60 protein-coding genes and 1 tRNA gene (1 of these 61 cut by a window edge) are annotated in these 54,583 nt (G+C 63.4%); 27 read left to right on the top strand and 34 right to left on the bottom strand.

What is annotated here, in order from left to right:
• Positions 1-523: 523 nt before the first annotated feature.
• The gene (locus JQ575_RS34640; protein WP_212037710.1) at positions 524-2,851 is read right to left on the bottom strand and encodes an exopolysaccharide transport family protein; all 2,328 of its coding nucleotides are present in this window, start codon (positions 2,849-2,851) and stop codon (positions 524-526) included.
• Positions 2,852-3,065: 214 nt separating this feature from the next.
• Here JQ575_RS34640 and JQ575_RS34645 point away from each other — a divergent pair, with 214 nt between their 5' ends.
• From JQ575_RS34645 to JQ575_RS34660, 4 genes are all read left to right on the top strand, one after another.
• Positions 3,066-3,665, top strand: coding sequence for a polysaccharide biosynthesis/export family protein (locus JQ575_RS34645; protein ID WP_212037711.1), 600 nt, complete (start codon positions 3,066-3,068; stop codon positions 3,663-3,665).
• A gap of 2 nt (positions 3,666-3,667) precedes the next feature.
• Complete coding sequence (locus JQ575_RS34650; protein WP_212037712.1) at positions 3,668-4,801, top strand: glycosyltransferase family 4 protein; 1,134 nt, start codon at positions 3,668-3,670, stop codon at positions 4,799-4,801.
• Positions 4,802-4,951: 150 nt separating this feature from the next.
• Positions 4,952-6,481: an undecaprenyl-phosphate glucose phosphotransferase gene (locus JQ575_RS34655; RefSeq protein WP_212037713.1), complete on the top strand. Its 1,530-nt coding sequence runs from the start codon at positions 4,952-4,954 to the stop codon at positions 6,479-6,481.
• A 151-nt stretch (positions 6,482-6,632) separates the two neighbouring features.
• The gene (locus tag JQ575_RS34660) at positions 6,633-7,907 is read left to right on the top strand and encodes an O-antigen ligase (RefSeq protein WP_212037714.1); all 1,275 of its coding nucleotides are present in this window, start codon (positions 6,633-6,635) and stop codon (positions 7,905-7,907) included.
• On the opposite strand, the gene JQ575_RS34665 is transcribed toward JQ575_RS34660, so the two are convergent.
• A complete protein-coding gene (locus JQ575_RS34665) occupies positions 7,879-8,409 on the bottom strand; it encodes a MarR family winged helix-turn-helix transcriptional regulator (protein ID WP_249167110.1) in 531 nt (176 codons plus the stop codon). The genes JQ575_RS34660 and JQ575_RS34665 overlap by 29 nt on opposite strands.
• An 83-nt stretch (positions 8,410-8,492) precedes the next feature.
• Between JQ575_RS34665 and JQ575_RS34670 the strand changes: the two genes are divergently transcribed.
• Positions 8,493-9,686, top strand: a complete 1,194-nt coding sequence (locus JQ575_RS34670; RefSeq protein WP_212037715.1) for an NAD(P)/FAD-dependent oxidoreductase — start codon at positions 8,493-8,495, stop codon at positions 9,684-9,686.
• A gap of 104 nt (positions 9,687-9,790) precedes the next feature.
• Here JQ575_RS34670 and JQ575_RS34675 read toward each other — a convergent pair whose 3' ends face one another.
• The 3 genes from JQ575_RS34675 to JQ575_RS34685 form a co-directional block, all read right to left on the bottom strand.
• Positions 9,791-10,969 carry a trans-acting enoyl reductase family protein gene (locus JQ575_RS34675; RefSeq protein ID WP_212037716.1) on the bottom strand — a complete coding sequence of 393 codons (1,179 nt, stop codon included), beginning with the start codon at positions 10,967-10,969 and terminating at the stop codon, positions 9,791-9,793.
• Between the two features lie 147 nt (positions 10,970-11,116).
• A complete protein-coding gene (locus JQ575_RS34680) occupies positions 11,117-11,902 on the bottom strand; it encodes a DUF169 domain-containing protein (protein ID WP_212037717.1) in 786 nt (261 codons plus the stop codon).
• An 80-nt stretch (positions 11,903-11,982) separates the two neighbouring features.
• Positions 11,983-12,789 (bottom strand): YdcF family protein, encoded by an 807-nt coding sequence (locus tag JQ575_RS34685; RefSeq protein ID WP_212037718.1) that lies wholly within the window; start codon positions 12,787-12,789, stop codon positions 11,983-11,985.
• Positions 12,790-12,962: 173 nt separating this feature from the next.
• Here JQ575_RS34685 and JQ575_RS34690 point away from each other — a divergent pair, with 173 nt between their 5' ends.
• Positions 12,963-13,904 carry an acetamidase/formamidase family protein gene (locus JQ575_RS34690; RefSeq protein WP_212037719.1) on the top strand — a complete coding sequence of 314 codons (942 nt, stop codon included), beginning with the start codon at positions 12,963-12,965 and terminating at the stop codon, positions 13,902-13,904.
• Between the two features lie 18 nt (positions 13,905-13,922).
• Here JQ575_RS34690 and JQ575_RS34695 read toward each other — a convergent pair whose 3' ends face one another.
• On the bottom strand, positions 13,923-14,270 hold the full coding sequence (locus JQ575_RS34695; protein WP_249167111.1) for a GrlR family regulatory protein: 348 nt from the start codon (positions 14,268-14,270) through the stop codon (positions 13,923-13,925).
• Positions 14,271-14,562: 292 nt separating this feature from the next.
• Here JQ575_RS34695 and JQ575_RS34700 point away from each other — a divergent pair, with 292 nt between their 5' ends.
• Positions 14,563-14,760, top strand: coding sequence for a hypothetical protein (locus JQ575_RS34700; protein WP_212037720.1), 198 nt, complete (start codon positions 14,563-14,565; stop codon positions 14,758-14,760).
• Between the two features lie 75 nt (positions 14,761-14,835).
• Positions 14,836-15,306, top strand: a complete 471-nt coding sequence (locus JQ575_RS34705; RefSeq protein ID WP_212037721.1) for a GcrA family cell cycle regulator — start codon at positions 14,836-14,838, stop codon at positions 15,304-15,306.
• A gap of 21 nt (positions 15,307-15,327) precedes the next feature.
• On the opposite strand, the gene JQ575_RS34710 is transcribed toward JQ575_RS34705, so the two are convergent.
• The 5 genes from JQ575_RS34710 to JQ575_RS45850 all read right to left on the bottom strand — a co-directional run bounded on the left by JQ575_RS34710 (position 15,328) and on the right by JQ575_RS45850 (position 19,142).
• Positions 15,328-15,717, bottom strand: a complete 390-nt coding sequence (locus JQ575_RS34710) for a cupin domain-containing protein (RefSeq protein WP_212037722.1) — start codon at positions 15,715-15,717, stop codon at positions 15,328-15,330.
• Positions 15,718-15,781: 64 nt separating this feature from the next.
• Positions 15,782-16,534, bottom strand: coding sequence for an SDR family oxidoreductase (locus JQ575_RS34715; protein ID WP_212037723.1), 753 nt, complete (start codon positions 16,532-16,534; stop codon positions 15,782-15,784).
• A 215-nt stretch (positions 16,535-16,749) separates the two neighbouring features.
• Entirely contained in the window at positions 16,750-17,718 is a 969-nt protein-coding gene (locus tag JQ575_RS34720) for an SDR family oxidoreductase (protein ID WP_212037724.1), read from the bottom strand.
• Between the two features lie 148 nt (positions 17,719-17,866).
• Positions 17,867-18,772 carry a dihydrodipicolinate synthase family protein gene (locus JQ575_RS34725; RefSeq protein ID WP_212037725.1) on the bottom strand — a complete coding sequence of 302 codons (906 nt, stop codon included), beginning with the start codon at positions 18,770-18,772 and terminating at the stop codon, positions 17,867-17,869.
• 235 nt (positions 18,773-19,007) lie between these two features.
• Complete coding sequence (locus JQ575_RS45850; RefSeq protein WP_283842672.1) at positions 19,008-19,142, bottom strand: hypothetical protein; 135 nt, start codon at positions 19,140-19,142, stop codon at positions 19,008-19,010.
• A gap of 225 nt (positions 19,143-19,367) precedes the next feature.
• On the opposite strand from JQ575_RS45850, the gene JQ575_RS34730 reads away from it, so the two are divergent.
• The 7 genes from JQ575_RS34730 to JQ575_RS34760 all read left to right on the top strand — a co-directional run bounded on the left by JQ575_RS34730 (position 19,368) and on the right by JQ575_RS34760 (position 26,892).
• The gene (locus JQ575_RS34730) at positions 19,368-19,619 is read left to right on the top strand and encodes a hypothetical protein (RefSeq protein ID WP_212037726.1); all 252 of its coding nucleotides are present in this window, start codon (positions 19,368-19,370) and stop codon (positions 19,617-19,619) included.
• 250 nt (positions 19,620-19,869) lie between these two features.
• Positions 19,870-20,808: an ABC transporter permease gene (locus tag JQ575_RS34735; protein ID WP_249167112.1), complete on the top strand. Its 939-nt coding sequence runs from the start codon at positions 19,870-19,872 to the stop codon at positions 20,806-20,808.
• Positions 20,805-21,692, top strand: coding sequence for an ABC transporter permease (locus tag JQ575_RS34740; RefSeq protein WP_211999958.1), 888 nt, complete (start codon positions 20,805-20,807; stop codon positions 21,690-21,692). The genes JQ575_RS34735 and JQ575_RS34740 overlap by 4 nt, the downstream gene beginning before the upstream one ends.
• The gene (locus JQ575_RS34745) at positions 21,689-23,251 is read left to right on the top strand and encodes an ABC transporter substrate-binding protein (protein ID WP_212037728.1); all 1,563 of its coding nucleotides are present in this window, start codon (positions 21,689-21,691) and stop codon (positions 23,249-23,251) included. The genes JQ575_RS34740 and JQ575_RS34745 overlap by 4 nt, the downstream gene beginning before the upstream one ends.
• A 19-nt stretch (positions 23,252-23,270) precedes the next feature.
• The gene (locus JQ575_RS34750; RefSeq protein ID WP_212037729.1) at positions 23,271-24,839 is read left to right on the top strand and encodes an ABC transporter substrate-binding protein; all 1,569 of its coding nucleotides are present in this window, start codon (positions 23,271-23,273) and stop codon (positions 24,837-24,839) included.
• On the top strand, positions 24,839-25,816 hold the full coding sequence (locus tag JQ575_RS34755; RefSeq protein ID WP_212037730.1) for an ABC transporter ATP-binding protein: 978 nt from the start codon (positions 24,839-24,841) through the stop codon (positions 25,814-25,816). Before JQ575_RS34750 ends, JQ575_RS34755 begins: the two co-directional genes overlap by 1 nt.
• Complete coding sequence (locus JQ575_RS34760; protein ID WP_212037731.1) at positions 25,813-26,892, top strand: ABC transporter ATP-binding protein; 1,080 nt, start codon at positions 25,813-25,815, stop codon at positions 26,890-26,892. Before JQ575_RS34755 ends, JQ575_RS34760 begins: the two co-directional genes overlap by 4 nt.
• 29 nt (positions 26,893-26,921) lie before the next feature.
• On the opposite strand, the gene JQ575_RS34765 is transcribed toward JQ575_RS34760, so the two are convergent.
• Positions 26,922-27,086, bottom strand: a complete 165-nt coding sequence (locus JQ575_RS34765; RefSeq protein ID WP_212037732.1) for a hypothetical protein — start codon at positions 27,084-27,086, stop codon at positions 26,922-26,924.
• A gap of 117 nt (positions 27,087-27,203) precedes the next feature.
• Between JQ575_RS34765 and JQ575_RS34770 the strand changes: the two genes are divergently transcribed.
• From JQ575_RS34770 to JQ575_RS34790, 5 genes are all read left to right on the top strand, one after another.
• On the top strand, positions 27,204-27,410 hold the full coding sequence (locus JQ575_RS34770; RefSeq protein WP_212037733.1) for a hypothetical protein: 207 nt from the start codon (positions 27,204-27,206) through the stop codon (positions 27,408-27,410).
• 230 nt (positions 27,411-27,640) lie between these two features.
• Positions 27,641-27,886 (top strand): GlsB/YeaQ/YmgE family stress response membrane protein, encoded by a 246-nt coding sequence (locus JQ575_RS34775; RefSeq protein WP_212037734.1) that lies wholly within the window; start codon positions 27,641-27,643, stop codon positions 27,884-27,886.
• A gap of 316 nt (positions 27,887-28,202) precedes the next feature.
• Positions 28,203-28,472: a hypothetical protein gene (locus JQ575_RS34780; RefSeq protein ID WP_212037735.1), complete on the top strand. Its 270-nt coding sequence runs from the start codon at positions 28,203-28,205 to the stop codon at positions 28,470-28,472.
• Positions 28,473-28,616: 144 nt separating this feature from the next.
• Entirely contained in the window at positions 28,617-28,772 is a 156-nt protein-coding gene (locus JQ575_RS34785) for a hypothetical protein (protein WP_192733559.1), read from the top strand.
• A gap of 170 nt (positions 28,773-28,942) precedes the next feature.
• On the top strand, positions 28,943-29,095 hold the full coding sequence (locus tag JQ575_RS34790) for a hypothetical protein (protein ID WP_212037736.1): 153 nt from the start codon (positions 28,943-28,945) through the stop codon (positions 29,093-29,095).
• A gap of 179 nt (positions 29,096-29,274) precedes the next feature.
• Here JQ575_RS34790 and JQ575_RS34795 read toward each other — a convergent pair.
• From JQ575_RS34795 to JQ575_RS34825, 7 genes are all read right to left on the bottom strand, one after another.
• Positions 29,275-29,352, bottom strand: a tRNA-Pro gene (locus JQ575_RS34795).
• A 112-nt stretch (positions 29,353-29,464) separates the two neighbouring features.
• A complete protein-coding gene (locus JQ575_RS34800; RefSeq protein WP_212037737.1) occupies positions 29,465-30,028 on the bottom strand; it encodes a MerR family transcriptional regulator in 564 nt (187 codons plus the stop codon).
• Between the two features lie 125 nt (positions 30,029-30,153).
• The gene (locus tag JQ575_RS34805) at positions 30,154-30,483 is read right to left on the bottom strand and encodes an integration host factor subunit alpha (protein WP_192734233.1); all 330 of its coding nucleotides are present in this window, start codon (positions 30,481-30,483) and stop codon (positions 30,154-30,156) included.
• Between the two features lie 130 nt (positions 30,484-30,613).
• Positions 30,614-31,591: a beta-ketoacyl-ACP synthase III gene (locus JQ575_RS34810; RefSeq protein ID WP_211999989.1), complete on the bottom strand. Its 978-nt coding sequence runs from the start codon at positions 31,589-31,591 to the stop codon at positions 30,614-30,616.
• Positions 31,588-32,649 (bottom strand): phosphate acyltransferase PlsX, encoded by a 1,062-nt coding sequence (plsX, locus tag JQ575_RS34815; protein WP_211999991.1) that lies wholly within the window; start codon positions 32,647-32,649, stop codon positions 31,588-31,590. The genes JQ575_RS34810 and plsX overlap by 4 nt, the downstream gene beginning before the upstream one ends.
• Before the next feature lie 301 nt (positions 32,650-32,950).
• Positions 32,951-33,538, bottom strand: a complete 588-nt coding sequence (locus JQ575_RS34820) for a DUF177 domain-containing protein (protein WP_212037738.1) — start codon at positions 33,536-33,538, stop codon at positions 32,951-32,953.
• 10 nt (positions 33,539-33,548) lie between these two features.
• Entirely contained in the window at positions 33,549-34,100 is a 552-nt protein-coding gene (locus tag JQ575_RS34825; RefSeq protein ID WP_212037739.1) for a ubiquinol-cytochrome C chaperone family protein, read from the bottom strand.
• A gap of 152 nt (positions 34,101-34,252) precedes the next feature.
• Between JQ575_RS34825 and JQ575_RS34830 the strand changes: the two genes are divergently transcribed.
• Complete coding sequence (locus tag JQ575_RS34830; RefSeq protein WP_212037740.1) at positions 34,253-34,738, top strand: outer membrane protein assembly factor BamE; 486 nt, start codon at positions 34,253-34,255, stop codon at positions 34,736-34,738.
• A gap of 111 nt (positions 34,739-34,849) precedes the next feature.
• Entirely contained in the window at positions 34,850-35,854 is a 1,005-nt protein-coding gene (locus JQ575_RS34835; RefSeq protein WP_212037741.1) for a tripartite tricarboxylate transporter substrate binding protein, read from the top strand.
• 197 nt (positions 35,855-36,051) lie between these two features.
• Here JQ575_RS34835 and JQ575_RS34840 read toward each other — a convergent pair whose 3' ends face one another.
• From JQ575_RS34840 to JQ575_RS34885, 10 genes are all read right to left on the bottom strand, one after another.
• Positions 36,052-38,172: a sodium-translocating pyrophosphatase gene (locus tag JQ575_RS34840; protein ID WP_212037742.1), complete on the bottom strand. Its 2,121-nt coding sequence runs from the start codon at positions 38,170-38,172 to the stop codon at positions 36,052-36,054.
• A 441-nt stretch (positions 38,173-38,613) separates the two neighbouring features.
• A complete protein-coding gene (locus JQ575_RS34845; RefSeq protein ID WP_209844148.1) occupies positions 38,614-38,823 on the bottom strand; it encodes a cold-shock protein in 210 nt (69 codons plus the stop codon).
• A 203-nt stretch (positions 38,824-39,026) separates the two neighbouring features.
• A complete protein-coding gene (thiL, locus tag JQ575_RS34850; RefSeq protein WP_212037743.1) occupies positions 39,027-40,022 on the bottom strand; it encodes a thiamine-phosphate kinase in 996 nt (331 codons plus the stop codon).
• 149 nt (positions 40,023-40,171) lie between these two features.
• Positions 40,172-40,669, bottom strand: coding sequence for a transcription antitermination factor NusB (gene nusB / locus JQ575_RS34855; protein WP_212037744.1), 498 nt, complete (start codon positions 40,667-40,669; stop codon positions 40,172-40,174).
• 2 nt (positions 40,670-40,671) lie between these two features.
• Positions 40,672-41,163: a 6,7-dimethyl-8-ribityllumazine synthase gene (ribH, locus tag JQ575_RS34860; RefSeq protein ID WP_212037745.1), complete on the bottom strand. Its 492-nt coding sequence runs from the start codon at positions 41,161-41,163 to the stop codon at positions 40,672-40,674.
• Between the two features lie 174 nt (positions 41,164-41,337).
• Positions 41,338-41,946 (bottom strand): riboflavin synthase, encoded by a 609-nt coding sequence (locus JQ575_RS34865; RefSeq protein WP_212037766.1) that lies wholly within the window; start codon positions 41,944-41,946, stop codon positions 41,338-41,340.
• 110 nt (positions 41,947-42,056) lie between these two features.
• Complete coding sequence (gene ribD, locus JQ575_RS34870) at positions 42,057-43,211, bottom strand: bifunctional diaminohydroxyphosphoribosylaminopyrimidine deaminase/5-amino-6-(5-phosphoribosylamino)uracil reductase RibD (RefSeq protein WP_212037746.1); 1,155 nt, start codon at positions 43,209-43,211, stop codon at positions 42,057-42,059.
• Positions 43,208-43,690 carry a transcriptional regulator NrdR gene (gene nrdR, locus JQ575_RS34875; RefSeq protein ID WP_192733576.1) on the bottom strand — a complete coding sequence of 161 codons (483 nt, stop codon included), beginning with the start codon at positions 43,688-43,690 and terminating at the stop codon, positions 43,208-43,210. The genes ribD and nrdR overlap by 4 nt, the downstream gene beginning before the upstream one ends.
• Positions 43,691-43,715: 25 nt before the next feature.
• Positions 43,716-45,017, bottom strand: coding sequence for a serine hydroxymethyltransferase (gene glyA, locus JQ575_RS34880; protein ID WP_192733577.1), 1,302 nt, complete (start codon positions 45,015-45,017; stop codon positions 43,716-43,718).
• 299 nt (positions 45,018-45,316) lie between these two features.
• Positions 45,317-45,943: a glutathione S-transferase family protein gene (locus JQ575_RS34885; protein WP_212037747.1), complete on the bottom strand. Its 627-nt coding sequence runs from the start codon at positions 45,941-45,943 to the stop codon at positions 45,317-45,319.
• Positions 45,944-46,146: 203 nt separating this feature from the next.
• Here JQ575_RS34885 and JQ575_RS34890 point away from each other — a divergent pair, with 203 nt between their 5' ends.
• Positions 46,147-47,073 (top strand): ketopantoate reductase family protein, encoded by a 927-nt coding sequence (locus JQ575_RS34890; protein WP_249167114.1) that lies wholly within the window; start codon positions 46,147-46,149, stop codon positions 47,071-47,073.
• Positions 47,074-47,174: 101 nt separating this feature from the next.
• Positions 47,175-47,975, top strand: a complete 801-nt coding sequence (locus tag JQ575_RS34895) for an HpcH/HpaI aldolase/citrate lyase family protein (RefSeq protein WP_212037749.1) — start codon at positions 47,175-47,177, stop codon at positions 47,973-47,975.
• A 7-nt stretch (positions 47,976-47,982) separates the two neighbouring features.
• Here JQ575_RS34895 and JQ575_RS34900 read toward each other — a convergent pair whose 3' ends face one another.
• The 4 genes from JQ575_RS34900 to JQ575_RS34915 form a co-directional block, all read right to left on the bottom strand.
• Positions 47,983-48,204 carry a hypothetical protein gene (locus JQ575_RS34900; RefSeq protein ID WP_212037750.1) on the bottom strand — a complete coding sequence of 74 codons (222 nt, stop codon included), beginning with the start codon at positions 48,202-48,204 and terminating at the stop codon, positions 47,983-47,985.
• An 18-nt stretch (positions 48,205-48,222) separates the two neighbouring features.
• Positions 48,223-48,450: a hypothetical protein gene (locus JQ575_RS34905; protein ID WP_212037751.1), complete on the bottom strand. Its 228-nt coding sequence runs from the start codon at positions 48,448-48,450 to the stop codon at positions 48,223-48,225.
• A 439-nt stretch (positions 48,451-48,889) separates the two neighbouring features.
• Positions 48,890-49,405 (bottom strand): transcriptional regulator LdtR, encoded by a 516-nt coding sequence (gene ldtR, locus JQ575_RS34910; protein WP_192733585.1) that lies wholly within the window; start codon positions 49,403-49,405, stop codon positions 48,890-48,892.
• Between the two features lie 404 nt (positions 49,406-49,809).
• The gene (locus tag JQ575_RS34915; protein WP_192733586.1) at positions 49,810-50,292 is read right to left on the bottom strand and encodes a DUF6163 family protein; all 483 of its coding nucleotides are present in this window, start codon (positions 50,290-50,292) and stop codon (positions 49,810-49,812) included.
• Between the two features lie 197 nt (positions 50,293-50,489).
• Between JQ575_RS34915 and hemB the strand changes: the two genes are divergently transcribed.
• The 3 genes from hemB to JQ575_RS34930 all read left to right on the top strand — a co-directional run bounded on the left by hemB (position 50,490) and on the right by JQ575_RS34930 (position 53,332).
• Positions 50,490-51,551 (top strand): porphobilinogen synthase, encoded by a 1,062-nt coding sequence (gene hemB, locus JQ575_RS34920; protein ID WP_212037752.1) that lies wholly within the window; start codon positions 50,490-50,492, stop codon positions 51,549-51,551.
• A gap of 295 nt (positions 51,552-51,846) precedes the next feature.
• Positions 51,847-52,395, top strand: a complete 549-nt coding sequence (locus JQ575_RS34925) for an RDD family protein (protein ID WP_212037753.1) — start codon at positions 51,847-51,849, stop codon at positions 52,393-52,395.
• A 160-nt stretch (positions 52,396-52,555) separates the two neighbouring features.
• Positions 52,556-53,332 (top strand): arginyltransferase, encoded by a 777-nt coding sequence (locus JQ575_RS34930; protein ID WP_212000030.1) that lies wholly within the window; start codon positions 52,556-52,558, stop codon positions 53,330-53,332.
• A 19-nt stretch (positions 53,333-53,351) separates the two neighbouring features.
• Here JQ575_RS34930 and JQ575_RS34935 read toward each other — a convergent pair whose 3' ends face one another.
• Positions 53,352-54,583: the 3' portion of an Nramp family divalent metal transporter gene (locus JQ575_RS34935; RefSeq protein WP_212037754.1), read on the bottom strand. Its footprint extends 166 nt past the window's final position; the window shows 1,232 of its 1,398 coding nt (coding positions 167-1,398); its start codon lies off the right edge, out of view; the stop codon is at positions 53,352-53,354.

Genomic DNA, 54,583 nt, shown 5'->3' on the forward strand with positions numbered 1-54,583 from the left:
AACCCACGCCGTCGTCAGACGTGAACCAGCGTCCACCGCATCCCGCCGCGCGTTCGTGACGTGCGCAACGCCCCTCTTGTCGGGCGGGACGCGACAATTCAAACCGCTGATTTGCCCGACGAGGAAAGCGGAATTTTGCCCGTCAGGTTAATTTGTCGCAGTGCGAGCAATCCATCCGCCGTCATTCCCCGATGCGCAATTGCACATCTGAGGGCGATGCGTAGCATCGAGCCCGGAATCCATCGTGCAACAGGGCATGCGGCCTGATGGATTCCGGGCTCGCGCCAAGAGGCGCGCCCTCAGATGCGCAATTGCGCATCATGGAATGACGAGAACTCGTAGGATGGGTAGAGCGAAGCGAAGCCCATCGACTGGGACTCGCGGAGAGATGATGGGTTTCGCTTCGCTCTACCCATCCTACATTCTGTCGTCATTGCGAGCGCAGCGAAGCAATCCATCGCGCGGCATAACGGATGGGTGGATTGCTTCGCTGCGCTCGCAATGACGGTGGTTGATCGCGCCTTTAGGCGGCCACCACGCGCGGGGCGCGTTCGACCGCGTCCGACGGCTGGCACGGCTTGCGCAGCATCGTGACGTCGGAGAAGCCGACCGCCCGGAGCTGATCGCACATGATGCTGCGGGCGTCCGAATCCATCGAGGCGTCGGGGACTACGACCGCGCGGGCATGCGCGGTCAGTAGTTCCGCCGGCAGGTCGGAGGCCGAACCGGCATCGAGCAACACATGGTCGTAAACCCGCAGCAGCGCGTCGATCGCCAGCGTCAGCCGCGGCGACTGCAGCTGCGAGCGATCGAAGCCCGGACGTCCGGCGCTGACGAGATGGACGCGCGACAGCCGGTCCCTGGTGATGATCTGCGCAAAGGTTGCTTCGCCCTGCATCAGTTCGGCGAGCCCGGGGGCCGCCGGATCGACCGAGACCGCCGTCATCGTCGGCGAAGACGCGGTCAGGTCGACCACCACGATCTTGGCCTGCCGCGCCATCAAGCGCGCCAGCGTCAGGGCGGTCAGCGTGATGCCTTCGCTCGACGCGGTGCCGAGGATTGTTACCTTGCGCGCCGCCCCGCCTGCCTGGCCGAGCCGGTCGGCCAGTTGCTCGATTTCTTCGATTCCTGCCGCGAGCTCGGCACGAGGCTCGCGGAAGGCAGGCCTTGAGTCGTCCGTCACGGGATGATCCGGTTCCGGTCCGAAATCATCTTGCGGCTCGAAATACGGTGCAGTCGGAGGCGCGGAGACGCGAGCCGGTTCTGCGGCTGAAGTCACGGCAGCTGGCACGGCTGCGGCGGATGCGCGCGGCGCGGTCATGCGCAGGAGCTCGCCGGTCACGATCGCGCCTGAGGTCAGCAGCAACGTCGCCAGCGTCGCGATCAGCACGATCGGAAGCTTCTTCGGGTAGGCCGGCGTATTGGAAACGGTGGCGCGCGAGATGATGCGGCCGTCGGCCGGCGCGGCGTCGATGTTTTCGCGGGCGGCGGCTTCGCGGTATTTCGCCAGATAGGATTCCAGGAGATCGCGCTGCGCCTTGGCTTCGCGCTCCAGCGCGCGCAGCTGCACGTCCTGGCCGTTGGACGCGGAGGCCTGCTTCTTGACCAGATCAAGTTCGTTTCTCAGGCTATCGACCCGGCCGCTGGCGAGGCGCGCGTCATTCTCGAGCGAGCGCGAGATCTTGCTCGCCTCCTCGCGCAACTGGCGATCGAGATCGCCGAGCTGCGCCTTCAATTCCTTGATGCGGGGGTGACCGTCGAGCAGCGTCGACGACTGTTCGGCGAGCTGCGCGCGCAGCGTCACCCGCTGTTCGGACAGCCGGCGGATCAATTCGGAATTGAGCACTTCGGAAGCCTCGATCGGCTTGCCGCTCTGAAGCATGTCCTTGATCATGCGCGCCTTGGACTCGGCGTCCGATTTCAGCGCGCGGGCGTTGTTGAGCTGGGTGTTGATCTCACCCATCTGCTGGTTGGACAGCGAGGTGTTGTTGGTGCCGATGAACAGGCTCGACTTCGAGCGGAAATCTTCCGCGCGCTGCTCGGCTTCCGCGACCTTCTTGCGCAGATCCTCGATACCGCCCGACAGCCAGCCACTGGCGGATTTCGCCTGGTCCTGGCGCGCGCCCTGCTGCAAGGCCAGATACCCTTCCGCGATCGAATTGGCGACGCGCGCGGCCAGCTCCGGATCGCGCGACTGGAATTCGATGACGATGACGCGCGACTTGTCCACCGCGTACGCCGTAAAGCGCTCGAAATAGGCGTCCAGCACCCGCTCTTCCGGCGTCAGCGACAACGGATCGCGTCCTATACCGAACAGCGCCAGCAGCGACTTCAGCGGCGAGAAGCCCTGCAGCACCGGATCGAATTCCGGGCGCTCGGCCAGTTTGTTCTTCTTGATGATTTCGCGCGCCAGATCGCGCGACAACAAGAGCTGCACCTGGCTCGTCACCGCCTCGGCGTCGACCGTGTTGCGCTCTTCATTGCGCTCGCCGTTGGGCCGCAGGAACACGTTCTCGCGGCCATCGACGAGGATGCGGGCTTCGGATTTATAGCGCGGAGTGACCATGTTGACGGCGGCGATCGACAGCACCAGCGCCAGCACCGTCGGGACGATGATCCAGGCGCGCTTTTGGATCAGGGCCTGACCGAGCGCGTGGAGGTCCAGATCGCCGGACTCCGGCGCGGCGACCTGCCTGGTGACAGCAGACTTGGCGACGGCAGACTTGGTGACAGCGGATCTGGCGACGGCGGGCTCTGTGGCGACGGCCTTGGTGACGGCCGGTGCGGGCTTTGGAAGCGCCCGCTCCAACACGGCCTTGATCCGGCCCGTACGCCAAAACTCAAAACGCATCGCACACTCCCGCGGACGCCACTTAAAATCGTGACGCGTTTTCGCTCGAAAACGCCACGACCCATCTCAACCCCGGCGATTACACTCCATTAAGGTTGCCGCTGGGTTAATCCGCGCGATTTGCGGGCTGCAATGACCGCCCCGCAGGGCTGCGGTCATGTTTTGTTAACCATGAACACCCTTAATCGGGCGGATACTTTTTCAGGATTCTCCCATGCGAGGCGCGCTCGCCCCGATCCCATGTCTGGTTGCTGCGCTGGCGCTTGCGGGCTGCATGGGCCGGACCACGCCGGTTGCCGTGGCGCCCGCCCCTGTCGCGGTGGCCTATGCCGAACCGGCGCCGCCGCGCTTTGACGCGGCCTATCATCTGGATACTGGCGACAAGCTCCGCGTCGTCGTCTACGGCCAGGAAGGCCTCACCAACACCTATGCCATCGATGCCAGCGGCTCGATCACGATGCCGCTGATCGGTTCGGTCCCGGCGCGCGGCAGGACGCCCGCGGGGCTGGCCGCCGACATCGGCGCCAGGCTGCGCCGCGGTTTCATCCGCGAGCCCTCGGTCGCCGTCGAAGTCGAAGCCTATCGGCCGTTCTTCATCCTCGGCGAAGTGGCGGCGCCCGGACAATATCCTTATGTACCGAACATGACCGTTGAAAGCGCCGTTGCCATCGCTGGCGGCTTCTCGCCGCGCGCTCTGCGCGACCGGGTGACGGTCACGCACACCGACGGATCCGGAACGGCGCGCTACGTGGTGCCGCCGGGAACGTCCATCAGCCCGGGCGATACGGTGCTCGTTGGCGAACGCTGGTTCTGATTATGCCTGTCGTCGACGGTCAGCCCCTTCGTATCCTGCACGCGACGCGCGCCCCGGTGGGTGGCATTTTTCGCCATATCCTGGATCTCGCCAACGGCCAGGCCGATAAAGGCCATCACGTCGGCATCATCGCCGACAGCCTCACCGGCGGCGAGCGCGCCGAGCAGGCGCTGGCGGACATCGCGCCCCGCCTCAAGCTCGGCGTTCATCGTGTCGCCATCCACCGCGAACCGCGCCCCAGCGACACCCTGGCATGGGTGCGCTTCCTGCGCCTGGTCCGGCAGCTGAAGCCGGACGTGCTGCACGGCCATGGCGCCAAGGCCGGTGTGTTCATACGCGCTGGGATCGCCGCCAAGAATACGATCCGGGTCTATACGCCGCATGGCGGGTCGCTGCATTACCCGCTGTCGACGCTCAAGGGCAACTTCTATGCGCGCCTCGAGCGCGCGCTGATGGACTCGACAGACCTGTTCCTGTTCGAAAGCGCGTTCGCGCGCAACACCTATCAGCGCACCATCGGCACCCCGAAAGGGCTGGTACGCTGCGTGTTCAACGGCGTCACCGCCAATGAGTTCGACCCGGTCGTCAAGGCCGAGGACGCTACCGACGTGCTCTATGTCGGCGAGTTCCGGCACATCAAGGGCGCCGACCTCCTGATCGACGCGGTGGCCCGGCTGCGCACCGACGGCCGGCCGGTGACGCTGACGCTCGCCGGCGACGGAGAGGAAAGCGCTGCCTTGAAGGCACAGGTGCAGCGGCTCGGCCTCGGCGAGGCGATCCGCTTCATCGGCCACGTCAAGGCACGCTACGGCTTTTCCAAGGGCTCGCTGCTGGTGGTTCCCTCCCGCGGCGATTCCATGCCCTATGTCGTGATCGAGGCCGCGGCGGCGGGAATTCCGATGGTGGCCGCCAATGTCGGCGGCATTCCGGAGATTTTCGGCGCCCATGCCGAGGCGCTGTTCGCCCCCAACCTCGCCGCCGCGATGGCGGATGCGATCGAGACTGCGCTGGAGAATCCGGCGGCGACGCTGGAGCGGGCTAAATCCCTGCGCGAGCGGATTTTTCAGCACTTCTCGCAGAAGGCGATGGTCGAGGGCGTATTGACCGGCTACCGCGACGCGTTTGCCAATCGTTAACCGTTCTTTACCAACGTAACTGTTTCTTCCGATTTGTCCCTTAAGCCGGATGGCAGGGAATTCCGCATCGGCGGGCGCATCCCTATGTGCCGGCCTAAGAACGGAATCAGAATCGGACTTGGAACAGTGGAACCGCTTAACGCTCGCTCGATGTTAGACGCTGCGGCAGCAACGGCCGCGGCGACCGCTACCGGTGAACGCCCGCCGATCGAACGGCGCCGCCGGCTCTCGCCGGCAGCCCTTGCCGTCACCAACCAGAAGGTCAGCCGCGCCTATTCGCCGATCGTGATCGCGGGTGCGGTCCGCCTGGTCGATTTCGTCATGCTCAGCCTGATCGGCCTTGCGCTCTATTTCGCCTATGTCGTGCGCCTCAAGGGTTTCCATTGGGAATATGTCGCCGCGATCATCGGCATGACGGCGACCGCCGTGATCTGCTTCCAGGCTGCCGACATCTACGAAGTCCAGGTGTTCCGCGGCCAGCTGCGGCAGAAGACCAGGATGATTTCGTCCTGGGCCTTCGTGTTCCTGCTGTTCATCGGCGCTTCCTTCCTGGTCAAGCTCGGCAGCGAGATTTCGCGGATCTGGCTCGCATCGTTCTTCGTCGTCGGCCTTGCGGCCCTGCTGATCGAACGCGCCTTCCTGCGCACGCTGGTGCGCAGCTGGGCGCGGCAGGGCCGGCTTGACCGCCGCACCATCGTGGTCGGCTCGGACCAGAACGGCGAGCAGCTGGTCGAGGCGCTCAAGACCCAGCACGATTCGGATATTGACGTGCTCGGCGTGTTCGACGACCGCAACGACAGCCGCGCGCTGGAAACCTGCGCCGGCAGCCCGAAGCTCGGCAAGGTCGACGACATCGTCGAATTCGCCCGCCGCACTCGCGTCGACCTCGTGCTGTTCGCGCTGCCGATCTCGGCCGAGACGCGCATCCTGGAAATGCTGAAGAAGCTGTGGGTGCTGCCGGTCGACATCCGTCTGTCCGCGCACACCAACAAGCTGCGCTTCCGTCCCCGCTCCTATTCCTATCTCGGCGAGGTGCCGACGCTCGACGTGTTCGAGGCGCCGATCACCGACTGGGATCTGGTGATGAAGTGGCTGTTCGACCACGTCGTCGGCTTCCTGATCCTGATGCTGGCGCTGCCCGTGATGGGACTGGTCGCGCTCGCCATCAAGCTGGACAGCCCGGGGCCGGTGATCTTCCGCCAGAAACGGTTCGGCTTCAACAATGAGCGCATCGACGTCTTCAAGTTCCGCTCGATGTACCACCATCTCGCCGATCCCACCGCCTCCAAGGTCGTGACCAAGAACGATGCCCGCGTCACCCGCGTCGGGCGCTTCATCCGCAAGACCAGCCTCGATGAACTGCCGCAGCTGTTCAACGTGGTGTTCAAGAGCAATTTGTCGCTGGTCGGCCCGCGCCCGCACGCCGTGCAGGGCAAGTTGCAGAGCCGGCTGTTCGACGAGGCCGTCGACGGCTATTTCGCGCGCCACCGCGTCAAGCCCGGGATCACCGGCTGGGCGCAGATCAACGGCTGGCGCGGCGAAGTCGACACCGACGAGAAGATCCAGAAGCGCGTCGAGTTCGACCTCTATTACATCGAGAACTGGTCGGTGCTGTTCGACCTCTTCATCCTGCTCAGGACGCCGCTGGCGCTGATGACGAAGAACGAGAACGCATACTAGTTAAAGAGACTACCGGCGTCATTGCGAGGAGCGAAGCGACGAAGCAATCCACACTTCCTTCGCCGCACGATGGATTGCTTCGCTTCGCTCGCAATGACGGAAACAGCGGCTCGCTGTGCTTGTGTGCGTTGCGTAACTGTACGAGTGTGTGATGGCGTATGCGGCAACAGCCGAGGGGTCCCTTCCATCGTTGACGGCCGCGCCGGGCGTGCTCGCGGTGCAGCGCGCGATGGTATGGCTGGTCGGCGCGTCCGGGGCCATCGTCTTCATCGAGCCCAGCCCCTATGAGATCGCAACGCTGCTGGCGTCGCTGATCTTCTTTGCCACCGGCGGCTTGCGGATGCGGCTGGTGTTCATTCCACTGCTGCTGGCGCTGTTCCTGCTCAATACCGGCTACACGATCAGCGCCATCGCGGTGATCGACCGGCCCAATGTCAGCATGTGGATCGCGACTTCCTGGTACATGGCCATCACCGTGATGCTGTTCGCGATGGTGGTGGCGGAAGATACCGCAGCCCGGCTCGACATGCTCAGGCGCGGCCTCGTCGTCGGCGCGATGATCGCGGCGAGCCTGGGCATTGCCGGGTATTTCAACCTCGTCCCGGGCGGACGCGACCTCCTGACGCTGTACGATCGCGCCCGCGGCACCTTCAAGGACCCGAACGTGCTCGGCGCGTTCCTGATCCTGCCGGCGCTGTTTTGCCTGCAAAGCGTCGTCTCGGACAAACTCGGAAAGTCGCTGCGCAACACCATTGCTTTCGGCATCATGTCGCTGGCGATCCTGCTGGCGTTTTCGCGCGCGGCCTGGGGCGGGCTGATCCTGACCTCGATGTTCATGCTGGCGCTGATGGTGCTGACCAGCCGGTCGCAGGCGCAGCGTTCACGCATCATCATGATCGCGCTGGTCGCTGCGATCCTCGCGGCGGCGCTGGTGGCGGTGCTGCTGTCGTTCGACTCGATCGCGCAGATGTTCAAGCAGCGCGCCAGTTTCGATCAAAGCTATGACTCGGGCCGCTTCGGCCGGTTCGGGCGCTACATCCTCGGCGCCAACATGGCGCTCGATCTGCCGTTCGGTATCGGCCCGCTGCAGTTCACCCGCTACTTTCCCGAGGACACCCACAATTCCTATTTGAACGCGTTCATGTCGGGCGGCTGGATCTCCGGCGTCTGCTACCCGGCGCTGGTGTTCGTCACGGCGCTGAACGGCTTTCGCTATATCTTCGTCCGCGCGCCCTGGCAGCGCGCCTATCTCGCGATCTTCGCCGCCTATCTCGGCACCGTCGGCGAAAGCTTCATCATCGACACCGATCACTGGCGGCATTTCTGGATGATGCTGGGGCTGATGTGGGGCATGTTCGTCGCCGCCGAGCACTACAAGGCCCGCCTCGGTCAGACCTTCAACGGCGCGGCCGTCCCAGTTTCTTAGGCGCTTTCTGCTTCGGCGCGTCGATCAGCCCCTTCAGCGCCTCTGTCGCTTCCAGCACCGACTTGTAGCTCTCGCTCGCGAAGCGCAGCAGCAATTGCAGTTCCGCTTCCGAATAGGTGCTCCATAGTTTGTGCATCGCCTGCTGCATCGGCACGTAGAAGCGTCCGATCTGCGCGACGCTGTCAGGCACGGTCGCGATAAAGACCTTGCGCCGGTCGGTCTCGTCGCGCTCACGGCGCACGAAGCCGGCTTTCTCCAGCCGGTCGACCACGCCGGTGATGGCGCCCGTGGTCAGCCCCGTGACCTCGGCGAGACGGCCGGCGGTGACGCGGCCCTCGAGATTGAGAAAATCCAGGCATTCGAGGTCGGAACCGGAAATTCCCGCCACGTTGGCAACGGTTTGCCCAAAGATCACACCCTGCGCCGACGACCGTCGCATCGCCTCTTCCAGTTCCTGCAACAGCGCAGCCCGCGCCTTCGGCCTTGACACGGTCGATTTCATATCTTAGTCCATAATTATCTTAGCCACTAAGATAATTAGCAGCTTTAGTTTTCCTACCACCCCACGGATGCATGGAGCAAGGCATGGCCAAACGTCCCAAAGCCCTGATCATCGGCGGCGGCATCGCGGGTCCCGTGACGGGAATCTTCCTCAAGCAGGCCGGCATCGATGCCGAAGTATTCGAGGCCTGGCCCTACGCCACCGGGACCGGCGGCGGCCTGCAGATCGCGCCGAACGGCATGCATGTGCTGGCCGAGATCGGCCTCGCCGACGAGATGATTGCGCGCGGTTCGGTCGCCGAATCCTTCGATTTCTATTCGCAAGGAGGCGACCGCCTTGGCTCGCTCAACCGCAACATGAAAGAACGCTTCGGCCAGCCCGCGGTCAACATGTGCCGTGCCACGCTCATTGAATTGCTGATCGACAAGGCCTGGTGTGCGAACGTCGAGCTCAGGTTCGAAAAGCGGCTGGTGGGAATCGAGGATCGCGCCGACCGGCCGGTCGTCGCGCATTTTTCCGACGGCAGCCTTGCCGAGGGCGATTTTGTGATCGGCGCCGACGGCGTGCACTCGGCCGTGCGCGGCCACGTGATTCCGGACGGACCAAAGCCGTTCGACACCGGCCTGATCGGTTTCGGCGGTTTTGTGCCACGCGCGGTGATCGAGAATTCGCCGATCGGCCAGCGCGTGGTGACGACGTTCGGCCAGAGTGGATTCTTCGGCTATGGCATCTGCAGTTCCGATCCCGACGACGGCCTGATGTGGTGGAGCACGCAGCCCGCGCACGGCGTCAGTGCCGCGACGTTCCGAGCCATGAGCCAGGATCAGCTGCGGCAGCACTTACGGAATTTCCACGCCGGCTGGCACGATCCGATCCTGCAAATCATCGATGCGGCCGAGAACATCGTGGTGACGGACACGCTCGATGTTGCGACCCTGCCGACCTGGTCGCGCCAGCGGACGCTTCTCATTGGCGACGCCGCGCACGCCACCAGCCCGCATGCCGGCCAGGGCGCCTCGCTGGCGCTGGAAGACGCGCTGCGGCTTGGCCGCTTGATGCAGACCCGCCAGGAGCTCGCGTTGACGTTTAGGAATTTCGAGGCCGAGCGCCGTCCGCGCGCGGAGAAGATCGTGGCGCTGGCGCGCCGCAATGGCAACAGCAAGCGCGAGTTCTCACCGACCGGCGCCTGGATCCGTGACCGCATGCTGAAACTGCTGCTGCCGGTCACGTCCAAGGGCATGGACTGGATGTATAGATACGATCCCCGCGCGGCGTAGTGAAGATTTGCAGGGTGGGCAAAGGCGCGTAAGCGCTTGCCCACACTCCTTGCGCACTGTGAATTGGTGGGCACGCTTCGCTTTGTCCACCCTACGAACTGCGGCTACGTCTCCACCGTGAACGTCAGCCCGGCATGATCCTCGAGCCGCTTGATCAGCCTGTGCTGCATCGCCGCCCCCGGCGTCCAGATTCCCGCCGGCACCTCAGGCGTATCGCGCAGCAGGCAGATCGCGCATTCCGAGATCATCTTGGACGTCGAGCCATAGCCGGGATCGCGGTCGCCCTTGACCGAGGCGCGGGCCTGCTTGCCGTCGGGCGCGATGGCGACGAACAGCAGATCGTAATGGCCGGTTTCGCGCTCTTCCTTCGACGGCCCCTCGCCCGGCTTCGGGACGGCGGATAGCGCTATCTTGTTGTTGGCCGCCTGGATGCTTTTGGCCAACGCCTCGCCGTCCGCGCCGGGACCGGTGACCTGCATCTCGTCGTAGACGAAATCCCGACCATAGGGGAAGCCCAGCAGCATGTTCGAACGATGCACATTGCGAGTGTTGATGTTCGCCATGAAGAACGGCGTCACCCAGACCTGCAAATCCTCATCCAGCATTGGCCTGTTGCCGGGCGGCTGTTTCGGTCCCTGAAAGCCCGGCGTCAGCGCGAACGGATCCCGCATCAACGCCAGAATTCCCTGATCTTTTGCGGCAGCTTCAAACAGCGATTTGCCGCTGGCCGCCGTTCCGCCCGAGAAGGTCCCCTTCATCGCGCGGATGCGACCCTTGACCCGGGGGACCGCTGCCCCAAACTGTTTCTTCGCCTCCTCCTGAGCGCAGAACACGCCCAGTTCAAATGGCAGGGAATCATAGCCGCAGGAAAACATGATCCGCGCGCCGCTGCGCTGCGCGGTGGTTTGGTGCGCGTCGATGATCCGCCGCATCCATGGCGTCTCGCCGCACAAATCGAAGTAGTCGGTGCCCGAGGCCGCGCAAGCTGCCACCAATTCGTTGCCGTAAAGCAGGTACGGGCCGACCGTGGTGATCACGGATTTCGTCTGCGCCACCATCGCCTTCAGCGACGCGGCATCTGACGCGTCGGCCACGATCAGCGGCGTATCCGATGGCGCACCGATCGCGTCGCGCACGGCAGCCAGCTTGTCCTTGCTGCGGCCGGCCATCGCCCATTTCAGGCTGCTGTCGCCCTTGTAATGCGCGGCGAGGTATTCGGCGACGAGCTGGCCGGTGAAACCGGTGGCGCCGTAAACAACGATGTCGAATTTCGACGAAGACATGTTTTAGATCCTTGAAGTTTTTCCGTCATGGCCGGGCTTGTCCCGGCCATCCACGTCTTTTTTTGTCTCTACACCACTAAGACGTGGATGCCCGGGACACCTAGCGAAGACGTGCTTCGCGCTTCTGCCCGGGCATGACGATCTACACTATTTCTTGGCGTAGGAAACGCCCATGCCGGCGCGGACGTCGGCCTGGATGCCATAGGGCGCGATCGGATAGCGCAGGCCATTTTTCGCCAGTTGCTTCATGCCGACGATGGCCTTGGCGAGATGCGCCGGCTGCAGCGCCATCAGCATCTCCTCGTCGGGCACGCCGCCATAGCGCCGTTCGGCAAAGCACGGCAGCGACAGACTCGGCTCGCCGGTCTTGAGCGCCCGTCCCCACGAATCCGCACAGGCGGTCTCGCCGACCACGCCCCATTCGAACTTCTTGTAGCCGGTATATTGCAGCCCGTTGATCAGGATGATCATCTGGCCCGGCGTTGCATACACCAGACAGATGTCAGGCGGATTGAGCCGGCCGCTAGTGAGCGGGCTCACCGCCATCGCCTGGTACTGGCCGTACGGCACGACGTCGAGCGCTTCCTGGCGCAACCTCGCGTCCTCCTCGGTGCCGTGCCAGACGCCGACATAGTTTTTTCCTTCAAGGAATTTTTCGTCCTGCGGTGCGAGGCCAATCACAGCGCGGCATTGCGCGCCGACGAGGTCTTCGCCGGTGATGCCGACGGTCCAGCCGAGCCTTGAAGCCATGCTGACGATCTGGTCGGTGGTATGGACCGCGGACGGGCGCCGGATTTTCGGGATCGCCGCCATCTCCTCGACGGTCGTGAACATCTTGATGCCGATCACGGTGGTCCGGAGCCGCAACAGGCTGATCAGGTCGGCGGCCATGCCGTTCAAATCGAACGCTTCCGGCGACGTTTGCTGTTGCATGGCGTAAACTCCCAAATCGGCGCGGTGCGCATGTTGTTGTTGGCATCAATTCTAGCCCGGCCGGTCGGCTGTTGCGACCTCTACTTCGGCGCTGGTCCCGGCAGCAAATCGTCGATCTTGCCGGTGGCCCGGTACGCAACCAGTCCCATCCATTCGCGCGCCGCGATTTCGGTGCGTCCGAGGCCATCAAGAATGGCGATCGAGAACTTCATGAGATCGCCGCGGCCACCGACCCGCCAATCGACCGGATAGGCCTCGACCGCAAATCCGGCCTTTCGGAACAGGCCGACCGATCGCGGCATGTGAAAGGCCGAGGTCACCAGCAACCAGCGCTCGCCGTCCTTTGGCGCCACCAGCGCTTTCGAGAACTGGGCATTCTCCACCGTGTTGCGCGACGCCCGTTCCATGATGAGACGTGATTTGGCGATGCCAAGGCTTTCAAAAACGGCGCCGGCGAAATCGGCTTCGCGCGCGTCGTTCGAAATCAGATTCGCACTGCCGCCGGTGAAGACGATGCGCGCATTCGGATAGCGATGCGCCAACGCCGCCGCCGCGATGATACGATCAGGCGCGCCGCGCACCACCGGCGTGCCACGCGCAGCCGATAGATCAGCGTCGATCGATGCGCCGAGGACGACGATGCCGTCCGGCGGCGCGCCCGCGCCGGCCTCCCATCGCGGAAAGCGCTGCTCCAGCGGATAGAGCAACAGGTTTCCGAGCGGCGACAATCCGCAGATCACCAGCAGCAGCACCGCCGCCATCACAAGCTTGCGGCCGAGCGATGCAAAACGCGTCAGCAGCAGGATCGCGCCAACGAACCCGACGCCGATCAGGAAATTCGTCGGCATCAGCATATAGCCGAGCGTCTTGGAGAGGATGAAGAACAAGGGAGGACCCTTCAGGCGGGAGCGCAGTATCGACTTAGCATTCGGTCGTCATACGCGGGCTTGACCCGCGTATCCATCTATCTTCACAAAAAGGATTATTCGAGAATGATGGATTGCCGGGTCAAGCCCGGCAATGACAAATAGGACAAGACAACACCGACAAGAAGGTCCCCATGACCCATCACCATCTGCATTCCAGCCCCAAAACCTGCCACTGGGGCTTCTTCGAAGCGAAATTGAAGCCGGTCCTGACCGTTGCCAGCGGCGATGAGGTCACGGTGGACACCATCACCGGCGGCCCCGACGTGGTGCCGGACCGCAGCAAATTTCATGTGCCGCCGGAGCTTGCCGACGTGCACGCCCAGAACGAGCGGATGGTGCCGGGCCATATTCTGACCGGCCCGATCGCGGTTGAAGGCGCCGCGCCCGGCGACGTGCTCGAGGTCGACATTCTCGACGTCCAGCTCAGGCAGGACTGGGGCTACAATCTGATAAAGCCGCTGTCCGGCACTCTGCCCGACGATTTCCACGAGACGCGCCTGCTCAACATTCCGCTCGATCGCGAGCGGATGGTCGGCCGGATGCCGTGGGGGCTGTACCTGCCGCTCAAACCGTTCTTCGGCGTGATGGGCGTGGCGCCGCCGCCGGCCTGGGGCCGCATCACCTCGCTGATCCCGCGCGCGATGGGCGGCAATCTCGACAATAAGGAGTTAGGGGCCGGCGCCAAACTCTATCTGCCGGTGTTCGTGCCCGGCGCGCTGTTTTCCTGCGGCGACGGCCACGGCGTGCAGGGCGACGGCGAAGTCTGCGTCACCGCGATCGAAACCGCGCTGCAGGGCCGCTTCCGCCTGACGCTGCGCAAGGATCTGCGGCTGGAATATCCGCGCGCGGAAACACCTGATCATTACATGACGATGGCGATGGACCCCGACCTCGACCAATGCGTGGTGCGCGCGCTGCGCGACATGATCGTGCTGCTCGGCGAGAAGCGCAATCTGTCGCGCGAGGACGCCTACACGCTCTGCAGCCTCGCCGCCGATCTGCGGGTGACGCAGACGGTCAACGGCTCCAAGGGCATCCACTGCATGATCGCAAAGAGTGTGGTGCACGGCTGATTTCAGCGCGGTGCGCCGTCACAGCGGCGAAAGCAGCTCCAACGTTGAACGAATCCTGACGCTGGTCTTTCCAACCAGCGCCGCCCCCTGCACGTCAGCGCGATCGGCGGTATAGGTGCCGCTGAAGCCGGTGGTGACCTCGCGCCCGCCGAACAGCGGCAGCACGCCAGCCGATTTGGTGTGCTGGTTGGTGGTCAGTTCGCCGCGCCATTTGCCGCGATCGGCGGTGTAGGAGCCCGTATAATAGAAATGCGAGTCGCCGCCGGCGATCCTGCCATCCAGCAGCACGATGACGCCGCTGGCATGGCCATGCCCGCCCTCCATCATTTCGGTCAGGATCGAGTAGAGACCGTTGGTCATCGTCATCGCAGGATTGTCCCCCGTCGAAGCAGCATCGACCGTGCAGACCACCTGAGGCAATCGGGAAATGGACTGACAGCTGGATCGTTTCGCCGCGGCTGCCTTGGCGCCGTCAGACCCCGGTCGCTGGTCGCGCAGCGCCGTCTAACGCCAGTGCCTGCTGGCAATGGTCGACTTTTTCGATGCCGTTACAATGAGATAGACTGCGCCCCAAGTGGCGATTGACTTATCCCCATGAAACTTAATAGAGTCTAAATAGATACTTTTCAGTACAGCGTTTAAAAGTTAGCGTTCTTGCATGGCTACAGAAAAAGCCGAAACCGACCGCATTCCCGTGACCTTGGCGCTCTCGACCATCAGCTATCTCGAAAAACTGGTGAGACAGGGTACCCACGGCACTAGCGTTCCCGGCGTTGCGAAGACCCTGATCGAGGAAGGCATCCGGCTCGCCATCAAGGACGGGCTGCTGTCGATCCGCGACAATGGCAGGCCTTGATGGCACGCCAGCGGAAAATTCGCTGACGGGAGACAAGGAACGCGGCGGTGCCTCAAAGAATTTGGGACCGCAAGCATGTTCGCAAACATACCGACCTGGACCACCGAGCGCGTCGAACTCCTCAAGCAACATTTCGAATCCGGCCTCTCCTGCCGCGAGATCGCCGCTCACATCGGCGTCAGCCGCAACGCCGTGATCGGCAAATTGACACGGCTCGGTTTGACCCGCGGGCCGACCAACATCGAACAGCATCTGCAAGGGGCCACGAAGGAACGTAGCCCGAAATCCGTTCCCCGCGCGCAGTACCGGATGCTGCAAGTGGTCTACCAGGACGGGCAACCGGCCCCAAACGCCCCGATCGCCAGCGAGCGGCCCTGCTCGCTGCTCGAACTCAGCCATGAGCGCTGCCGCTGGCCCATCAGCACGCCCGGCGCGGAAGATTTCTGCTTTTGTGGCAACACGCCGCTCAAGGGGATGCCCTACTGCGTCGGGCACACCCGTCTCGCCTACAAGCCCGGCTCGCGCCAAAAAATGGCGCGAGCTTGATTTACCCTTTGGATGTAACAGTCACTGTGCAGGCACGAGCGCCTGCGCTCCCTTGTCCTTGATCAACAGCACCAGGAATTTCGCCGGTTGGGTGCTGCTCGCGTTGCGGTCGACCACGTGAACATCATCGGGGCCTTCATAGAAGCTTTGCCCAGCCGTCAGTGTCACCGGTTGTCCACCCTTCAACTGCATCACGATGGAACCCTCCAGCACATAGCCAAAGGCATGAGCGTTGTGTCGATGGACAGGAGTCGATCCGCCGGGCGGGTGCTCGACCGTGATCATCAAGATTTCCTTGCCGGGACTCTCCGGAAGATCCTTGGACATGAGTGGCACCACCTTGGGCCCCTCAGCAACCGCCGGGCCGGTCATTAGACCCAGAAGAACCAGCGCAACGAGTTTGTTCGTCATAGTCGCCTCTTTCATTGGTGTCGGGTACCTGTTCACAGCAGACCGGGCGGATCGCGATGCGGGATCAGGCGGTCGCCTTTGCGCGGCGAAGCCATTCGTCGAGACCGATGCGGCCGAGGCGCGCCTCGCCCAACGGCACGAGCGAGTGCTCGTCAACCCGACCGCCCCAGTATCGGGCTTCGGGATCGCTCACGACTTCGCGCGGGTCGCCAACCGCCTTCAGATAGCGGGCGATGATGTCATTGAGCGGCGCTCGTTCCGGTCCGGCGATCTCCACGATACCGCTTCGCGGCGCCGCGAGTGCCAGATCGGCAACGATGGCAGCAACGTCGTCCGCCGCGATAGGCTGGAACAGGATAGGCGGAAGCCTCACTGTGTTTCCATCCGCACTTGAATCGGCGATACCGCGAACGAATTCCAGGAACTGGGTCGCGCGAACGATGGTGTATGGAATGCCGGAGGCTTCGATCAGTTTCTCCTGGGCGAGCTTGGCGCGGAAATAGCCATTGTCGGTCCGGTCGATCGCGACGATCGATAGCGCGACATGATGCCGGACGTTCGCTGCGGCCTCGGCGGCGAGCAGGTTGCGGCCGGAGGTCTCGAAGAATTCGAGCACCGCCTTGTCTTCAAATGAGGGCGAGTTGGCCAGGTCAATCACCACCTGTGTGCCCGCCATAACCTCCTTGAGTCCCTCACCGGTGATCGCGTTAACGCCGCTTTTGGGCGAGGCGGCGACGACTTCGTGGCCGCCCTGGCGCAGAATGGCGACGGTCTTCGAGCCGATCAGGCCGGTGCCTCCGATCACCACGATCTTCATGGCTGATGCTCCGTGGTCGTTAGATGGGCTCAGCTTAGTTCTGCTTGGAACCCCCAGAATACTATCCCAAGGTACAGGTCGGACTACCCGATGAACCGGCGAGACCCGGTAGACCATACGATACCGCCACGCGGCGTTTTCCGCCAGCGTGGCACGCTTAGTTGAGCCAACGACCTTATTGAGTTCAGGCTCTGGTCGTTATTCAGATCAGCCCCTCAGGCCAGCTTCCAGCCGACCTCGTCCCGATAGCTCTGGTAGAAGTCGAGCGTGTAGGCCTCCTCCGGCGTCTTGCGCACGCGCTCGTCGAGCTTGTGGGCATCGTCGCCGACCAGGATGCGCCAGCGGTCCGCCTTGACGCCGTCGAGGATGATTTTTGCAGCGGCCGCCGCCGTGGTCGGCGCATCATCATGAAACGATCGTGCGCGGTCGAGTGCGAGCTGCTGAATGTCCTCATCCGACATGTTCGTGGTGTCGGTGCCCATGCCCTTCAGCCGCTCCCGGGTCACGCCGATTTCAACATCGGTCAGGCGCTCGGTCTCGCTGCCGCTCTGGATCTTGCGCGAGTTCGACACGATCGAGGTGCCGATGTGGCCGGGCATCACGACCGAGCATTTGATGTGCGGCGCATTGAGCCGCAGGTCCGTCATCAGCGCCTCGGAAAATCCCTTCACCGCGAACTTGGCGGCGGCATAGGCGGTGTGCGACACGCCGGGGCCGACCGACGCCCAGAAGCCGTTGACGCTGGACGTATTGATGATGTGGCCCTCATCGGCCTTCAAAAGCAGCGGCATGAAAGTGCGGACCCCGAGATAGACGCCGCCCCAGCAGATGTTGAAGGTGCGCTCCCATTGCTCGCGCGTGTTGGTGAACAGGCTGCCGCCACCGCCGATACCGGCATTGTTGAACAGCAGATGGATTTTGTCGGTTGCCTGTTGCTCGATCAGCTCATCGCGAAACCGCTTGAGCTGATCCTCGATCGCGACGTCGGCGATATGCGTGGTGACGCGCAGGCCCTGCGGCAGCTTCTCGGCTTCGCACAGCTGCCTGGTTTCGGCCATCGCCTCGGCGGAGACGTCGCACATCGCGACATTGCAGCCCTCGGCGACGAGCTGGCGCGCCAGCTCGCGGCCCATGCCCGTGCCGCCTCCGGTGATGACGGCGATCTTTCCGGCGAATTCCTTCATGGAGATCCTTTTTCTTTTTCACGACGCTTCGAAACATTACAGTCATGGCCGGGCTTGTCCCGGCCATCCACGTCTTCCCTGCCGAAGCGGACCAAAGACGTGGATGCCCGGCACAAGGCCGGGCATGACGACGCATTGAATACTTATCCTACTCCGCGGCCTCGACGCGTTGGCCCGACGCACCTAACCCCTCCAGCGCCTTCTTGATCGCGGCCTGTTGCGCAGGCGATGCTTCCGGCATCGGCGCGCGCGAAAACGTCTTTGGCAGTCCCTGCAGCGACTGCGAATAGCGCGTGCAGGCCGGCAGATTGTCTGAGACAACCGCGTTCCACAATGTCAGCAGTTTCTTGTGCAGGTCGAGCGCGCGGACGTGATCGCCGGCCTTGACCGCATCCCACAACTCGACCGAAGCATGCGGCGCGGCCGAGAGGATCGCGGCGATCGAGCCGTGCGCGCCGAGCGCGTAGGACGGATACATCAGCGCGTCGACCGCGCTGTAGATCAATTTGCCCGGCGCCATCATCATGAGATCGGCGAACAGTTTTAGATCGCCGGCGCTCTGCTTGACCCCGACCACCAGCGGCACCTCGTTCATGATCCGCGTCAGCAGCGCGGGCGACAGATACGACCACGGCACCACATTGTAGATGATGATCGGCATGCCGGTCTCGTCGGCCATCCGGCGGAAGTGATCGACCATCGCCTGATCGTCCGGCTTGAACAGGTAATGCACCGGCGTCACCTGCAGGGCGGCAACATCCATGTCGCGCACCAATTTGCCGCGCCGGATCGCGTCGCGCGTGGAGTCGACGATGATGCCGGCGATCACTGGCGCGCGGCCCTTGGCGGCCTCCACCGTTGCCGCCACCAGATCGCGATACTCTTCATGATCGAGCGTATGCCCCTCGCCGGTCGAACCGCCCGCCGCCATGCCGTGGCTGCCGGCGCCGATCAGCCAGTCGACTTGCGGAGCCACCTGCTTGAAATCAATCTCGCCGTCTTTGCGAAACGGCGTTGTCATCGGCGGTATCACGCCTGTCGGGCGTATTTTCATGATCGACCCCTTTGCGTTCCGTTTCCCAAATCCGACCCCGCTCTTTGGCGGATATTCTCGATCGGCGGGTGAAGCCTAACCGCTGCCGGAAGGGCAATCCAGTTGAGACATCGGTGGGCTGGGTCGTGGCGGCGTCATAACGGGCGGAGGCGCGGCTCCAAGTTCGAGCGGCGCAAACATCTAAATCCTTGCACGAAAAAACCCCGGCAAGTCATGCCGGGGCTATTTTGCTCGCTTAGCGGGGCGGCTTCGGCGGACCGAAGGGGTTACGGGGCGGAAGGTGCGTGGGGCCGGCGCCCAGCCTGCCGCCGGTCACGATATCCAACTGCTGCGTCGTCAGTTCGACCGGCTTGTCAGTCCTGCGTTCCATGGTGCTTCTCCTGCTGCTGTCCCGGTGCAACATTGCCTCGGTATGACCGGGACAATGACGGATCGGCGACGGCCGCGCTGTTCCCCAGGTAACAGCCGGGCCAGAACGGAAGTGGCCTCGGCCTTTCCTTTGGCCGTTCCAGACCGTCGTCACTTGCAAGGGCTCACGGGCTTTCGCGCTTAACCATACGAAAACTCAGGGCGACGGCGACGGCGCGTCCGTAGTATGTTTGCGCCTATTGGATTTATTAATTTTTGGTGCCTTATGAACGACGCGTATTTGAAGGAGCAGTCCCGGCGCGTCCGCGCGATTGCGGACAAGGCCGATCCCTTCACGAAAAAACGACTGCTGGCGCTCGCCGAAAGCTACGATGCGCAGATTGGACGGCCCTCAAGGGCAACGCGACAGCTGCCCTTCGTCGCGATCAATAATGAAAAACCTACCGATCAGCGCGACGACGGCGAGACCGCGCGCTGATTGTGGCAACTTCCGCATAGCGATCGCCGCTCGCATATTCCGCGACAAGGCATTACGCCCGTACGCGACAAGGGAGCGCAGGCGGAAACGGTTCGGCAGAATGGGCGTGACGCCGCGCGCGGTGCGTGTCAGTATCCCGCTAATCAAAGCGCGCGCACGTCGGACGAAGCGCCGCTGCCAGGGAGGGAACAGCACAACGCGCGCGTAAGCGGCGGCGCCTTCCGTTGGCCTAACGGTCCGTTGGCGTCGCATGGGACAACAGATTGTCCATCGTCTGCTGATTTCGTTCCCCGCTTTGCTCGGGGTTCTCTTCCTCTGTTTTTGTCTGTTGCAGGTGGTGCCGGCTGATCCTGCGATGATCATCGCCGGTCCCGACGCCAAGGCCGAGACCATCGCGGCGATCAGGCTCGAGCTTGGCCTCGACCGCTCGATCCCGGTGCAGTTCTTCGAATACATCATGCGGGTTCTGCGCGGCGATCTCGGCCGCTCGATCATCTCGAACCGGATGGTGAGCGAGGAACTCGCGATGACGATCGGTCCGACGGTCGAGCTGATGCTCGGCGCGATGCTGATCGCGGTGCCGAGCGGGCTTGCGTTCGGAACGCTGGCCGCCGTCAATCGCGGCCGCCTCGCCGACCGCGTCATCATGGCCTGCTCGGTGGCCGGTGTTTCGATGCCGGTGTTCTTCATCGGCCTGATCCTGATCCAGTATGTCGGCTTCAAATGGGCGCTGCTGCCGTTCACCGGCCGCACCGGGCCGATCTGGGACGGCGGATTGCCGAGCCTGATCCTGCCCGCGACCACGCTCGGCCTCGTGCTGATCGGACCGATCGCGCGGCTGACGCGCACCGCCGTACTTGAAGTGCTGGGCGCCGATTTCGTGCGCACGGCGCGCGCCAAGGGGCTGCGCGAGACTGTCGTGATCGTCCATCACGCGCTGCGCAACGCCATGATCCCGGTCGTCACTTTGATCGGGCTGCAGGCAGCGTTCCTGCTTGGCGGCGCGGTGGTCACGGAAACGATGTTTTCCTGGCCCGGCGTCGGCCGGCTTGCGGTCGGCGCCATCGTCTCCAGCGATTTCCCGACCGCGCAGGGCGCGATCATGATCCTCGCCATCGCCTTCCTGTCGATCAACCTGATCGTCGACGTGCTCTATGTCTATCTCGATCCCAGGGTGGCACGACGATGAGCGTCCAGGCTCTCGAACCCGTCTTTGTCGCCGAGCCCGAGACCGGCGCATTCGCCCGGGCCGGCGTGCTGCGGCGCCTCGCGCGCGACCGGGTCGCGGCCGGGGCGGCGTTGACGCTCACCACCATCGTCGCCGCGGCGGTTTTCGCGCCCTGGATCGCGCCCTATGACCCCTACTTCACCGACCTTACCAAGGTGATGCAGCCGCCGGGCGCCGAGCACTGGTTCGGCACCGACAACACCGGCCGCGACGTGCTGAGCCGCGTCATCTTCGGCACCCGCGCCACGCTGATGCTCGGGCTGGTCGGTGTCATTATCGGTGGTCTGTTCGGCGGCGTGCTCGGCATTCTCGCCGCCTACTACAAGCGGCTCGACGGCTGGATCATGCGGCTGGTCGACGTGATGCTGGCGTTCCCCGCCATCCTGATCGGGCTCGCGGTCGCCGCGATCTTCGGTGCCGGCCTCACCGCCGTTGTCATCGCGCTGGTGGTCGCCACCGTGCCCGACGTGGCGCGGGTGGCGCGCGGCGCGGCGGTCGGCGTCATGGGCCAGGAATTCATGGAGGCCGGCCGCGCGGTCGGCGTCACCGACGGCGCACTGATCTGGCGCTATCTCACGCTCAACTGCATCTCGACCATCTTCGTGTTTCTCACCTTGCGCTTCGGCCAGATCATCCTGATCGGCTCGGCGCTCGGCTTCCTCGGCATGGGCGCGCAACCCCCGACCGCCGAACTCGGCATGATGGCGGCCCAGGGCCGCGACTTCCTGTTCATGGCGCCGCACATCGCGACGATCCCGAGCTGCGCGATCTTCGTGATCGTGCTGGCGGCCAACCTTCTGGGCGACGCGTTCCGCGACGTCCTCGATCCAAGGCTGCAGACATGATCAGAACCGTTCTGGGTGTCGCATTGGCAATAGGTGTCGCGGGGGCCGCATCGGCCCAGACGCTCACCTTGATGAAGGGCATCGACGCGCCGCATTACGACGCGCAGCGCACCACCTGGGGGCCGACCTCAGATATCGTCAACATGTTCCAGGACACGCTGGTGGCGCTGGACTGGGACGGCCGCACGCCGATCCCCTATCTGGCCAAGTCCTGGATCATCAGCGAGGACGGCCGGACCTATACATTCAAGCTGCGCGACGACGTCTCGTTCTGCAGCGGCAAGAAATTCACCGCCGAGGACGTGGTCTACAGCTTCAAGCGGCTGAAGGATCCCGCGATCAAGGGGCCATACGCCTGGCGCGCCGGCAACATCAAGGAGTTGCGCGCGCCCGATCCCTACACCGTCGAATACGAACTCGAGGAGCCCTACTCCGAGCTGCTGCTGCAGCTCACCATGTTCACCAACGTGATCCACAACAAGGAAAGCGTGGAGGCGCTGGGCAAGGACTACGGCATCAAGGGCGCCGATGGTACCGGACCGTGGTGCTTTGTCTCGTGGCAACCGCGCACCGAGATCGTGCTGAAGCGCCACGACGCCTACAAATGGGGCCCGTCGATGTACAAGAACAAGGGCCCGGTGAAATTCGAGAAGCTCAGCATCAAGATCGTGCCGGAGGATTCCAGCCGGGTGGCGGCGATGATGTCCGGCCAGTTCGACATCACCCACCAGTTTCCATCGCAGTTCATCGCCCAGGCCAAGGCTTTTCCGGCGCTGACGGTCACCGACGCCAAGCCGAACTTCCAACTGCTCTACTTCGGTTTCAAGACGACGCGACCGATGGTATCAGACAGGCGTGTGCGCGAAGCCATGAGCATCGCCATCAACCGGGTCGAAATCGGCAAGGCCATCCTGCAGGGCAATGCCGATCCGGCCTACACTTTCGTCGACCCGGATGCGCTCGACTTCGACCCGAAGTCGAAGGGAATCGTCCAGGAAGATATCGAGCGGGCCAAAAAACTGCTCGACGAAGCCGGATGGAAGGTAGGCGCCGACGGCATCCGCGAGAAGGATGGCGAACGCCTGGCACCGAAAGTCTATTACACCGCCAACGCCAATTCGGCCCGGGTGGCCGAGGCGGTTCAGGGATACTTGCGGAAAGTCGGCGTCGACTGGCGGCTCAACCCGTGGGACTCGACCATCTCGTCGGTCAAGATGGCCGAGCAGGATTATGAAATCTGGTCGGTGACCGTGCCGTATCTGTCGGCCGGCGACCTCATGAACATCTACTTCGACTCGCAGAACATCCCGACGCCGAACCGGATGAACTGGAAGGACGCCGAGACGGACGAATGGCTCAAGCTCGGTCGCGCCGCGCTGACCGAGGCCGATCGCGCCAAATATTACGCGCTGGTGCAGCAGAAGGTAACGCGGGAACATTTGTGGATGCCGGTCCTCAACATCAACATGCACCAGGTCGCGAACAAGAAGATCAAGGGCGCGCGGCCGCACATGATCTACCAGAACACGTTCTACAAGGGGTTGGACGCGTCGCTATAACAAACAGGAGCAAACGACGATGCGCGGATTGTTCACGACGGTTGCGGTGCTGCTCGGAGTGGCGGGAGCCTCCCCACTGGAGGCGCAGACCCTGAAGATGATGAAGTCGCTCGATGCGCCGCATTACGACGGCCAGCGCACGACGTGGTCGCCCTCCTCCGACATCGTCAACATGATTCAGGATACGCTGGTCGCGATGGACTGGGACGGCAAGACGGCGATCCCTTATCTGGCCAAGTCGTGGACCATCAGCGAGGACGGCAAGACCTACGTGTTCAAGCTGCGCGATGACGTGCAATTCTGCAGCGGCAAGAAATTCACCGCCGCCGACGTGATCTATTCCTTCAAGCGCCTGACCAGCACCGAGCTGAAAGCGCCGCTGGCCTGGCGCGCCGGCAACATCAAGGAGTTGCGCGCGCCCGATCCCTACACCGTCGAATACGAACTGAACGAGCCGTTCGCCGACCTGCTGCTCCAGCTCACCATGTTCACCACCGCGATCCACAACCAGGAGAGCGTCGAGGCGCTCGGCAAGGATTACGGCATCAAGGCGATCGACGGCACCGGGCCGTGGTGCTTCGAGAACTGGCAGCCGCGCACCGAAATCGTGCTCAAGCGCCACGACGCCTACAAATGGGGCCCGTCGATGTACCAGAACAAGGGCCCGGTGAAATTCGAAAAACTCAGCATCAAGATCGTGCCGGAGGATTCCAGCCGCGTCGCCGCGATGCTGGGCGGGCAATTCGATGTCAGCCATCAGATCCCGCTGCAGTTCATCCAGCAGGTCAAGGCCGCGCCCACCCTCAACGTGCAGGAGGCGCAGCCGAACTTCCAGCTGATGTATTATGGCTACAAGACCACGCGGCCGATGGTATCAGACAAGCGCGTGCGCGAGGCGATGAACATCGCGATCAACCGCGCCGACATCGTCAAGGGCATCATGCTCGGCAATGCCGAGCCGGCCTACACCTTCATCGACGACAAGGCGCTCGACTTCGCCGCGTCCACCAAGGGCATCATCAAGGAGGACGTCGAACGCGCCAAAAAGCTGCTGGACGAAGCCGGCTGGAAGGTCGGCGCCGACGGCATCCGCGAGAAGGACGGCGTCAAGCTCGCGCCGAAGGTGCTGTTCACGCAGGTCGCCTATTTCGGCCGCGTCTCCGAGGCGATCCAGGGCTACATGCGCAAGATCGGCATCGACTGGAAGATCGTCGGCTTCGACTCCACGATCGCGCCGGCCGAGATGGCCAAGCAGGACTACGAATTGTGGACGGTGACGTTCCCCTACATATCGGCGGGCGACCTCCTGAACTTCTACTTCGATTCGAAGAACATGCCGGCGCCGAACCGGATGAACTGGAACGACCCCAAGACCGACGAGTATCTGAAGATGGGCCGCGCGTCGCTGACCGAGGCCGACCGCTCTAAATATTACGCACTAGCCCAGCAGCGCGTCACCGAGGAGCATCTGTGGATGCCGGTGATGAACATCGCGATGTACACGACAAGCCAGAAGAAGCTGAAGGGCGTGCGGCCGCACATGCTCTACCAGAACACGTTCTACAAGGGCCTGGATTACTCGTTCTGATGGAAAACCTGCTCGAGGTCCGCGGCCTGAAGACTCATTTTGCCACCGACCGCGGCCTGTTCCGCGCGGTCGATGGCATCAGCTTCAACGTACCGCGCGGCCGCACCGTTGGCCTGGTCGGCGAATCCGGCTGCGGCAAGAGCGTGACGTCGCTCTCGGTGATGGGCCTGGTGGCGAGCCCGGGCAAGGTCGAGGCCGAGGCGGTTTTGTTCGGCAACCGCGACGTACTGAAACTGTCCGCCGACGAGCGCCGCCGGCTGCGCGGCGGCAAGATGTCGATGATCTTCCAGGAGCCGATGACCTCGCTCAATCCAGTGCACACCATCGGCCAGCAGATCGTCGAGGCGATACTCGCCCATACCCAGTTGTCGCCGCAGGCCGCCAAAGCGCGCGCCATCGAGATGCTGGAACTGGTGCGGATTCCCTCGGCGAAGCAGCGCATCGACGACTTTCCGCATAATCTGTCGGGCGGCATGCGCCAGCGCGTCATGATCGCGATGGCGCTGTCTTGCGAGCCCGCGCTGTTGATCGCCGACGAGCCGACCACCGCGCTCGACGTCACCATCCAGGCCCAGATCCTCGATCTGCTCGGCGAATTGCAGCGCCGGCTCGGCATGGCGATCCTGATCATCACCCACGACCTCGGCGTGATCGCCGAGGTCGCCGACCAGGTACTGGTGATGTACGCCGGGCAGATCGTCGAAAGCGCTGATGTCGCCGATCTCTTTGCCGATCCGCAGCACCCCTACACGATCGGTCTCTTGGGCTCGATCCCGCGCCTCGACGTTGATCGCGCACGGCTCGCCACCATCGAAGGCACGGTGCCGAGCCCCAACAACCAGCCAAAGGGCTGCCGCTTCGGGCCGCGCTGCCCGTTCGCCGACCGGCGCTGCCGCGAGGCGCCGCCGCCGCTGCGTGAACTTGCGCCGGGTCATTTGGTCGCCTGCTGGAAGGCCCCTGTCGAGGTGGCGTCATGAGCGCGGTCCCGGTGCTGCAGGTCGATGGCCTCGTAAAACATTTTCAGCTCAGCCGCGGCATCATCCTGCGCCGACAAGTGGGCCTTGTGCGCGCCGTCGAGGACGTCAGCTTCGAGATCGGTTGCGGCGAGACGCTGGCGCTGGTCGGCGAGTCCGGCTGCGGCAAGTCGACGACCGGACGCCTGGTGCTGCGCCTGATGGACCCGACGGCGGGCTCGGTCCGCTTCAAGGGCGAGGAAATTGCCAATCTCGGCAAGGATGAACTGCGGCGGCTGCGCCGGCACATGCAGATCATCTTCCAGGACCCCTACGCCTCGCTCAATCCGCGCATGACCGTGGGCGAGATTTTGGCCGAACCGCTGCGGGTGCATGATATCGGCGATCCCGCCTCGCGCGAGACGCGGGTGAGCGAGCTGCTCGATATCGTCGGCCTGCTGCCCGAACATGCGCGGCGCTATCCGCATCAATTCTCCGGCGGGCAACGCCAGCGCATCGGGATTGCGCGGGCGCTGGCCGTCAATCCCGACCTGATCATCTGCGACGAGCCGGTGTCGGCGCTCGACGTCTCGATCCAGGCGCAGATCGTCAACCTGTTGCAGAACTTGCAGCAGCGTTTTGGTCTGTCCTATCTGTTCATCGCGCATGATCTGGCTGTCGTAAAACACATCAGCGATCGCGTCGCGGTGATGTATCTCGGCAAGCTGGTCGAGATCGCTGACAAGAAGACGATCTACGCAAAGCCGTTGCACCCCTATACCCACGCGCTGCTGTCGGCGATCCCGAAACCGGACCCGAGCCTGCGCACCAAACGCGTGATGCTGCAGGGCGACGTGCCGAGCCCGTTCAATCCACCGTCCGGCTGCCGCTTCCACACCCGCTGCCTGCACGCCCAGCCGCGCTGCTCGGCGGAGGAGCCGAAGCTGCGCGAGGCCGCGCCCGGCCATCGCGTGGCCTGTCATTTCTTCGAGACGATCCAGGCCCCTGTCATCGTCGCGCGCGCCGGCGCTGCGAACGGAAAGTTCGCCGAACGGCTGGCCGCCTTTGAGGCGGCCAAGCACGCGCGAACGCCGGCCTGACGGCAATCCGTGGCAGGCCAGTTCGGAATTCAGGCCAGGACGGGGCTTGCCTTGTCGTAGTGCTTGATAAACACGAACGGGCTGGGCGTGGCTTTTCCCTTGCCGCCGCTGACATTGGCAAGTTCGCGATCGGACAGCGCGTCGGCCTGACGGTCGCGCTCGCATGCTTCAGCGCGATTGATGATGGTGTTCATGGTGACGGCTCCCTTTCGATCAAGATCGGATCGTTGCTGACGAAGGGGATTTAGCCGCGAGGCCGTCGCCGTGGCTGTGACATCAATCACAGTCCCTAACCTCGCACCGGGGTCAAGATGGTTGGCATCATCCAGCCACCGGAGCGCATCATGACCGCATTTCAGAAACAGCCGAGCGTGGACCAACGGGCCGCCGCGACCACCGAACTTTGCGCGATCGAACTGGATGCGGTGATTGGCGGCACGTCCTTTTTTCAAGTCCTCAGCAATATTTTCAAAGCGCAGAACGAGACCCTCAAATCCATCGCTGGGAATATTCGGTAAGAAGTTGTTGCGGTGCGATTGACCGAACCGGAGCCAGCTACTGGTTGACAAGCCAACGAGAGCGGATCGTAATACTACCTAAGATCGATCGACGGGCGAACGGCAGCGCTGGCGCAATGCAAGCTCCCAAAGCGTCTCGTTTCCTAAACGTCCTGTTTCCTAAACGTGTTGGCTTCGAGGGCAGCGACCGCGGGATACCGCGGCGCTCAGCAATGGGGAGGATGGTCGTGATGGAATCTCTCATCGTCTGGCTGATCATCGGCGCGATCGCAGGCTGGCTGGCCGGGCAGATCGTCAAGGGCTATGGCCTCGGCCTGGTCGGCAATATCGTGGTCGGCATCGTGGGCGCCGTGATCGCCGGCTGGCTGTTGCCGATGATCGGGTTTGTCCTGGTCGGAGGCATCCTGGCGGCGATCGTCAACGCCGTCATCGGCGCGGTGATCCTCCTGATCATTGTCGGCTTCTTCAAGAAGTAGGTCGTTCAAGAACCCGCGGCCGTTGGCAGCGATGCGGCGTTTGTGCGCCGCGGCAACGCTGTTGAAAGAGGCGGCCCCAGCACGGGGGGAGAGCTGAGGCCGCCTTTTGCCGAACGCGACGGGGCTAGTTCGCGTCCGGGGGTGCCCGACTAAGCTCCCCGGCAATAATTTGTTCCCCACAGACGGCGGGCAAAAATTTCGGGGGCATCGGCCGGGAACCAACGGCGACGTCGCGGATTATGAGTTTCGTGGTGGGATGCCCACAATCTTCTTGCGGCTGGGGCCGCTTTGCTGTGGCCGAGGAGCTCGACGACGAATGGATGGTGCCGAGGTTCCAGTGAGTTTTGATGTTCCCGCCATCATCCGAAAATGGCCGTCGCTCCACAACGCCCGCCGCCTCGACAGCTCCGGCCCCTATATGGTGTTCCAGGGCACGCTCGATGAGTGCATGAAGGAATTCATGGCCAAGCCTGAATCGACCCGGCACCTGTACGAGATTCTGACCGCGCCACAGCCGCCGATGATCCCCGAGGTCCTGTCCGCCGAGCACGTCGCAGAGCTGGTGCGGCTGCGCGAGTTTCTTTAACGGCAGCGGCCAGAAAATTCATTAACCAGCGAGGGCTATGGTTCGGGCAATCGCGGACGGCTCCCAGCCCCCGCGAGACGTAAATGCGTAGGGAAACCCACCGCCTCAACCCGGTGGGTTTTTCCGTCGGAAGGGCGTTCGCCAATGTCACTATCATCCGCCAAGAATTATGCGCTGCGCGCCGAACGCTGCCAGGACGCCAAGGAAGCAGCCGACCTTCTGGCCAAGGCGATCCTGGAATTGGCGGCATCGATCGAAGCCACCGACGCAAAAGTGAAGAAGATGAACAAGTCGGGCTGAGATGCGGCCCTCTGACCCGGCAGCCTCTGACGCTTTTCAGAACCTCGGCGCAGGACATGCCTCTCGTCCGAGGCCGCGCGCCGGTTCCGTGCGGTTCCCCGTTTACGTTAAAATCACATCATCGACCACGCCGAACAGCCAGATGCTAATGATTCCTTAACGAGGAAATCATGATCAACGGACGCAAAAACGCAGTCGTCGGACTGACCACGATTTTCACTTTTGTGATGGTCGAACTGGCCGTGGTCGTTTGCGCGGTCGCATTGGTGCTCGAACTTGTGTTCGACGTGGACGTGCCGCTGCTTGCTTTCAACGACGAGTGAGGCGGAGGACGGCCGCCCTCATCCGCGGACCGGCTGCAAGAATAAGCCCGACACGCATTTGCGGGCTTTGGGCGACTTCCAATTTCAACTTCGCGATTCGAAGTTCTTCCGTCGACCATTCCGGCTTGGCCGAAAGGCGTCGCCACATCAATCAAGTGCTGACTTGTTGAGGGGAAAAATGGTCGGAGCGAGAGGATTTGAACCTCCGACCCCTAGTCTCCCAGACTAGTGCGCTAACCGGGCTGCGCCACGCTCCGATGCCGTTCCATTAGCTGCGATCAGGCTCCGGCGCAAGGCGCGCGATCCGATCGGGAAAGGCCAAGAATCGCTTCCGAAACCACTCCCCTAACGCCGGTTCCGGCCCTGCCCTCAGCCGTCCTTGAGCGCGGTGTCCAGCAATTGCCGGCAGGCCACCAGGTCCTGCAGCACGCGTTCGAGGCGTTCGCGGTCGGGACCGCCTACCGGGCCGGGCACGGCGGCCGCCTTGCCCTTGCCAAAGGGGGCGAGCATACCGTCTTCATCAGTATCGACGAAGCGATAGTCGATTTCCGTGGCTTCACCCTCGTAATCATCGTCATCGGATCCGGCGAGCGCCCCCTCTTCCGGCTCCTGCAGGCTGAGGCCGATCGCCTCCTCAACCGCGCCGAACGAGACGGCGGAGTTCTGGTCGCTCAGACCCTGCACCGATTTGATGCCGTGTTCTTTCAGGATCCGCTGCACGCCGCGGATGGTGTAGCCCTCGCCGTACAGCAGGCGGCGGATGCCCTTGAGCAGATCAACGTCGTCGGGGCGGTAATAGCGCCGCCCGCCGCTTCGTTTCATCGGCTTGATCTGGGTGAATCGCGTTTCCCAAAATCGCAGCACGTGCTGGGGAATGTCGAGATCGTCCGCGACCTCGCTGATGGTACGGAACGCATCCGGCGCTTTGTCCAAATGCCAGCTCCTCTCAGCTCAAGAGAATGAAGAGAAACTCTAAACGCTTAACCTGACTGTCTTCACGCGATTTGTTGACGCGAACTGAACTTCGCCTCGCGCGGAAACGCCTCAGCGGAAACGCCTCAATCGTCCTTGGCGTCGCCGTTCGTCACCGCGTGACCATTGATGCGCTGCTTGAGAATGGCCGACGGCTTGAACACCATCACGCGTCGCGGAGAGATTGGTACTTCGGTGCCGGTCTTCGGGTTACGTCCGATCCGTTGACCCTTCTTGCGCACCATGAACGAGCCGAACGACGACAGCTTCACCGTCTCGCCCTTCTCAAGACAATCGGTGATCTCTTTCAAAACGAGTTCGACGAACGCAGACGACTCCGTCCGCGACAAGCCCACCTTCTGGTAGACCGCCTCGCACAAATCAACGCGTGTGACTGTTTTTCCTGTCCCGGTCATCGCCTGCCCCGCACTCTCGGCGAACAATTTATTCTCTGAAATTATGAGGTTAGCACGCAATGGTCAACAGCGACCATCATGCACACGCATGAAACAGCGCAACCACTTTGTCAGGTATTTTACTTATACCTCACCAGCGGACGAGCGCGGAACCCCAGGTGAAGCCGCCACCCATCGCTTCCAGCAGCACCAGATCGCCCTTCTTGACGCGTCCATCCTTGACGGCGACGTTGAGCGCCAGCGGGATCGATGCCGCCGAGGTATTGCCGTGCAGGTCGACGGTCAGAACCACCTTCTGCGGCGCAATATGCAGCTTGTGCGCCGAAGCATCGATGATTCGCTTGTTGGCCTGGTGCGGAACGAACCAGTCGATCTGCTCGGCGGAAGCCCCGGTGGCGTTGAACGCATCGACGATCACATCGGTGATCATGCCGACCGCGTGCTTGAAGACTTCGCGGCCCTCCATGCGGAGGTGGCCGACGGTCTGGGTCGAAGACGGCCCGCCATCGACAAACAGCTTTGACTTGTGCCGTCCGTCGGAACGCAGATGCGTCGTCAGGATACCACGGTCGGTCGGCTTGCCGGGCTGGTCCTGGGCCTCGAGCACGACGGCGCCGGCGCCGTCGCCGAACAGCACGCAGGTACCGCGGTCGCTCCAGTCGAGAATGCGCGAGAACGTCTCCGCACCGATCACCAGCGCCCGCTTGTGCGAGCCGGAGCGCAGGAAATTGTCGGCGGTCGCCAGCGCAAAGACGAAGCCGGAGCAGACCGCCTGCAGGTCGAAGGCGACGCCATGATTGATGCCCAGCGCGTGCTGGACCGCGACCGCGGTCGCCGGAAAGGTGTTGTCCGGCGTCGAGGTCGCCAGCACGATCAGGTCGATCTGCTGCGCGTCGATGCCGGCATGGTCGAGCGCGGCGCGCGCGGCGTTGATCGCCAAATGCGAGGTGAACTCGCCGTCCGCGGCGATGTGGCGCTGCCGGATACCGGTACGCTGAACGATCCACTCGTCCGAGGTATCGATCCGGGCAGCCAGTTCGGCATTGGTCAGGACCTTCCGCGGCAGGTAAGAGCCGCAGCCTAGCACGACCGAACGTTTAGCAGTCACGAGACAGCCTCCTGCGCGGTTTGCGCTTGAGCCAGCGCACTGCCGTCGCGATTAAGCATCTGATTGATCTTGGTGAGGAGATCGCAGCGGACCATCTCATAGCCAACATCGACCGCGTAAGCAAAGCCTTCGGCGTTGGTTCCACCATGGCTTTTGACCACCACGCCCTTGAGGCCGAGCAGCACGCCGCCGTTGGATTTGTTGGGGTCGAGCTTGTGCCGCAGCGCCTTGAAGGCGTTGCGGGCGAACAAATAGCCGATCCGGGAGCGCCAGCTCGACGCCATGGCGCTGCGCAGGAACTCCGACATCTGACGCGCGGTTCCCTCGGCGGCCTTCAGCGCAATGTTGCCGGAAAAGCCTTCGGTCACGATCACGTCCGCCGCACCGCTGCCGATGCCGTCGCCCTCGACGAAGCCGATATAATCGAGTTCGGGCAGGTTCATCGCGCGCAGCTGCTCGGAGGCGGCTCGGATTTCCTCGCCGCCCTTCACTTCCTCGGTGCCGATATTGAGCAGGCCGACGGTCGGGCGCGGCTTGCCGAACAGCACGCTCGCCATCGCGCCGCCCATCACCGCCAGCGCCACGAGATGATGATGGTCGCCGCCGATGCTGGCGCCGAGGTCGAGCACGACGGACTCACCGCGGCTGGTCGGCCACACGCCGGCGATGGCCGGCCGGTCGATCCCCGGCATGGTGTGCAAATGAAAACGCGCCATCGCCATCAGCGCGCCGGTATTGCCGGCAGATACCGCGACGTCGGCCTTGCCCTCTTTCACCGCGTCGATCGCAAACCACATCGACGACTTCTTGCGGCCGCGGCGCAGGGCCTGGCTCGGCTTGTCGTGCATGGCGACGGTGACGTCGGTATGGGTCACACGCGAGGCCTTCTTCAAAGCCGGATACTTGGCGAGTTCCGCCTCGATCAGCGCGCTGTCGCCGTACAGCAGAAACTCGATGTCGGGATGCCGGGCCAACGCCCTTGCAGCGCCGGGAATGACGACCGATGCGCCGACATCGCCACCCATGGCGTCAAGCGCGATTCGAACCTTTTGAGGCATGAACGTCCCGGAAACCTGATCTCTTGCAGCCCTGTTAGAGCCCGGCCGCGCGCTGGAAGCATCCGCCGAAGCGGTGCTCGGCGGAGCGCATCGCTATCGCCCCCGCCGGGCCGCGACAATAGCGTGTCCCCGTTCTGACACAACCTCTTGACCACGGTCATTGGGGAATGGGACCCAGCACCGCCCGCAACCGGGAATACAGCGTAATATTAGCAACTTCAATGTCTTATCCAAGATTCCTGATGAGGCATCATAGCCACATCAAGTGAAATCCTGCTTCACCGGCCACTTTAAGTGTCGGTTACTTGTCTTTGGGCTTCTTTGCCCCCGACTTTTTTGGCGTGACCTTCAGGGCCTTGAGCGCAGCAAACGGGTGATCCTCGGGATCAGGAGCTTCGACCAACGGTTCAAAAACCGCGTCCGGTTTGCGCGGATATGGATCGACCGCGAGATACAGCGCGTCGGTCGCAAGCCGGCCGAGATCGATGATGCCGTTGTCGATCGGCTCCGGCGGATCGGGCGTGTCCTCGTCGCTCTCTTCTGCCTCGTCGACCAGCGCAGCCATCTCCGGAATCTGGTCCGGCGGCGCGAAGATCACATCGATCGGCTCGTCGATATCGCTTTCCATCTCTTCCAGCGTCACCACGCAGGTCTGCCCGATCCGGGCCCGCACGCGCCCCTCGACCTGAAAGCGGCCGCCGCTTTTGGGCGTCACATCGAACGAGGCCTGCAGCATAAGCACCTCGCGCAGGCTTCCCATCTCCGCCACCGCAACACGCGTGGCCTGATCGGCCTCGAGGTCGCGATGCAGGCCCGTGTCCGGGATTTTCTCCGCCGCGACGGGAACGCGCCACGGGTCCGGCTTCTCGATCATGGCACTCTTGGTCATCGCCGTTTGCTCATGCTTGTGCGCCGGCCTGCTCCGGCGAAGGAAACTTGAAAGTGCCGCCGGCCAGCGCCGCCTCGTCCTGCCGGTCGAGCGCCGCCATGACAGCCTCGGCATAGGCTGCGAGGTGGCGCGCCTTTTCGGTGTTCTCGCCGTTGAGGACGTTCTTGCACAGCGCCTGCGCCAGGGCCTCGCGGCCCTCGGTCAGCGCCAGATCATAGGCCGCGGTGCGGCCATAGAAGGCCTCGCCGAAGGCCTGCATCTTTTTCGGCACTTTGAGGTCGCTGACGCCCAGTTCGCGCAGATTATCGTCCATATCGTTGCAAAAATGGTCGAACAGCGCCTGCGACAGGGCCTTGCCCGCCGGGACCGATTTGAGCCGCCGCAATACCAGCCACAAATGCATCAGAAGCAGGTCAAAACGGCCGTTAACCGTGTCCGGGACCGCCAAGTCCCGATAAAACAACGGTTCTCGCGCCTGCGTCACGATCATGCCATAGATGGCTTCAATGGTGCCGCGCGGGGCGGACCGGGGTTTCCTGAAGTGATTGAACGGCCAAAGCATTGTGGGTTCCGCATGCGAGCCCCAAAGGTTTCCGCCATGAAGGTTTCGGCCTTCAGGGTTTCAGCTTCGGGCGCCCGCGCATGTTGCAATCCTGCGTGCTGCCCGGTACGTCAACGCCTCGCGCGATGCAAGGGGACGGGATCGATTCCGGAATGACCGAGACGGGCCACTCAAGCTCTTGCGCGCCCTCGCCGCGCCGCCTGACCGTGCGCTGGCGCGGTTTTCGCGGCTTTGCAGCCGTGGCACTGCTCTGCGCCGCGCTCGGCGGCTGCACCGGCGAGCAATTCCAGAAGGGCTATATCCTGCCCCCCGGCGCGCTCGAACAGATCCCGATCGGCGCCAGCCAGGACCAGGTGCTGATCGTGATGGGCACGCCCTCCACGGTCGCAACCCTGAACGGCGAGGTGTTCTACTACATTTCGCAGCGCTCCGAGCGCAAGGTCGCGTTCATGAACCAGCAGGTCGTCGACCAGCGGGTGATCGCGATCTATTTCGACAAGAATCGCCAGGTGCAGCGGCTCGCCAATTACGGGCTGCAGGACGGCAAGATCTTCGACTTCATCAGCCGCACCACGCCGACCTCAGGCCAGGAGCTCAGCTACCTGACGCCGCTGTTCAAGCTGCTCAGCTTTAACTAGGCCCGAGAACTCGGGCCTTTCCCGCGCCCTGCGCCAAGTCGCCCGCTTGCCCTGCGCGAGCGCGCTGCCTACGGTCGCCTGCAAAATAACAGCCCCGCAGGGAGTGACCTAGTGACCAGCAGATTTTTGTCCCGCCGCCATATTCTGACCGGAGCCGCCGCGCTCTCCACTGCGGCCATTCTGCCGCGCAGCAGCCTGGGCGCCGACTGGCGGCCCACCGAAACCGTCCGCCTGATCGTGCCGGCCGCGCCGGGAGGCACCACGGACGTGATGGGACGCTTGCTGGCGGCCCATTTGCAGAAGGCCTGGGGCCAGTCCGCGGTGGTGGAAAACCGCTCCGGCGGCGGCGGCACCATCGGCACCGCGGAAGTCGTCCGCCAGAAGGGCGACGGGCACACCATCCTGGTCGGCAATCCCGGCCCCAACGCCATCGCCTACAGCATCTTCCGGAACATGACCTACAAGGCCGACCAGTTGCAGCCGGTCTCCAACCTGATCCGGATTCCCAACATCATCTCGGCGCACCCCTCGGTGCCGGTCAAGTCGATTGGAGACATGATTGCCTACATCAAGGCCAACCCGGACAAGCTGACTTATGGTTCCTCAGGCATCGGCCAGAGCCCTCACCTCACCATGGCCTGGCTGCTGCAGCTCACCGGGCTGAAGATGGTGCATGTGCCGTTCCGCGGCGCCGGGCCGGCGCTGCAGGCCGCGCTGGCCGGCGACATCCAGATCCTGTCGGACAATCTCTTTCCGACGCTGCCGCAGGTCATGGACGGCAAGCTGAACGCGTTGGCGGTGACGACGCCGGAGCGCAGTCCGTCAGGGCCGAACATTCCGACCGTGCGCGAGACCGGACCGGAGCTGGCCAAATTCGACGTCTCGTCCTGGTTCGGAATCTTCCTGCCCAAGGCCTGCCCTCCTCCCGTCGTCGATGCCCTCAACAAGGAAATCAAGGTGTTCCTGGAGCGCGACGACATCAAGGAAAGCATGGCCAAGATCGGCGCCCGCACCGATTACGGCACGCCGCAGCAGTTTTCCGATTTCACCCAGGCGGAAACCGCGAAGTTCGGCGCCATCATCAAGCAGGAAGGCCTGCAGATGGACGCCGGCTGAGGCAACCGTCATTGCCTGCGACAAACGCGAAGCGTTTGCGCAAGGGAGCGCAATCGACGAAGCAATCCACTTCCGCGTTCGCTGCTTATGGATTGCTTCGCTTCGCTCGCAATGACGGATAAAAGACCTCAGGCTTCCAAAGAAAAACCCCGCGGCTCGCACCGCGGGGTTTTTTGTTTGATCGGGCTTCTCGCCGCTCAGTGCGCCAGGATCGCCAGCAGCAGCAGCGCCACGATGTTGGTGATCTTGATCATCGGGTTGACGGCGGGACCCGCCGTATCCTTGTAGGGATCGCCGACGGTGTCGCCGGTCACCGCCGCCTTGTGCGCGTCGGAGCCCTTGCCGCCGTAATGGCCGTCCTCGATGTACTTCTTGGCGTTGTCCCAGGCGCCGCCGCCCGAGGTCATCGAGATCGCGACGAACAGGCCGGTCACGATCACGCCGAGCAGCATGGCGCCGACGGCCGAGAACGCCGCCGACTTGCCGGCCGCGCCGCCGCCTGCGATTGCGAAGATCACGAAGTAGACGAAGATCGGCGACAGCACCGGCAGCAGCGACGGGATGATCATTTCCTTGATCGCCGCCTTGGTCAGAAGGTCGACCGCACGGCCGTAATCCGGCTTGTCGGTGCCCTGCATGATACCCGGCTTTTCGCGGAACTGACGCCGCACTTCCTCGACGATCGCGCCGGCCGCACGGCCGACGGCCGTCATGCCCATCGCGCCGAACAGATACGGCAGCAGGCCGCCGAACAAGAGGCCGACCACGACGTAGGGGTTGTTCAGCGAGAAGTCGGGCAGCACGCCCTGGAAGTACGGGTACTTCGCGGCATTGGCGATGAAGAATTTGAGGTCTTCATTGTAAGCCGCGAACAGCACCAGCGCGCCGAGACCGGCCGAGCCGATCGCGTAGCCCTTGGTGACCGCCTTGGTGGTGTTGCCGACCGCGTCGAGCGCGTCGGTCGACTTGCGGACTTCCTTCGGCAGGCCGGCCATTTCGGCGATGCCGCCGGCGTTGTCGGTGACGGGGCCGAAGGCGTCGAGCGCCACGATCATGCCGGCCAGCGCCAGCATGGTGGTGGTCGCGATCGCGATGCCGAACAGGCCGGCAAGGCTGTAGGTGACGAGGATGCCGGCAATGATGACGATCGCCGGACCGGCGGTGGATTCCATCGAGATCGCGAGGCCCTGGATCACGTTGGTGCCGTGACCGGTGACCGACGACGCCGCGATCGACTTGACCGGGCGATAGTCCGTACCGGTGTAGTATTCGGTGATCACGATGATCAGCCCGGTAACGACAAGACCGACGACGCCGCATTGGAACAGCGCCATGCCGGTGTATTTCACACCCGCCAGCGGACCGAAGCCGATCAGCCAGTAGATGACGCCGGCAACACCGACGAGCGACAGGACACCGGTCGCGATCAGGCCCTTGTAGAGCGCACCCATGATCGACTGGCTGGCGCCGAGCTTGACGAAGAAGGTACCGGCGATCGAGGTGAGGATGCAGATGCCGCCGATCGCGAGCGGCAGCGTCATCATGTTGACCAGCAGCGGCGAGGTCGCGAAGAAGATCGCGGCCAGCACCATGGTGGCGACCGCGGTCACCGCATAGGTCTCGAACAGGTCGGCGGCCATGCCGGCGCAGTCACCGACGTTGTCGCCGACGTTGTCGGCGATGGTGGCGGGATTGCGCGGATCATCCTCGGGAATGCCGGCCTCGACCTTGCCGACGAGATCGCCGCCGACATCAGCACCCTTGGTGAAGATGCCGCCGCCGAGACGGGCGAAGATCGAGATCAGCGAGGCGCCGAAGCCGAGTGCGACCAGCGCGTCGACGACGACGCGGTCGTTGGCCTTCAGGCCCAGCATCTGGGTCAGGTAAGCAAAGTAGATGGTGACGCCGAGCAGTGCGAGGCCAGCCACCAGCATGCCGGTGATCGCACCGGCCTTGAAGGCGAGTTCAAGTCCGCCGGCCAGCGAGGTGGTCGCGGCCTGCGCGGTACGCACGTTGGCGCGAACCGAAACGTTCATGCCGATGAACCCGGCGGCGCCCGACAGCACTGCGCCGATCAGGAAGCCGACCGCAACCAGCATGCCGAGGAAATAAGCCAGCAGGGCGAAGATCACGACGCCGACCATGCCGATCGTCATGTACTGCCGCTTCAGATAGGCCTGTGCGCCCTCGGCCACCGCGGCTGCGATCTCCTGCATGCGCGGATTGCCGGCGTCCGCCTTCATCACGGATGCCGTCGCCCAGATCGCGTAAACAATCGAAAGCGCTCCGCAGAGCACAATCACCCATAATGCTGTCATTGAATTTGCCTCAGACCTTGATGTTCCCCCGCCACACCGCGAGCGCGGCAAGCGCATAAAAAGGAGGCCTTCCCCGCCCAGAAGGGTGGCCCCTCAAATCGCCGGGACCTTGCCAAAATCGTTTCCCCGGCGCAACGCCGCGGAGGCCAGAAACCGTCTATTTTTGAAAGGAATCCCCGGGAACGACGGCTGGTGCCGAGACCTGGCTGCCGGCTGGACCGTCCGGCGGAAAATCCGAGGCCTGCCAGGCGCCCGCGGGGCGGACCTTCGAATCGTCTGCCGACAGCGATCCTGCGAGGGCCACAACCCAAATAGCGACCGAGAAATATATAGGCCTGAAAATACATGGCCTGAAAATACAAGGGCCCGCCCAATCCTCGAAGGGATTGAGCGGGCCCGCGATCCATTTCAGTACATCCGTGAAACGACCGTTTCGAGGCCTCAGGCCAGCGACAGGTTCTCTGCGCTTACCTTGCCCCGCATCTTGTCGGTCTTGAGTTCGAACTCGACCTTCTGGCCTTCGGCCAGACCGGTCAGGCCGGCGCGCTCAACGGCGCTGATGTGGACGAACACATCCTTGCTGCCGTCGTTCGGCTGAATGAATCCAAAACCCTTTTGACCGTTGAACCACTTCACAGTTCCCGTAGCCATTTTCTATTCTCCAAAGCACGTAGGCTTTCATTCCGCACGGCGATCGCACGGATTCAAATCCAATCGACGATGTCTCTGGAAAATGCCCTAACAGGCGCGTTCAGCAAGGCACGGCGGCAATCGAATGCGCGCACAACTATAGATTTTCCGGGAAATTGCAATGGCTGGCCGGAAATAAAGGCCCGCGGGCGCCGCCGCGACGCTCAAAAATGGCTGTAGGAGCGCCGTTTCAGCACGATTTCGCCGCCCTGCCCGTCGAGGAATTTTGGCGCTCCACTTCCAGCGAGCACGGTTCCGATGGAACTTACCGCCACGCCGGCGCCCTGCGCGGCTTGCACGAACGCATCGACCCGGTCTTCCGCCACCGTGCACAGGATTTCGTAATCGTCGCCTCCGGCGATCAATGTTTCGATTCCGACGATGCCGCGCGACACCAGATCGCGCGCGGCATCCGACAGCGGAACTGATTCCAGATCGATCGCAGCGGAAACACCGGACACGCCGCACAGCTTGGTGAGATCGCCGGCGAGCCCATCGGACACGTCCATCGCCGCACCGGCATGGTCGCGAACGATTTCCGCGAGCCCCACGCGCGGCTGCGGTACCCGATAACGCCCGACCAGCAGATCGCGCGCCGCTACATCGCTCACCGCTGCATGGACCTTTCCGCCCCCGAGCACGGCAAGCCCGAGCGCGGCATCGCCGATCGTGCCGGTCACCAGCACCCGGTCGCCAGGTTTGGCGCCGCTGCGATGGACCATTTTGCCTGATGGCACGCGCCCGAACGCGGTGACCGAGACCATCAGTGGCCCGGGCGTCGACACCGTATCGCCGCCGAGCAGCGGACAGCCGAATTGTGCAGCGTCCTCGCCGAGCGCGGCCGCGAACGGTTTGAGCCAGGCTTCGTCGGTATCGCGGAGCGCCAGCGTCAGCACGAAACCGGCCGGCACCGCGCCCTTGGCCGCGAGATCACTGAGATTCACCCGCAGCGCCTTGCGCGCAACGGTATCCGGCGGATCGTCGGGGAGGAAATGCACGCCTTCGACGATGGCGTCCGTCGTCACCACGATGTCGTCGCCATCAGGCTTCAGGGCGGCGGCGTCGTCATCGAGATTGAAGGCGCCAGGGTCGGTCGCGATCGGCCTGAAATAGCGCGCGATGAGAGAGTCTTCTCCGGACACTGGTTTGCCGTTGGTCATTACTTTAGACCCGTCATCCTGAGGTGCGAGCCCTTGCGAGCCTCGAAGGATGCACGGCCGAGACGCAGTGGCACGCCGCCACCCTTCGAGGCCTCCGCTTCGCTACGGCACCTCAGGATGACGGCTACGGCCAAGGTCATCGTTATCACCTACCCACGCGCGAACTCGTCGGCGCGGAATTGCCGCGCGATCTGGTCCAGCACCGCATTCACCATGCCGGTCTCGTCCTTTTCGACAAAGGCGTGCGCGACATCGACATACTCGGACACGACGACGCGGCCGGGCACGTCCTTGCGATGCTCCAGTTCATAAGACCCTGCCCGCAGCACCGCGCGCAAAATCGCGTCGATCCGCTTCAAGGGCCATCCTTTCGACAGCGCATCGTCGATCAGGGGATCGAGCTTGGCCTGATCCCGCACCACGCCGGAGACGACGTCGCGGAAAAACGCGGCCTCGGCCGGCAGATATTTGTCGCCCTCGACCTCGTTGCCGAGCCAGTGGCTCTCGAACTCGGCGAAGATGTCATTGATCCCGGCGCCGCCAATGTCCATCTGGTACAGCGCCTGCACCGCGGCGAGCCGCGCCGCACCGCGCCGGTTGGCTTTCTTGTCCGGACTTTTCGGAGCGGGCTTCTTGGTGTCTGCCATCGTCAGGCCTTTGCCAGCCGGCGTTTGATCCGTAGCATCGCGAGCGCCGCGCGGGCGGCGTCGCCGCCCTTGTTGAGTTCACTGGCGCGCGCCCTCGCCCAGGCCTGCGCCTCGGTGTTGACCGTAATGATGCCGTTGCCGAGCGGGAACTTCCTGGCGACCGCAAGGTCCATCAGCGCGCGCGAGGATTCGATCGAGACGATCTCGAAATGAATGGTGTCGCCCCGCACCACGCAGCCGAGCGCGATCGCGGCGTCATAGGGCTTTCCGTTGTTCTCGGCCGCGTCGATCGCGATCGCGATCGCGGCGGGGATTTCCAAAGCGCCGGGCACGGTGATGACGTCATGCGTGACCCCGGCTGCCTTCAATTCGGCGACGGCGCCTTCCAGCAGCGCGTCCTGGATGTCGTCGTAAAAGCGTGCCTCGACGATCAGCGCGCGCGCGCCTTTGATGTCGGTCTGATCTTTCAGCGGTGCGCGCCGTGCGTCTGCCATTATGTCTCTTCCGTCTTGATCGGTGCCCTCACCCTGAGGAGCGGCCGCTTGGCCGCGTCTCGAAGGGCCGTGATGTTTCCGGGCCTCATGGTTCGAGACGGCGCAAGCGCCTCCTCACCATGAGGGTTTGGCCGGCGTTTTAGGCGCAGCGACGTCCAAAGCCAAGGGTTACGCCTACTTCATTTCCGACAGCCGCGCCGCGTAGCGGGCCATCAGATCGACCTCGATATTGACCTCGCTGCCCGCGTTCCAGCCCCCCAGTGTCGTGACACTGAGCGTATGGGGAATGATCAGCACCGAAAACACCACGTCTTCGACCGTATTCACGGTCAATGACACTCCATCCAGCGTGATCGAACCCTTGACGGCGATGAAACGCGCCAGTTCCCGCGTCGTGCGCAGTTCGAACCTGGCCATATCGGGCAGATCGTCGCGCTTGACGATGCCGGCGATGCCGTCGGCATGGCCGGCCACGATGTGACCGCCGAGTTCGTCGCCGATTTTCAGCGCGCGCTCGAGATTGAGTTTTGTGCCTTTGCCCCAGTGCTTGGCCGTGGTCATGCCGAGCGTCTCGGCTGCGGCATCGACGTCAAACCAGGTCTTGCCATCATCGACGCCGGAGGCGACCACGGTGAGACAGACGCCGTTGCAGGCGATCGAGGCGCCATCGGCGATGGTGGCGCGATCGTAGCGGCAGGCGATGCGCAAGCGATGCAATTGTCCCTGCGCCGTTGGCGTCAGGCTGACGATTTCGCCGATATCGGTGACTATTCCGGTGAACACAACAAGTCCCTCTAGCTCCGTCATGGCCGGGCTTGACCCGGCCATCCACGTCTTCTCTTTCATTTGCGGCCAAGACGTGGATGCCCGGGACAAGCCCGGGCATGACGAACTTAGGCAGTGCGCTCGTAGATCGTAAGTGTGTCTTCGCCGACGCTTTCGCTAGCACGGACTCTTAGCGCGGGCGACCCGGTGAGAGCCGACAGCGGCAATGCGTCCAGCGCGGGAACGCCGTCCGCGCCGACCGTATCAGGTCCGCGCAGCAGCCAGACCTCGTCGACCAGCCCCGCCGATACAAAGGACGACGCGACCCGCGCCCCGCCCTCGACCATCAGCCGCGAAATGCCCTTGTCGGACAGCGCACGCAGCACGGCCGGCAGATCCAGCCCCGGCGGCGTGCTTGACGCTGCGACGCGGATCACCTGCGCTCCGGCAGCGCCGAGCTTCATGGCGGCCGGCGCTTCGGCGAGATCCGACGTCATGACCCAGAGCGGCGTCTCGCGCGCGGTTTGCACCAGACGGCTGGTGCCGGGAATCCGCAAGCTCCGATCCAGCACCACCCGTACCGGCGACAAATGCTCCATCCCCGGCAGGCGGCAGGTCAGCACCGGATCATCGGCCAGCACGGTGCCGATCCCGACCAGGATGGCGTCGCATTGCGCGCGCAGCAGATGCACGCGGGTCCTAGCGGGCTCGCCCGTGATGGCGATCGGCTTGCGGCCGGCGGCGCCGATCTTGTCGTCGGCGGAGACGGCCAGTTTGAGGATCACATGCGGGCGCTTGTCGCGGATGCGGCGGAAATGCCCCGCATGGTCGTATGCCGCTTCCGCGGCATTCAGGCCGACATCGACGATAATCCCGGCGGCGCGCAATTTGGCGTGGCCCTGCCCCGCCACTTCCGGATTGGGGTCCTCGATCGCCGACACCACGCGGGCAATGCCCGATGCGATCACGGCATCGACGCAAGGCGGCGATTTGCCGAAATGCGAGCACGGCTCCAGCGTCACATAGAGCGTGGCGCCGCGCGCGGCTTCACCGGCGCGCTTGAGCGCATCCGGCTCGGCATGCGGCCGACCGCCGGGCTGGGTCCAGCCACGCCCGACAATGACGCCGTCCTTGACGATGACGGCGCCGACGGCGGGGTTCGGCCAGGTGCGGCCCTGCCCGCGCCGGCCGAGCGCCAGCGCCAGCTGCATGAAGCGCGCGTCCGCGGCTTTGGACTCTCTGGATTTCTGCGCGTACTGGTCTTCCAGAATGCGGAAGATCATTTGCGTAACGCGGTGACCCGTGCGTCTTCCTCGCCGGACAGCTCACCGAGCACGGCTTCAAAGTCCTTGGCCTCGCGAAAGTTGCGATAGACCGAGGCAAAACGCACATAGGCGACGTCGTCGAGCTGGCGCAGATGCTCCATCACGATCTCGCCGATCGCTTCCGAGGAAACCTCCGCCTCGCCGCCGCTTTCGAGCTCGCGCACGATGGCGGAGACCATCTTCTCGACGCGCTCCGGATCGACCGGGCGCTTGCGCAGGGAGATCTGCAGCGAGCGCACCAGCTTGTCGCGGTCGAACGGCACGCGGCGGCCGTTGCGCTTGATCACGGTCAGTTCGCGCAGCTGCACCCGCTCGAAGGTGGTGAAGCGGAAATTGCAGGCGATGCAGACCCGCCGCCGCCGGATCACGGCGGAATCCTCGGTGGGGCGCGAATCCTTCACCTGCGTATCGAGACTGTTGCAGCTGGGGCAGCGCATCCCAAGAATCCCTTACCTGTGGCCTTTATTGATAGATCGGGAAGCGGTCGGTGAGTGCCTTGACGCGTTCCTTGATCGCGGCTTCCACCAGCGGCGCCTTGCCGTCGGGCGATTGTGCCAGCGCGTTGAGCACTTCGGCAATCATGGAAGCCACCTGCTGGAATTCGGCGACGCCAAAACCGCGCGTGGTCGCCGCCGGCGTGCCCAGACGCAGGCCCGACGTGACGAACGGCGTTTCGGGATCGAACGGAATGCCGTTCTTGTTGCAGGTGATCGCGGCGCGAACCAGCGCCTTTTCCGAGACGTTGCCCTTCAGGCCCTTGGGCCTGAGATCAACCAGCATCAGGTGGTTGTCGGTACCGCCGGAGACGATGTCGAGGCCCTGCGCGCGCAGCGCTTCCGCCAGCGCCTTGGCGTTCTCGACGACGTTCTTGGCGTAGATCTTGAAGTCCGGCCGCAGCGCCTCGGAAAATGCCACCGCCTTGGCGGCGATGATGTGCATCAAGGGACCGCCCTGCAGGCCCGGGAAGATCGCCGAGTTGAGTTTCTTGGTCAGCGTCTCGTCGTTCCACAGCATCAACCCGCCGCGCGGGCCGCGCAGCGATTTGTGCGTGGTCGTGGTGGTGACATGGGCATGCGGCACCGGCGAGGCATGGACGCCCCCGGCGACGAGGCCGGCGAAATGCGCCATGTCCACCATCAGATAGGCGCCAACGCTGTCAGCGATTTCCCGGAAACGCTTGAAGTCCCAGGCGCGCGAATAGGCCGAGCCGCCGGCGATGATCAGCTTCGGCTTCACTTCCTCGGCGCGGCGCTGAACATCGTCCATGTCGATGATCTGGTCGTCGCGGCGCACGGTGTAGTGCTGCGCCTTGAACCATTTGCCGGACATGTTGACGGGCGCGCCGTGGGTCAGATGGCCGCCGGCGGCAAGATCGAGGCCCATGAAGGTGTCGCCGGGCTGCAGCAGCGCCAGGAACACCGCCTGGTTCATCTGGCTGCCCGAATTCGGCTGCACGTTGGCAAACTGGGCACCGAACAGTTTCTTGGCGCGATCGATCGCCAATGTCTCGGCGACGTCGACCCATTCGCAACCGCCATAGTAGCGCGCGCCCGGATAGCCCTCGGCGTATTTGTTGGTCATCACCGAGCCCTGCGCTTCCAGCACCGCGCGGCTGACGATGTTTTCCGAGGCGATCAGCTCGATCTCGTGGCGCTGCCGGCCGAGTTCACCCTTGATGGCGGCGGCGATTTCCGGATCGGCCTCGGCGAGGGTTGCCGTGAAGAACGAGTCGGGCGCGGAGGCGGTCTTGCTGCTAGATGTCATGGGCCGAATATCTCCACCGCCGCAAGCCCTTAGGGGCAAAACGGTCGGTTACGTGTGGCGGTCGAAAGAAGCGCTTGCGAGATACCACATCGGCCCGGGCCGGCCAAGCATTTGCGGTATCCGTCTGATATTTATGCAAGATATGGTGGGGATGGCGGGGATGCCAGTCCCGGGCAAATAACCCACCGTCGCCCCGGCCTAGGGCCGGGCCACCCGTTCGTCATTCCGGGGCGATGCAAAGCATCGAACCCGGAATCTCGAGGTTCCGGGTTCGCTTCGCGCCCCGGAACGACACGGACCTACTTCGCGAACCGGTACGCCCCGCCCTTCTCCACACTGCGCTGGAACGCCGGGCGCGCGTGCATGCGCGTCAGCCAGGCCGCCAGGTTCGGATACGGGGCAAGCTTTTCGAACACCTTTGCCATCTCGCCGACAAAGCTCATCTGGATGTCGGCCCCGGACAGCGACGGGCCGACGAAGAACTCGCGCCCCTTCAGCGCGCGATCGACATAGCCGAGATGGTTGGCCAGTTCGCTGTCGATGCGCGGATGCAGCGGCGCGCCCGCCTCCTTCAGCCTGCCGACATAGAGGTTCAGCATCAGCGGCAGCATCGCGGAGCCTTCCGAATAATGCAGCCACTCATTGTACGCCTCATAGTCGGCGCTGCCGGGCGCCGGCATCATCGCGCCTTTTCCGTATTTGCGGATGATGTAGTCGACGATCGCACCGGACTCCGCGATCGTGGTGCCGCCATCGGTGATGACAGGCGACTTGCCGAGCGGATGGATCGCCGTCAGTTCCGGCGGCGCCAGCCGCGTCGTGGCATCGCGCTGATAGCGCTTCATCTCATAGGGCGTGCCGAGCTCTTCGAGCAGCCACAGGATCCGCTGCGAGCGGGAGTCGTTGAGATGATGAACCGTGAGCATGGCAGTTTCCTCGAGGGGTTTCTTGTTAATGTTGTTGTTTAACAGAGATTTCTAACGCCGTCATTGCGAGCGAAGCGACGCAATCCATACTTTCGAGGGCGGATGCATGGATTGCTTCGCTTCGCTCGCAATGACGAGGCGCAAACACACCTTTGCGTGGTATCGGCCTGCGGTGCTAGGTTTTCGCCAACGAGGAGAGAATGATGCGAATTGCGATTGTCGGCACCGGCGGCGTAGGCGCCGGTTATGGAGCGGCGCTGGCGAAAGCCGGCGCGGATGTCACCTTCATCGCGCGCGGCGCGCATCTGGCGGCCATGAAGCGCGACGGATTGAAGGTTCAAAGCCAACGCGGCGACATCCATCTGGTGCCGACACAGGCGACCGACAATCCCGCCGGGATCGGCAAGGTCGATTTCGTGCTGTTCTGCGTCAAGCTGTGGGACGTCGAAAGCGCGGGCGAAACCATCAAGCCGCTGATCGGACCCGATACGGCTGTCATCCCGCTGCAGAACGGCGTCGATGCCGCAGAAAGGCTGATCCCGATCCTGGGAAAAAACGCCGTGATGGGCGGCGTCGCGCAGATCAGCGCGAACATCATAGCCCCCGGCGTGATCCAGCAGGTCGGCACCTTCATGCGCATGGTGTTCGGCGAACTCGACGGCAGGAGCAGCCCGCGCGGCGAGGCATTTCTCGCGCTGTGCCTGAAGGCCGGCTTCGAGGCCAAGCTGAGCGACGCGATCCTCACCGAACTGTGGATGAAGTTCATCCTGCTCGCCGCCAACGCCAGCGCGGTGGCGCTGGCGCGCCAGCCGATCGGTGCGCTCCGCGACGATCCTGACATTCGCCCCGTGCTGATGTCGGCCTACCGCGAAGTGATGGATGTCGGCCGCGCCTACGGCGTGGCGCTGCCGGACACGGCGGTGGAGACGATATCAGCATATTCCGACAGCCTGCCCGCGCATCAAAAGCCATCGATGGCGCTCGACCTCGAGCGCGGCAACCGGCTGGAGCTGCCCTGGCTCGGCGGCAAGGTGGCCGAGCTCGGCAAGAAGCTCGGCGTGCCGACGCCGACGCACAGCCTGATGTATGCGATGCTGAAGCCTTACATCATGGGCAGGCAGGCGGGTTGACGGAGCGCGCGAGGCGCCATGTCCTTTACATCGCCAGACAGGTCGGCACTGTAGCCACCACTTTTGCGACGCGCCGCCATGCGCGACATCACGGAGAAGCTATGCCGCTTGTCGAGAACGCCACGATCAGGAAATTGCGGGCGGGCGGGCTCGCCCTCGGATTCGGCGTGCACCATTTGCGCACCGCGGCAGCGGGCATGATCGCTGCGGCGACCGGGCACGACTGGATCTTCATTGACCTCGAGCACGGTGCATTTTCCCAGGATGACGTCGCGCAGATCTGCATCGCCGCGTTGCCGACCGGCATCACGCCGATCGTCCGAATTTGCGCAGGCGCGATTGATGAAGGCACGCGGGCGCTCGACAACGGCGCTGCCGGCGTCATCGTACCGCATGTCGATACGGTCGATCAGGCCCGGCGCATCGCTAGCGCGTTTCGTTATCCGCCTTTGGGATCGCGGAGCTGGGGCGGACCATCCGCTCTGTTCGGTTACAAGCCGCCAGGCGCCGCCGAGGCCCAGGCCGCCATCAATCCGGAAATCCTGGTCGTCGCGATGATCGAGAGCCCCGAAGGCGTGGCCAATGCCGCCGGGATTGCCGCCGTCGATGGGATCGACGGATTGCTGATCGGAACCTCCGACCTGACCGCAGAAATGGGTATTTCCGGTCAAATCCTGCATCCGCGTGTCGAGGAGGCCTACCGCAGCGTTGGCGCGGCGTGCCGCAAGGCAGGCAAATTCCTCGGCATGGGCGGCGTCTACGAACCGGACGCCATGAAGCATTACGCCGGTCTCGGCGCGCAGTTCATCCTGACGGGATCGGATCACGCTTACATGCTGGCCGGCGCCAGTCTCAAGTCGGCTTCGTTGCGAAAGTTCGAAGCGGATCGCAAGGCGGGCTGAGCTAGCCTCACATCCCCGTATAGCCTGCCTTCACCGGGTCGGTAGAGCCGTCGAGCTGGCGCAGATAGGTCAGGCCGCACACGGTCAGGCGGTGGGTGTCCTTTTCGCCGGCTTCGAACAGCGTCTTCACATAATCGGTCACCTTTTCGCGCGCTTCATCGTTCGCGGCAGAGCTGCGGTTCACCAGCAGGTCGTAGGTGTGCATGATGCGGTCGATGGCGGCTTCCATGAAGTACTCCGGTCGGGGTCAGGCGATGTAGGTTTCGGCTTCGAATTTGGCGATCGCCTTGTTGGCGAGGCGGATCTTATTGAGTTCGCCGCGCTGAAACATCTGCACGATGATTTCGAGCAGCCGCTCGTCGGTGGCGAAACTATCCGGGATGGCGCCGGTGCTGCGGAGATAGTTCGAAGCGATGGCGTAAGCGTCGCCCACCACCTCGACATTCATCAGCCGCAATCCGCGCTCGACGAGCATGTTCTTCGGTCCCCGTGTCAGCAGCGATAATGCGCGAGCCCGGCAGAAGTTCCATTCCGGGAAACCGGTTTTTGGGTGGCGCGCGCCAATTCTTGCGTCGCCTTAGAATTGAGATGCAGCTTGTTGTTTTGATGCGCTTTATCGGGTAAAACTGTGTCCGCCATCACTCGAAGCGGCTATGCCCGAAACACTTCTTGCGCGCGTCGCGAAGGATGAATCCGCTCCACTCGATACTGAGACCCAAAAAGCAAAACGCACCGGATCCGGTAACCCGGAGCCGATGCGCCTTGGGCAGGGCTTACTGCCTTGCCAGTTCATGATCCGCTGTTGGCTGCCGGTCTTTTGAGTGGCCGGCTTGGCCGCGGATTCGAATTCTTATTTGACGCGTTTTCTTCACGCGAACCGGAAGTCCACTTCGCTCGAAAACGCTATGTAAATCTCAAAGCCGATACAGGATCTGGTCGGTCCAGAACCGCTCGAGCCGGTGCAGCGACTTGTTCAGCGTCGCGAACTCCTCGTTCGAGATGCCGCCGACCTGCTCCACGGTCTTGACGTGCTTCTGATAGAGCGCGTCGACGATCTTGCGGATTTCCTGGCCCTGCGAGGTCAGACGGATGCGGACCGAGCGGCGATCAACGCGCGAACGCTGATGATCGAGGAAGCCGAGTTCGACGAGCTTCTTCAGATTGTAGGAGACGTTGGAGCCGAGGTAATAGCCGCGCGTGCGCAGCTCGCCCGCGGTCAATTCCTTGTCGCCGATGTTATAGAGCAGCAGCGCCTGCACCGAGTTGATATCGGCGCGGCCGCGGCGATCGAATTCATCCTTGATCACGTCAAGCAGCCGGCGATGCAGCCGCTCCACCAAAGTCAATGCTTCAAGATAGAGCGGCTGCACCGGAGCTTGACCGGCAGAGCGTTCAGCGGTTTCCACCGCCGTTGCAACGGCTTTCATCATGACATTCCCCTGTTGTCGTTTTTATCGACTTATTCGACGAAACTTTTGTCCCGCCTGATAGCTTCAACTTAAGGGGGCCGTTTGAAGATCCGCTTAAATAAGACAATAAAGAGATCATGAATTTAAGACAGTGAATCGCGGATTAAGCCCATGGATAAAGGGCTTTTCGCAAGATTTCATTGACGGTGGCAGGCCTCTGTTCACGCTTCGTCTGGCAGGGTTGTCGCATTCCAAAACAGGTTCGTTTGAATTCGAAACGCCTGGGTAACCGACGTGGGGGAACCCTTTACGGTGACTGAAAAGTTACCGCCAAAATCGTCGAAAATCTTATGGGAATGCATGGCGCGTTTTGGGACGCGCGCCATCAAATCAGGATGCGGTCGTTAAGATCAGCGCGTGGCGTGCTATGGCGGCCGTTCGCGCGCGGCCATCCAGGCGAGTGCGAGGTAGGCTGCCAGCATCACGGCTTCGACGCCGACCACCGTCAGGCTGCCGCCGTAGATGCCTGGAAACATCAGCTCGATCACCGCCATCGACACCACTGTCGTGAGCCACACCACCGCGCCCCAGGGCGTCGCAAGCCACAGACCGACGGCGGCGACGAGTTCGATCACGGCGAAATAGATCGTCGCGGTCTGCCAGGCCATCGACTGGTTTTCGAACGCCTCTTCCTCGCCGCCGATGAAACCGGTCACCTGCGCCCAATGGTAAAGGCCCTTGGCGATCGAGATGACCGCCATGATGCGCAGGAACAGCACCAGTCGCCGGGTCCACGCGTTGTCATCAGGCTCGATCCGCTCGGAAGAGATCGCCGCCACTGACATCGCATTGTCCCGGGCATTGTCCCTGTTATCCCGCGACGGGTCGCGCGCGGAGGTGTCAGACATGAGAATCGGTGCTCACAGGCGAAAACGGGTCCTTATAGGCGGAGTCTTGGTATAGGCAGAGTCTTGGCCCGCCGGGGCGGCAAAATCAATTGCCGCCGGCGCAAATCAAGCTGCGGTGACGCGGCCGTTCCGGAATGCTAGAATTAGACCAGGTCCAAATCAGGCCAAATCAGCCTTCCGCCGGGGAGTACCATCATATGGCGATCAAATTCGGGCGTCCGATCGAAATGCGCGACGCACCGCGGCACCAGACCGCCCTCACCTACGCCCCGCTCGACCTCGCGATCCGCCCCCGGCGCAACCGCAAGGCCGAATGGGCGCGGCGGATGGTGCGGGAAAACGTGCTGACGACCGACGATCTGATCTGGCCGTTGTTCATCGTCGGTGGCCACAATACCCGCACCGCGGTCGCCTCGATGCCCGGCATCGACCGCATCACTGTCGATCAGGCGGTCCGTGATGCCGAGCGCGCGGCGAAGCTGAACATCCCCTGCATCGCGCTGTTCCCCTATACAGACCCTTCGCTGCGCGACGAACAGGGGTCCGAGGCGCTGAACCCGGACAACCTCGTCTGCCAGTCGGTGCGCGCTATCAAGAAGGAATTCCCGGGCCTTGGCGTGCTCTGCGACGTCGCGCTGGATCCCTTCACCAGCCACGGCCATGACGGCTTGATCGAGGACGGCAGAATCCTCAACGACGAAACCGTCGCCGTGCTGGTCCGGCAGGCGCTGGTGCAGGCCGAAGCCGGCTGCGACGTGATCGCGCCTTCCGACATGATGGACGGCCGCGTCGGTGCGATCCGCGAGGCGCTGGACGATGAAGGCTTTACCGACGTGCAGATCATGTCCTACGCGGCGAAGTATGCCTCCGCCTTCTACGGCCCGTTCCGCGATGCCATCGGTTCGGCAAAGACGCTGACCGGCGACAAGCGCACCTATCAGATGGACAGCGCCAATTCCAATGAGGCGCTGCGCGAGGTCGAACTCGACATCGCCGAAGGCGCCGACATGGTGATGGTGAAGCCCGGCATGCCCTATCTCGACATCGTGCGGCGGGTAAAGGACACCTTTGCGATGCCGACCTTCGTGTACCAGGTGTCGGGCGAGTACGCGATGATCGCGGCAGCCGCCGGCAATGGCTGGATCGACGGCGAACGCGCGATGATGGAGAGCCTGCTCGCCTTCAAGCGCGCCGGCGCCGACGGTATTTTGACGTACTTTGCGCCGAAGGCGGCGGAGAAGATCAAGGCGGAGAGCTGAGGGGCCGGTAACCGGCCCCTGCCCTCTCAACGTCATTGCGAGCGTAGCGAAGCAATCCATCGTGCGGCATGCGCGGATGGATGGATTGCTTCGTCGCTTTGCTCCTCGCAATGACGGCCCTAAACGGCGAGCAACTAACTCCCAGCCCCCGAATCGCCTGAATATTGCCGTTTCGTAACCGTCGCAGGGCTTGCGCGCGCGGGGGCGGTTCCCATGTCTCGGCTGAATGTCTTGGCTTGGTGTCTTGGCTTGGTGTGTTGGCTTGCGGGAATATGCACGGTCTGGAGGATTGATCATGTCGTATAGCGGTTCGGGTAATACCGGTGGCGGCTGGCGTAACGATGGCGGCGTGCAGCCGCATGCGTTCGACCCCGATTTGCAGCCGGAACTGTTTCGCGGCCTGCTGACGCGGCGGGTATTCGCGTTCCTGATCGACCTCGTCGTGCTGTCGGTCCCTGTCATCCTCGGCTACCTCTTCATCGCGGTGTTCGGCCTGATCACGCTTGGGCTCGGCTGGGCGCTGTTCTGGCTGGCCTGGCCGGCCACGATCGTCTGGGCCATCGTCTATTACGGCTCTTCCCTCGGCGGGCCGCATTCGGCGACTGTGGGCATGCGCGCGATGGATCTGGAACTGCGCACCTGGTACGGCGCGCCGGGCTATTTCGTGCTCGGCGCCACCCATGCCGTGCTGTTCTGGGTGTCGATCTCGTTCCTGACGCCGCTGGTGCTCCTGATCGGCTTGTTCAATGGCCGCCGGCGATTGCTGCACGACATCGTGCTGGGAACCGTTGTCATCAACAGCTCGGTTCGCACACAGGTTGTACCTCCGGCACGCGCCTATTGAGGGGATGTCACACGCCAAAGCGATTGACCGTCAGCCCCCGCGGCGCGATGCTGAGGTTTGTTCGGCCCGGATCAGGATCGGGGCCGAACTTTGTGCCACCGGTACCAATTGTTCACCGGATAGCGTTATCGTTCGTGTTTCGGAGGCCTGACGACCCGACGTGACCCAGCATTCGCGTGATACCCCGCAGTTTTACCTGACGGCGCCCTCGCCCTGCCCCTATCTGCCGGGACGGCACGAGCGCAAGGTGTTCACGCATCTGGTCGGCGACAAGGCCGGCGATCTCAACGACCTCCTCACCCATGGCGGCTTCCGCCGCAGCCAGTCGATCGCCTACCGGCCGGCCTGCGACCAGTGCCGCGCCTGCGTTTCCGTGCGCGTCGTCGCCAACGAATTCCGGCCCTCGCGCAATTTCCGCAAAATTCTCGCGCGCAATGCCGACATCATCGGCGAGCAGCGCAGCGCGGTGCCGACCTCGGAACAATATTCGGTGTTCCGCGCCTATCTCGATCGCCGCCACCGCCATGGCGGCATGGCCGACATGACCGTGCTCGACTATGCCATGATGGTGGAAGACAGCCACGTCGAAACCCGCATCATCGAATACCGCAAGCGCAACGTCGATTCCGGCATCACCGGCCGCGGCGAGGATTTGATCGCCGTCGCGTTGACTGACGTGCTCAGCGACGGGCTGTCGATGGTGTATTCGTTCTTCGAGCCGTCGGAGCAAAGCCGCTCGCTCGGCACCTTCATGATCCTCGACCACATCACGCGCGCAAGGCGGCTGGGGCTGCCTTACGTCTATCTCGGCTACTGGATCGAGGGCTCCAAGAAGATGGACTACAAGGGCCGCTTCCTGCCGCAACAGCGGCTGGCGCCCTCAGGCTGGCTGCGCATCGACGCGTCAGGCGAAGTGCTGACCGAGCCGCAGGATTAGGGGTACGGGTTCAGCGCTGTCAGCCGCCGAACAACGTGTCGTAGAGCAACTTGACGTTCAGCGTCACGATGATCCCGGCCACGATCCACGCCACCGTGGCGACCCAGCGGGAAATCGCAAAATCACCCATCTTGCGCCGGTCGGAAACGAAGCGCACCAGCGGGATCACCGCGAACGGCAATTGCATCGACAGGATGACCTGGCTGAAGACCAGCAGGTTGGACGTGCCCTTCTCGCCATAGAGCGCGGTGACGATGACGACGGGGACGATCGCGACGCCGCGGGTGATCAGACGCCGTGCCCAGTTCGGCAGGCGCAGGTGCAAAAAGCCTTCCATCACGATCTGGCCGGCCAGCGTCGCCGTCACCGTCGAGTTGAGGCCGGACGCCAGCAGCGCGACGGCGAACAGCGTCGAGGCGATCCCGAGGCCCAATAGCGGCGACAACAGCTCATACGCCTGCCCGATCTCGGCCACATCAGTACGGCCGCTGGAATGGAACGTCGAGGCGGCCACGATCAGGATCGCGGCGTTGATGAACAGCGCCAGCATCAGCGCGATGGTCGAGTCCGTCGTCGCCCATTTGATCGCGTCGCGGCGGCCCTCGTCGGTGCGCGGATAGGCGCGGGTCTGCACGATCGAGGAGTGCAGATAGAGATTATGCGGCATCACGGTGGCGCCGATGATGCCGATCGCGATGTACAGCATCTCCGGATTGGTGACGATCTCGGTCGACGGCAGGAAGCCGCGCAACATCGCGGCAACCGGCGGCGCGGCGGCGAAGATCTGAATCGCAAAGCAGACCGCGATGACGATCAGAAGTGAGATGACGAAGGCTTCGAGGAAACGAAATCCCTTGTTCATCAGAAGCAGCAGCAGGAAGGCGTCGAGCGCGGTGATCAGCGCGCCGCCGATCAGGGGAATGCCGAACAGCAGCTTCAGCGCAATCGCGGTGCCGATCACTTCCGCCAGATCGCAGGCGATGATCGCGGCCTCGCAGGCCAGCCACAGCATGAAGTTGACGGGACGCGAAAAGCTGGCGCGGCAGGCCTGTGCGAGATCGCGGTCGGTGACGATGCCGAGCCGTGCGGCGAGCGCCTGCAGCAGGATCGCCATCAGGTTCGACAGCAGGATCACCGACAGCAGCGTGTAGCCGAACTTCGATCCGCCGGCGAGGTCGGTCGCCCAATTGCCGGGATCCATATAGCCGACGGAAACCAGATAGCCGGGCCCAAGAAACGCCAGCAGCCGGC

It is taken from the genome of Bradyrhizobium sp. JYMT SZCCT0428 (assembly GCF_018131075.1).
Taxonomy (GTDB): Bacteria; Pseudomonadota; Alphaproteobacteria; order Rhizobiales; family Xanthobacteraceae; genus Bradyrhizobium.

Bases quoted from the DNA above. Each gene is read 5' to 3' on its own strand.
- JQ575_RS34640 (WP_212037710.1), bottom strand. From the start codon at position 2,851: ATGCGTTTTGAGTTTTGGCGTACGGGCCGGATCAAGGCCGTGTTGGAG.
- JQ575_RS34645 (WP_212037711.1), top strand. From the start codon at position 3,066: ATGCGAGGCGCGCTCGCCCCGATCCCATGTCTGGTTGCTGCGCTGGCG.
- JQ575_RS34650 (WP_212037712.1), top strand. From the start codon at position 3,668: ATGCCTGTCGTCGACGGTCAGCCCCTTCGTATCCTGCACGCGACGCGC.
- JQ575_RS34655 (WP_212037713.1), top strand. From the start codon at position 4,952: ATGTTAGACGCTGCGGCAGCAACGGCCGCGGCGACCGCTACCGGTGAA.
- JQ575_RS34660 (WP_212037714.1), top strand. From the start codon at position 6,633: ATGGCGTATGCGGCAACAGCCGAGGGGTCCCTTCCATCGTTGACGGCC.
- JQ575_RS34665 (WP_249167110.1), bottom strand. From the start codon at position 8,409: ATGAAATCGACCGTGTCAAGGCCGAAGGCGCGGGCTGCGCTGTTGCAG.
- JQ575_RS34670 (WP_212037715.1), top strand. From the start codon at position 8,493: ATGGCCAAACGTCCCAAAGCCCTGATCATCGGCGGCGGCATCGCGGGT.
- JQ575_RS34675 (WP_212037716.1), bottom strand. From the start codon at position 10,969: ATGTCTTCGTCGAAATTCGACATCGTTGTTTACGGCGCCACCGGTTTC.
- JQ575_RS34680 (WP_212037717.1), bottom strand. From the start codon at position 11,902: ATGCAACAGCAAACGTCGCCGGAAGCGTTCGATTTGAACGGCATGGCC.
- JQ575_RS34690 (WP_212037719.1), top strand. From the start codon at position 12,963: ATGACCCATCACCATCTGCATTCCAGCCCCAAAACCTGCCACTGGGGC.
- JQ575_RS34695 (WP_249167111.1), bottom strand. From the start codon at position 14,270: ATGACGATGACCAACGGTCTCTACTCGATCCTGACCGAAATGATGGAG.
- JQ575_RS34700 (WP_212037720.1), top strand. From the start codon at position 14,563: ATGGCTACAGAAAAAGCCGAAACCGACCGCATTCCCGTGACCTTGGCG.
- JQ575_RS34705 (WP_212037721.1), top strand. From the start codon at position 14,836: ATGTTCGCAAACATACCGACCTGGACCACCGAGCGCGTCGAACTCCTC.
- JQ575_RS34710 (WP_212037722.1), bottom strand. From the start codon at position 15,717: ATGACGAACAAACTCGTTGCGCTGGTTCTTCTGGGTCTAATGACCGGC.
- JQ575_RS34715 (WP_212037723.1), bottom strand. From the start codon at position 16,534: ATGAAGATCGTGGTGATCGGAGGCACCGGCCTGATCGGCTCGAAGACC.
- JQ575_RS34720 (WP_212037724.1), bottom strand. From the start codon at position 17,718: ATGAAGGAATTCGCCGGAAAGATCGCCGTCATCACCGGAGGCGGCACG.
- JQ575_RS34725 (WP_212037725.1), bottom strand. From the start codon at position 18,772: ATGAAAATACGCCCGACAGGCGTGATACCGCCGATGACAACGCCGTTT.
- JQ575_RS45850 (WP_283842672.1), bottom strand. From the start codon at position 19,142: ATGGAACGCAGGACTGACAAGCCGGTCGAACTGACGACGCAGCAGTTG.
- JQ575_RS34730 (WP_212037726.1), top strand. From the start codon at position 19,368: ATGTTTGCGCCTATTGGATTTATTAATTTTTGGTGCCTTATGAACGAC.
- JQ575_RS34735 (WP_249167112.1), top strand. From the start codon at position 19,870: ATGGGACAACAGATTGTCCATCGTCTGCTGATTTCGTTCCCCGCTTTG.
- JQ575_RS34740 (WP_211999958.1), top strand. From the start codon at position 20,805: ATGAGCGTCCAGGCTCTCGAACCCGTCTTTGTCGCCGAGCCCGAGACC.
- JQ575_RS34745 (WP_212037728.1), top strand. From the start codon at position 21,689: ATGATCAGAACCGTTCTGGGTGTCGCATTGGCAATAGGTGTCGCGGGG.
- JQ575_RS34750 (WP_212037729.1), top strand. From the start codon at position 23,271: ATGCGCGGATTGTTCACGACGGTTGCGGTGCTGCTCGGAGTGGCGGGA.
- JQ575_RS34755 (WP_212037730.1), top strand. From the start codon at position 24,839: ATGGAAAACCTGCTCGAGGTCCGCGGCCTGAAGACTCATTTTGCCACC.
- JQ575_RS34760 (WP_212037731.1), top strand. From the start codon at position 25,813: ATGAGCGCGGTCCCGGTGCTGCAGGTCGATGGCCTCGTAAAACATTTT.
- JQ575_RS34765 (WP_212037732.1), bottom strand. From the start codon at position 27,086: ATGAACACCATCATCAATCGCGCTGAAGCATGCGAGCGCGACCGTCAG.
- JQ575_RS34770 (WP_212037733.1), top strand. From the start codon at position 27,204: ATGGTTGGCATCATCCAGCCACCGGAGCGCATCATGACCGCATTTCAG.
- JQ575_RS34775 (WP_212037734.1), top strand. From the start codon at position 27,641: ATGGAATCTCTCATCGTCTGGCTGATCATCGGCGCGATCGCAGGCTGG.
- JQ575_RS34780 (WP_212037735.1), top strand. From the start codon at position 28,203: ATGGATGGTGCCGAGGTTCCAGTGAGTTTTGATGTTCCCGCCATCATC.
- JQ575_RS34785 (WP_192733559.1), top strand. From the start codon at position 28,617: ATGTCACTATCATCCGCCAAGAATTATGCGCTGCGCGCCGAACGCTGC.
- JQ575_RS34790 (WP_212037736.1), top strand. From the start codon at position 28,943: ATGATCAACGGACGCAAAAACGCAGTCGTCGGACTGACCACGATTTTC.
- JQ575_RS34805 (WP_192734233.1), bottom strand. From the start codon at position 30,483: ATGACCGGGACAGGAAAAACAGTCACACGCGTTGATTTGTGCGAGGCG.
- plsX (WP_211999991.1), bottom strand. From the start codon at position 32,649: ATGCCTCAAAAGGTTCGAATCGCGCTTGACGCCATGGGTGGCGATGTC.
- JQ575_RS34820 (WP_212037738.1), bottom strand. From the start codon at position 33,538: ATGACCAAGAGTGCCATGATCGAGAAGCCGGACCCGTGGCGCGTTCCC.
- JQ575_RS34825 (WP_212037739.1), bottom strand. From the start codon at position 34,100: ATGCTTTGGCCGTTCAATCACTTCAGGAAACCCCGGTCCGCCCCGCGC.
- JQ575_RS34830 (WP_212037740.1), top strand. From the start codon at position 34,253: ATGACCGAGACGGGCCACTCAAGCTCTTGCGCGCCCTCGCCGCGCCGC.
- JQ575_RS34840 (WP_212037742.1), bottom strand. From the start codon at position 38,172: ATGACAGCATTATGGGTGATTGTGCTCTGCGGAGCGCTTTCGATTGTT.
- JQ575_RS34845 (WP_209844148.1), bottom strand. From the start codon at position 38,823: ATGGCTACGGGAACTGTGAAGTGGTTCAACGGTCAAAAGGGTTTTGGA.
- thiL (WP_212037743.1), bottom strand. From the start codon at position 40,022: ATGACCAACGGCAAACCAGTGTCCGGAGAAGACTCTCTCATCGCGCGC.
- nusB (WP_212037744.1), bottom strand. From the start codon at position 40,669: ATGGCAGACACCAAGAAGCCCGCTCCGAAAAGTCCGGACAAGAAAGCC.
- ribH (WP_212037745.1), bottom strand. From the start codon at position 41,163: ATGGCAGACGCACGGCGCGCACCGCTGAAAGATCAGACCGACATCAAA.
- ribD (WP_212037746.1), bottom strand. From the start codon at position 43,211: ATGATCTTCCGCATTCTGGAAGACCAGTACGCGCAGAAATCCAGAGAG.
- nrdR (WP_192733576.1), bottom strand. From the start codon at position 43,690: ATGCGCTGCCCCAGCTGCAACAGTCTCGATACGCAGGTGAAGGATTCG.
- glyA (WP_192733577.1), bottom strand. From the start codon at position 45,017: ATGACATCTAGCAGCAAGACCGCCTCCGCGCCCGACTCGTTCTTCACG.
- JQ575_RS34885 (WP_212037747.1), bottom strand. From the start codon at position 45,943: ATGCTCACGGTTCATCATCTCAACGACTCCCGCTCGCAGCGGATCCTG.
- JQ575_RS34890 (WP_249167114.1), top strand. From the start codon at position 46,147: ATGCGAATTGCGATTGTCGGCACCGGCGGCGTAGGCGCCGGTTATGGA.
- JQ575_RS34895 (WP_212037749.1), top strand. From the start codon at position 47,175: ATGCCGCTTGTCGAGAACGCCACGATCAGGAAATTGCGGGCGGGCGGG.
- JQ575_RS34900 (WP_212037750.1), bottom strand. From the start codon at position 48,204: ATGGAAGCCGCCATCGACCGCATCATGCACACCTACGACCTGCTGGTG.
- JQ575_RS34905 (WP_212037751.1), bottom strand. From the start codon at position 48,450: ATGCTCGTCGAGCGCGGATTGCGGCTGATGAATGTCGAGGTGGTGGGC.
- ldtR (WP_192733585.1), bottom strand. From the start codon at position 49,405: ATGATGAAAGCCGTTGCAACGGCGGTGGAAACCGCTGAACGCTCTGCC.
- JQ575_RS34915 (WP_192733586.1), bottom strand. From the start codon at position 50,292: ATGTCTGACACCTCCGCGCGCGACCCGTCGCGGGATAACAGGGACAAT.
- hemB (WP_212037752.1), top strand. From the start codon at position 50,490: ATGGCGATCAAATTCGGGCGTCCGATCGAAATGCGCGACGCACCGCGG.
- JQ575_RS34925 (WP_212037753.1), top strand. From the start codon at position 51,847: ATGTCGTATAGCGGTTCGGGTAATACCGGTGGCGGCTGGCGTAACGAT.